This is a genomic window from Citrobacter amalonaticus, assembly GCF_002918555.1.
In the GTDB taxonomy this organism is placed as follows: Bacteria; Pseudomonadota; Gammaproteobacteria; order Enterobacterales; family Enterobacteriaceae; genus Citrobacter_C; species Citrobacter_C amalonaticus_A.
This window is the reverse complement of sequence record NZ_PQMB01000007.1, coordinates 57,164-114,664: the sequence shown is the minus strand read 5'-3', so window position 1 is coordinate 114,664 and position 57,501 is coordinate 57,164. Positions and strand designations below refer to the sequence as shown.

Here is a 57,501-nt window from a genome sequence, read left to right as displayed (position 1 = left end):
CTCAGACCGTAGTCCTGCAGGTGCAGGGTTTTCGCGCTGTGGGTGGTGATCAGATTCAGGCCATCGTTAATTTGTCCGTATCCCATCAGCTGGCACACATGTAACCCCATGTGCAGTACCTGCAGCATATTCGCGGTGCCCAGTGGATACCACGGATCGAAGACATCATCATGGCCGAAGCAGACGTTGATCTCCGCCTCCAGCATCTCTTTGACGCGTGTGACGCCGCGGCGTTTAGGATACGTGTCAAAGCGCCCTTGCAGGTGAATATTCACCAGTGGATTCGCAACAAAGTTAATGCCGGACATTTTCAACAGGCGGAAAAGACGGGAAGCATACGCGCCGTTATAGGAGTGCATTGCCGTAGTATGGCTGGCGGTCACGCGCTCGCCCATATTGTCGCGATGGGCCAGCGCCGCGACGGTTTCAACAAAGCGTGATTGCTCATCGTCAATTTCGTCACAGTGCACGTCGATAAGTCTGTCGTATTTTTGCGCGAGGGCGAAAATTTTGTGCAACGACTCCACGCCATATTCACGTGTAAATTCAAAGTGGGGGATCGCACCAATGACGTCGGCACCCAAACGCACGGCTTCCTCTAATAACGCTTCACCGTTGGGATAAGAAAGAATGCCCTCTTGCGGGAACGCGACAATCTGCAGCTCTACCCACGGAGCGACTTCTTGCTTCACCTCCAGCATGGCTTTCAGCGCCGTCAGCGTAGGGTCGGAAACGTCAACGTGAGTGCGGACATACTGGATGCCGTTGGCCATCTGCCATTTAAGAGTCTGCATGGCGCGCGCTTTTACGTCATCGTGAGTGAGCATTGCCTTACGTTCGGCCCAGCGCTCAATGCCTTCAAATAACGTACCAGACTGATTCCAGCTCGGCTCCCCCGCGGTTTGCGTGGTATCCAGGTGGATATGTGGCTCAACGAACGGTGGGATTGCCAGGCCACCTTCGGCATCAAGCACTTCACCCTGCGGCAACGTAGCTGCGTCCTGAGCCTCAATTCGGCTGAAGCGTCCGTTTTCAACCGTGAGCTGCCACAATCCTTCGCGTCCCTGTAAACGCGCCTGACGAATGGTGATGTTATTATTCTGCATGGCTGACCTCTGGTGATTTAGCAAGGCTGCGATTGAAAAGTGGGTTCAGCAGGATATAGCTGAATACGCCGCCGAGTACGGCGTTGACGGGCACGATACCGGGAATATAGTGACCGGCGGCAATGCCCAGTGCAACGGACAGGATAGCTATCCAGTTTACGGAAATAAATTGTGCTTTGCTGAAGTCGGCATATCGGCGATGGTTCAGCAGATAGTCGGCGATAATCACTCCACCAACTGGAGGAATCGCTGCCGACAAAAATGTCAGCCAACCGACAAAGTTATTGTAAAGCCACAGCGCGCACAGTGTGCCGATAATACCGTTAGCCACCGACAGCGAACGGCTGGAAAGGCCGGTAATATTGGCAAATCCCAAACCTGAAGCGTAGAGCGCATTGTCGTTGGTGGTCCAGATATTCAGGCCGAGCACCACAATCGCGGGCAGCAGCAGGCCCTGAGCAATCATCACGTCAGAGATGTCCGCCTGTCCAACAGCGGCGGCGCCCGCAGCGCCGAAGATAAACATCAACGAGTTGCCAAGGAAAAATGCCACCATGGCAATCAGTACCGCACCTTTGGCGTTGCGGCCAAAGCGGACAAAGTCGGCGGTTAACGTGCCTGCGCTGATAAATGAGCCGACCACCAGCGCCAGTGCGGTGGAGAAATTCAGCGGTGTCTGCGGCACTATCGCTTTTAAATGGTCTAAACCGCCGACATCGCTCACCGCCAGCCAGACGGAGTAGCTGCCAAGAACGACGATGGCTGGTACGGCGATGATAGATAAAACGGTCAGCGCCGAGATGCCAAAAAAGATAGTCAGGGTCATCAACAGACCGGAAACCGCAATCAGAATATTGACGTCAATCCCCGTCGCTTTGCCAACCGGGATAGCAAACATGGCCACACCAACGCCAAACCAGCCTACCTGGGTACCGCCTAAGAGCAGTGAGGGAAGCCATGAACCTTTCAAACCAAATGAGTAACGTGCCAGAAGGTGGGTTGAGAGCCCTGTTTTTGCGCCAATAAAACCGAGAAATGCAGTGTAAATACCGAGGAGAAGATTACCGAAGAGAACTGCCAGGAAGAAATCATTATAGGAAAGACCGGTACCGAGTGTGCCACCGGTCCACATACTGGCGGAAAAAAATGTGAGTCCCAACATGACAAACGTTAGTGGAATCACGCCCTTCCGCGCCGCCAGAGGGACGGGGCCCTGGCTATAATTGTTGTCCTGCGACACAACGCCTCCATGAATTTTGCCCAAAAAATCCGCCGCATAATATACAGTTCTCAGAATAAAGCAAACGTTTCCGTATGTTTTTTTAGTTCTCTTTCACGGTGTTGATAGAGGGGAGGGGCAGATGCGAGGAATCTGGCATCTCATCAGCGTTTGAAGATGAGATGCCAGAAGACGCTTACTTACACTTCCAGGTAGTTCAGGATGCCGTCAGCTGCCTTACGACCTTCGGCGATGGCGGTGACGACCAGGTCGGAACCGCGCACGATGTCGCCACCAGCGAAGATTTTCGGGTTGCTGGTCTGGAAGGCGTTGTCGCTACCTTCCGGCGCGATTACGCGCCCCTGTGAGTCCAGTTCGACGCTGTGTGTTGCCAGCCACGCCATGCTGTGCGGGCGGAAACCAAATGCCATTACCACCGCATCAGCCGGAACAACGTGCTCAGAACCCGCGACGATCTCCGCGCGACGACGGCCCTTCGCATCCGGTTCGCCCATTTCGGTACGCGCCATTTTCACGCCGCACACTTTGCCGTTAGCATTCACTTCAATCCCCAACGGCTGGACGTTGAACTGGAACTCGACGCCCTCTTCACGCGCGTTTTTGACTTCGCGTCTGGAACCCGGCATGTTCTCTTCATCACGGCGATAAGCACAGGTCACATGCGTGGCTCCCTGACGAACAGAGGTACGCACGCAGTCCATCGCGGTGTCGCCACCGCCAAGAACGACCACACGCCTGCCTTCCATACTGACAAACGGTTCGTCAGTCGTCTCGCCAAAGCCCATGATCTGTTTGGTGTTGGCGATCAGAAACGGCAGCGCATCAAACACGCCATCGGCATCTTCGTTTTCCAGCCCGCCACGCATTGACTGATAGGTGCCAACGCCAAGGAAGACGGCATCATACTCTTTCAGCAGGTCGTCGAGCTGCACGTCGCGGCCGACTTCAGTATTGAGTTTGAACTCAATACCCATGCCGGTGAAAATTTCGCGACGACGGGTCATCACTTCTTTCTCCAGCTTGAAGGCCGGAATACCGAAGGTCAGCAGGCCGCCGATTTCCGGGTGACGGTCAAAGACCACCGCTTTCACGCCGTTGCGGGTGAGCACGTCGGCACAGGCCAGACCCGCCGGTCCCGCGCCGATAATCGCCACGCGTTTGTCGGTCTGGCGAACGCCGGTCATGTCCGGACGCCAGCCCATCTCGAACGCCTTATCGTTAATATAGCGTTCGATGTTGCCGATGGTTACTGCGCCGAACTCGTCGTTCAGGGTACAGGAACCTTCACACAGCCGGTCCTGCGGACAGACGCGCCCGCACACTTCCGGCAGGGTGTTGGTCTGATGAGACAGCTCGGCTGCTTCAAAAATACGTCCCTCGTTGGCGAGCTTCAGCCAGTTCGGAATGTAGTTATGCACCGGGCATTTCCACTCGCAATACGGGTTGCCGCAGGAGAGGCAGCGATCCGCCTGGGCTTTTGCCTGGCCTTCGGAAAACGGTTCGTAGATTTCTACAAACTCGATTTTGCGAATCTTCAGCGGCTTCTTCGGTGGATCAACGCGCTGCAGGTCGATAAATTGGTATACGTTCTGACTCATTGCTACTACCCCTTACTGCGCCTGCACGCGCAGCTCAGCTGCGCTACGACTACGGTGGCCCAACAGTGCTTTCACATCACTGGACTTCGGCTTGACCAGCGCAAATTTGGCTGCGAAGACTGACCAGTTAGCCAGGATCTCTTCACCACGCTGGGAACCGGTATGTTGCACGTGTTCGGTGATCAGGCCACGCAGATGCTCTTCGTGGATCGCCAAATCGTCGACGCTCAGCACCTCCACCAGTTCCGGGTTCACGCGCTTACGGAACTCGCCATCTTCGTCCAGCACGTAGGCGAAACCGCCCGTCATACCCGCGCCGAAGTTAACGCCTGTTTTTCCGAGGATGCAGACGATACCGCCGGTCATATATTCACAACCGTTGTCGCCAATGCCTTCCACGACGGTGATCGCCCCGGAGTTACGTACTCCAAAACGCTCTCCCGCACGTCCTGCGGCATACAGACGACCGCCGGTCGCGCCGTACAAACAGGTGTTGCCGATGATGCTCGCCTCATGGCTACGGAAAGCAGAGCCAACCGGAGGACGCACTGCCAGCAGGCCGCCCGCCATGCCTTTACCGACATAGTCGTTGGCATCACCGGTCAGATACAGCTCCACGCCGCCTGCGTTCCACACCCCGAAGCTCTGTCCCGCCGTCCCGCTGAAGTGGGCGGTAATCGGATCCGCCGCCAGCCCCTGGTCGCCGTGGATCTGAGCGATATAGCCCGACAGCGATGCGCCAACGGAACGGTCGGTGTTGCGAATATCGAACCAGAAGGTTTTACTCTGGCGCTCGTCGATAAACGGCTTCGCCTGTTGCAAGAGCTGTGTGTTCAGCACGCCGTTGTCGAACGGTGGATTGTTCTCAGTGCAGTACAGCGCTTTACCGGGATGAGGTTCAGCGGTTTCCAGCAGGCGAGACAGCTCCAGCTTCTGCTGTTTCGCAGTAAACCCTTCCAGCTCTTTGAGCAGGTCGGTACGGCCAATCAGATCCACCAGCCGCGTGACACCCAGCTCCGCCATCAGCTCGCGAACTTCGCGGGCGATAAACTCAAAGTAGTTGGTCACTTTGAACGGCAGACCGTGGTAATGATTTTTACGCAGTTTGTCGTCCTGAGTCGCCACGCCTGTTGCGCAGTTATTCAGGTGACAAATACGCAGGTATTTACAGCCCAGAGCCACCATTGGACCGGTACCAAAACCGAAGCTTTCCGCACCGAGAATCGCCGCTTTGATAATGTCCACGCCGGTTTTCAGGCCGCCGTCCACTTGCAGACGAATCTTGTGACGCAGGCCGTTGGCGACCAGCGCCTGCTGCGTTTCCACCAGCCCCAGCTCCCACGGGCAGCCCGCGTATTTTACCGAGGAGAGTGGGCTTGCCCCGGTACCGCCGTCGTAACCGGCAATCGTAATCAGGTCCGCGTAGGCTTTCGCCACGCCGGTTGCGATGGTACCGACGCCTGGTTCAGAAACCAGTTTGACGGAGATCATCGCTTTCGGATTGACCTGTTTGAGGTCAAAAATCAGCTGCGCTAAGTCCTCGATAGAATAGATATCGTGATGCGGCGGCGGGGAGATCAGCGTGACGCCCGGCACCGAATAACGCAGTTTGGCGATGTACGGGGTGACTTTGTCACCCGGTAGCTGACCGCCTTCACCCGGCTTCGCGCCCTGAGCGACTTTAATTTGAATCACGTCGGCGTTGACCAGATATGCCGGAGTGACGCCAAAGCGACCGGAGGCCACCTGCTTAATGCGCGACACTTTGTTCGTACCGTAGCGCGCCGGGTCTTCACCGCCTTCGCCGGAGTTGGAGTTACCGCCGATGCTGTTCATGGCTTCTGCCAGCGCTTCGTGTGCTTCCGGACTCAGTGCGCCGATAGACATCGCAGCGGTATCAAAACGTTTAAACAGTTCACTTGCCGGTTCGACTCGATCGATGCTGACAGCTTCGCTGCCCGGTGTGATAGCCAACAGATCGCGCAGCGTCGTAGCCGGGCGTTCGTTGACCTGTTTTGCGTATTCCTGATAGTCGCTGTACTCGCCGCTCTGTACTGCCTGTTGCAGGGTGCGCACCACGTCCGGGTTGTAGGCGTGGTATTCGCCGCCATGTACATATTTCAGCAACCCGCCCTGGGCGATTGGCTTACGGGCCAGCCACGCGCGTTTGGAAAGATTCAGCAGATCCTGCTGGAAGTCAGCAAAGCCAGCGCCGCCGATGCGGCTAACCACGCCCTGGAAGCACAGATTTACAACGTCATCATGCAGGCCAACCGCTTCAAACAGTTTTGAGCAGCGGTAAGAGGCGATGGTCGAGATGCCCATTTTGGACATGATTTTGTACAGACCTTTATTGATGCCGTTTCGGTAGTTCAGCATCACGGTTCGATAGTCTTTGGCAATTGCCTGGGTGTCTATCAGACGTCCCAGCGTTTCGTACGCGAGGTACGGATAGATTGCCGTCGCGCCGAAGCCCAGCAGTACGGCAAAGTGATGCGGGTCGCGGGCGCTTGCGGTTTCAACGATGATATTGGCATCACAGCGTAGGTTCTGTTCCACCAGGCGCGCCTGCACTGCGCCAACCGCCATCGGTGCCGGAACCGGCAGGCGGTTCTTGCCAATGTTACGGTCTGAGAGGACCAGCAGTACGGTACCGCTGCGTACCATCTGTTCGGCGGTATCGCACAGCGCTTTCACCGTCTCTTCGAGCGTGGTTTGCGTCGTATCGAAGGTGATATCAAGCCGGTCGGCGCGGTAATGTTCCTCTTTCATCGTCGTAAGCTGGGTGAAATCGGAATACAGCAGAATTGGGGATTTAAAGGTCAGGCGGTGCGCCTGGCCTTCCGCTTCGCAGAACACATTCATCTCACGGCCAATGCTGGTGGCCAGCGACATGACGTGCGCTTCACGCAGCGGGTCGATTGGCGGGTTGGTCACCTGCGCGAACTGCTGACGGAAGTAGTCGTAAATAATACGTGGCTGGCTGGAGAGCACGGCGAACGGGGTATCGTCACCCATTGAACCGACCGCCTCCTGGCCGTTTTCACCCAGAACACGAATAACCGAATCCAGCTCTTCCGCACTGTAGTTAAACTGTTTCTGGTAGCTGGCGAGGGTGTCGTCATCCAGCTCGCGGCTACCCACCTGGTCGTCAGCCAGATCTTCGAACGGCACCAGACGGCGGACGTTTTTCTCCATCCACTCTTTGTACGGGTGGCGGCTCTTAAGGTCGTCATCGGTTTCGGCTGAGTGCAGAATGCAGCCCCCGCGGGTGTCGATCACCATCAGCTCGCCCGGGCCAACGCGGCCTTTTTCTACCACTTCGTCAGGCTGGTAATCCCAGATCCCCACTTCTGAGGCGCAGGTAATGAGCTTGTCTTTCGTGATCACGTAGCGGGCCGGACGCAGGCCGTTACGATCGAGGTTACAGGCGGCAAAACGTCCGTCGGACATCACGATACCCGCCGGACCGTCCCACGGCTCCATATGCATAGAGTTAAAGTCAAAGAAGGCACGCAGATCCGGATCCATATCCGGGTTGTTCTGCCAGGCCGGTGGGACCAGCAGGCGCATGGCGCGGATGATATCCATCCCGCCCGCCAGCAGCAGCTCCAGCATGTTATCCATAGAGCTTGAGTCGGAGCCGGTTTCGTTGACGAACGGCGCCGCATCGTGCAGATCCGGGATTAAGGGGGTCTGGAATTTATAAGTACGGGCGCGTGCCCACTGACGGTTACCGGTAATGGTGTTGATCTCGCCGTTGTGCGCCAGATAGCGGAACGGCTGCGCCAGCGGCCAGCGCGGTACGGTGTTAGTAGAAAAACGCTGGTGGAACAGACAAATGGCTGATTCCAGACGCAGATCCGCGAGGTCCAGGTAGAAGCGCGGCAGATCCGCCGGCATACACAGACCTTTATAGATGTTGACCAGGTTCGACAGGCTGCAAACGTAGAAATCTTTGTCTTCCTGCAAACGTTTTTCGATACGGCGACGGGCGATAAACAGACGTCGCTCCATATCGCGTGGACGCCAGCCCGCAGGGGCGTTTACGAAAATTTGCTCAATACGCGGCAGGGAGGAGAGGGCAATTTCACCAAGAACGCCTTCATTGGTTGGTACATTGCGCCAGCCAACAATCGACAGGGTTTCCTGTTGCAGTTCTTCTTCTACAATACGACGGGATGCGGCGGCCTGCTCGGGATCTTTGTTCAGGAAGATCATTCCGACAGCGTAATTTTTGGCTAAACGCCAGCCGCGCTCTTGTGCAACGATGCGAAAAAAACGGTCTGGTTTTTGTAACAGCAGGCCGCAGCCGTCGCCCGTTTTACCATCAGCGAGGATTGCGCCACGGTGCTGCATGCGGGCCAGTGCGTGTATGGCGGTACGCACTACCTTGTGGCTAGGTTCGCCTTCTATGTGGGCGATCAGGCCGAAACCACAGTTATCCTTCTCAAGGGATTTATCGTACAACATATCAGTGAACCTCCCCAGGCTCTGCGGACACCTCTCCGACACCGTTTGCGCACGGGCACACCAAGAGCATGGCGACGGGGTTTGCGTGTCATACGCTTACCTCGCATTCGCCCTCTTTAATTCCGTTTCGCGTAGGTCAAACAAGTTTGAGGACTTGCTTCAGAGGGAATCTCAATTACTGCATAAATATGATGAGCACACTGCTCATCCAGAAAGCTTCCAGCGGATTTCCAACTTATCGGGAATCTATACACAGGTCAAATGACACGCTTATGAGTGCGAAAATGTGCTGTATATCTCTTATCTTTTTGAATGTATTGAAAATGATGAGATTTTTATATTGATTTAACGGCGGGAAAACGCAGCGGAGAGTGTGATCTGTCTCACTATCATAAAGCCATGTTAGCGCTTATCTCCCCTTTATTCGCGCTGAGACATAGCATTTTATGCTGGTTTAAGTAGAACAGTCATTTCATGATACTGTTTTTGCGCTCAACGCGTCAGAAGATAAAAAAAATAGCTGAAGATAAGGAAAAGTCATTGGCGTTGTTTTGAATGAAATGGCGTTTATTTTGATTGATTATGCAATTGATAAAAGCCTGCCGTGGCGATTGATCCAGGTCATCGCCGACAAGGGCTAAAAATGGCAGGCTTTGGCCTCTTTTCAAGGCGCGGTCTATCAGATTATGCAGTTACAGAAATTAGTCAATATGTTTGGTGGCGATCTTTCTCGTCGTTACGGGCAAAAGGTTCATAAACTGACGCTGCACGGCGGGTTTAGCTGCCCAAATCGCGACGGCACCATCGGGCGTGGCGGCTGCACTTTCTGTAACGTCGCCTCTTTTGCCGATGAAGCGCAGCAACATCACTCCATTGCAGAGCAGCTCGCTCATCAGGCGCACCTGGTCAATCGCGCCAAACGTTATCTGGCCTATTTCCAGGCCTATACCAGTACCTTTGCTGAGGTGCAGGTCCTGCGCTCCATGTATCAGCAGGCAGTGAGTCAGGCCAGTATCGTCGGTTTGTGCGTCGGGACGCGGCCCGACTGTGTACCGGATGCGGTACTCGATCTGCTCTGCGAATATAAAGACCAGGGATACGAAGTGTGGCTGGAGCTGGGATTACAGACTGCCCATGATAAAACCCTGCATCGTATCAACCGTGGACATGATTTTGCGTGTTATCAGCGCACCACCCGCCTTGCCCGCGAACGGGGGCTGAAAGTCTGTTCACATCTGATAGTCGGTTTGCCGGGAGAAGGGCAGGGCGAATGTTTGCAGACGATGGCGCGCGTTGTGGAGACCGGCGTGGACGGTATTAAGCTGCATCCGCTGCATATCGTTAAGGGCAGCATTATGGCGAAGGCGTGGGAAGCGGGCCGACTTAGCGGAATTGAGCTGGACGACTACACCATCACCGCCGGTGAGATGATCCGCCATACGCCGCCGGAAGTCATTTTCCACCGCATCTCTGCCAGCGCGCGTCGCCCGACGCTGCTCGCTCCGCTATGGTGTGAGAACCGCTGGACGGGGATGGTTGAACTCGATCGCTATCTGAATAAGCATGGCGTGCAGGGCTCCGCATTGGGTCGTCCCTGGATTTCCCCCTCTGTGTGCTGAATTCATCGGAGGAGGTGATGCCTTCTCCTTCCTTTTCTCCCCTCTCTGAACAAAATCTGTGATTTACATCACGATAGTGAATATTGGCTTGGTTAATAATACTAGTATGGTAGGTGAGTGTTAATTATAACGTCTTAATCTGGGTGGTTTTGTATGCAAATGACGATGCGCTGGTTTGGGCCAGAAGAAGATAAGGTAACGCTGGAACATATCCGGCAGGTGCCAGGGGTGGAAGGCGTGGTTGGCGCGCTGTATGACGTTCCCGTTGGCGAAGTCTGGCCGGTAGAGAAAATCGAGAGGCTGGTGAAGCAGGCTCATGATGCCGGACTGAAAATGGAAGTCATTGAAAGTGTTAACATTCATGACGACATCAAAATTGGTCTGCCTTCCCGAGAACGGTATATCGCCAACTATCAGCAGACCATCCGCAATCTTGCTCAATTTGGCGTTAAAGTGATTTGCTACAACTTCATGCCGGTTTTCGACTGGATGAAGACGGACATGAACTACGTCCTGCCTGATGGCTCACTGACGATGGCTTTTGAGAAAAAGGATATCGACAAGAGTCTGGAAGAGGTGGTGAAAGAGGTTCTGGAAAATTCGAATGGCTTTGCGCTACCGGGTTGGGAACCTGAGCGACTGGCGAAAGTCCAGGAGCTGTTTGTCAAATATAAAGACGTGGATGATAAGGCGCTGCGTGAAAATTTGGTGCATTTCCTGAACGCGGTGATCCCGGTCTGTGAAGAGGTGGGCGTGAAAATGGCGATTCATCCGGACGACCCGCCGTATTCTATTTTTGGTCTGCCGCGCGTGGTGAAAAACCGTGACGATCTGGACTGGATTTGCCGTGCGGTAGATTCTGAAGCAAACGGCATCACTCTGTGCACCGGTTCAATTGCGGAAGATCCCAGTAATAATGTGTATGAGATTCTGGCTGAATTTACGCGCCGCAAGCGTATCCACTTTGCCCATGTGCGCAATATTAAGCTCATTAAAGATAAAGACTTTTATGAGTGCGCGCATCCGTCTGAATTTGGTTCTCTGGATATGTATAAAGTGATGCAGGCTTTATACGACAACGGTTTCAGCGGCTATATCCGTCCGGATCATGGTCGTTTCATCTGGGGCGAAACCGGTCGTCCCGGCTATGGGTTGTTCGACCGTGCGCTCGGCGTAACCTATCTGAAAGGTTTGTGGGAAGCGTTGGGTAAACGCTAGCTTCTCATAATCTTTTCCGGCTGACCCATCCCCTGGGTCAGCCACATAATATTATCCTTCCCGCATTTCTTGCACATTCTTCAACGTGCCGCTCAGAATTGAGTATTATTGTGCCAGGTTGTTGTGAAGGAACCCTCTAATGAAGCAAATCCGTATGCTGGCGCAATACTACGTTGATCTGATGATGAAATTGGGTCTGGTGCGCTTTTCTATGCTGTTGGCGCTGGCGCTGGTGGTGCTGGCCATTGTGGTGCAGATGGCCGTGACGATGGTTTTACATGGTCAGGTTGAGAGCATTGATGTTATCCGCTCCATCTTCTTTGGTTTATTAATCACGCCGTGGGCGGTCTATTTCCTGTCAGTGGTGGTGGAACAACTTGAGGAATCCCGGCAACGCCTGTCGCGACTGGTACAGAAGCTGGAAGAGATGCGCGAGCGCGATCTCAAACTTAACGTGCAGTTGAAGGACAATATCTCCCAGCTTAATCAGGAAATCGCCGAACGTGAGAAGGCAGAGGCGGAACGCCAGCAGACCTTTGAGCAGCTGAAGGTGGAAATCAAAGAGCGTGAGGAGACGCAGATTCAGCTTGAACAACAGTCCTCATTTTTACGCTCCTTCCTTGATGCCTCGCCGGATCTGGTTTTTTATCGCAATGAGGATAAAGAGTTTTCCGGCTGTAACCGGGCAATGGAACTCCTGACCGGTAAAAGTGAAAAGCAGCTGGTGCATTTAAAACCGGCGGATGTTTACTCGCCGGAAGCCGCGGAAAAGGTCATTGAAACCGATGAGAAAGTGTTCCGCCATAACGTATCGCTGACCTATGAACAGTGGCTGGACTATCCCGACGGGCGAAAAGCCTGTTTTGAAATTCGTAAGGTGCCATATTACGATCGCGTGGGTAAACGCCACGGGCTAATGGGCTTTGGGCGCGATATTACCGAGCGTAAGCGTTACCAGGATGCTCTTGAGCGCGCCAGCCGCGATAAAACCACCTTTATCTCCACCATCAGTCATGAGCTGCGTACGCCGCTGAACGGTATTGTTGGCTTAAGCCGTATTCTGCTGGATACCGACCTGACGGCCGAGCAGGAAAAATACCTGAAAACAATCCATGTCTCTGCGGTCACGCTGGGTAATATTTTCAATGATATTATCGATATGGATAAAATGGAGCGGCGTAAGGTCCAGCTGGATAACCAGCCGGTGGATTTTACCAGTTTCCTTGCGGATCTGGAGAATCTCTCTGGTTTGCAGGCCCAGCAAAAAGGGCTGCGCTTTATCCTCGAACCGACCTTGCCGTTACCGCATAAGGTGGTGACTGACGGTACGCGTCTGCGGCAGATCCTGTGGAACCTGATCAGTAACGCGGTGAAATTTACGCAACAAGGTCAGGTGACGGTGCGGGTGCGCTATGACGAAAGCCGTGTTCTGCACTTTGAAGTAGAAGACTCAGGCATCGGTATTCCGCAGGACGAACAGGATAAAATCTTCGCTATGTATTATCAGGTGAAGGACAGCAACGGCGGGAAACCGGCAACCGGCACCGGGATTGGTCTGGCGGTCTCTCGTCGCCTGGCGAAGAATATGGGGGGCGATATCACCGTCTCCAGCGAACAAGGGAAAGGTTCTGTCTTTACCCTCACGGTCCACGCTCCGGCCGTCGCGGAAGAGGTTGAAGATGCCTTTGATGATGACGAGATGCCGCTTCCGGCGCTGAATGTGCTGCTGGTCGAGGATATTGAGCTGAATGTCATCGTGGCGCGTTCTGTACTGGAGAAATTAGGCAATAGTGTGGATGTGGCGATGACCGGGAAAGCCGCACTGGAGATGTTCACGCCAGGTGAATATGACCTGGTGCTGCTGGATATCCAGTTGCCGGATATGACGGGGCTGGATATCTCCAGAGAGCTGACTCAACGCTATGCGCGGGAAGATCTGCCGCCGCTGGTGGCGCTGACTGCCAACGTTCTGAAAGATAAGAAAGAGTATCTGGATGCCGGAATGGATGATGTGCTGAGCAAGCCGCTGTCGGTGCCGGCGCTAACCGCGATGATCAAGAAGTACTGGGATACCCGAGACGAAGAGGAGAACACTGTGACACCTGAAGAGAGCAGTAAATCGCAAGCGTTGTTAGATATTCCCATGCTGGAACAATACATTGAGCTGGTGGGGCCTAAGCTCATCACCGATGGGCTGACGGTATTCGAGAAAATGATGCCGGGTTACTTAAGCGTGCTGGAATCTAACCTCACGGCGCGTGACAAAAAAGGCGTGGTTGAAGAGGGGCATAAGATTAAAGGCGCAGCCGGATCGGTTGGGCTTCGTCACTTACAGCAACTGGGTCAGCAGATTCAGTCACCGGATCTTCCTGCCTGGGAAGATAACGTAGCTGAATGGATTGAAGAGATGAAACAGGAGTGGCAACACGATGTCGCAGTGCTGAAAGCCTGGGTGGCAAACGCAGAAAAAAAATGACCCCGGATTAACCGGGGTGCGCGAATACTGCGCCAACACCAGGGAAATCGTGGCTGCGCCGTAAGTTATTATAAAGTTTTGCAAGGGCGCAGCTCTGGGTTTCATGTTTTTCAGGCCGCACGCAGAATAAGATAGCAAATCTTAAATGCTTTGTTACATGAATCAGTTAAATGTGTGAAGCATAGCATCCAAATCACAATTATTAATATGCTTCAGTAAGTTGCAAAGAGGACCATCACGATGAAAAAAATTGGCGTAGTGCTCAGTGGCTGTGGCGTATACGACGGCGCTGAAATTCATGAGGCCGTGTTGACGCTTCTGGCCATTGCCCGTAGCGGCGCGCAGGCCGTTTGTTTTGCGCCGGATAAACCGCAGGCTGACGTGGTTAACCACCTTACCGGGGATGCGATGGCGGAAACCCGTAACGTATTGATTGAGGCGGCGCGTATTACCCGTGGCGACATTCGGCCTCTCTCGCAGGCGGTTTCTGCTGAACTGGATGCACTGATTGTGCCCGGCGGCTTTGGCGCAGCGAAAAATCTGAGCAACTTTGCCGCTCAGGGGAGCGCATGTCTCGTTGATAAGGATCTCGCAGCGCTGGCGGTAGCCATGCACCAGGCGGGTAAGCCGTTGGGCTTTATGTGTATAGCACCAGCCCTGCTACCGAAAATCTTCAGCTTCCCGCTGCGTCTGACGATTGGCACAGAAATCGATACGGCGGAAGTGCTGGAGGATATGGGAGCCGAACATGTGCCGTGTCCGGTTGACGATATCGTGGTCGATGAAGAGAACAAGATAGTCACCACGCCTGCGTATATGCTGGCGCAGGATATTGCCCAGGCGGCAACGGGGATTGAAAAGCTGGTATCGCGCGTGCTGGTTCTGGCGGAATGAGAAAAGGGATTACCGGCTTTCTACGTCGTATTTTTGTCCGGGTCGTTATTGTTCTCGCCGTATTCTGGGGTGGGGGCATTGTATTGTTTAGCATGGTGCCGGTGCCTTTTTCGGCGGTGATGGCTGAACGACAAATTAGCGCGTGGCTGCACGGCGACTTTGGTTATGTGGCGCACTCTGACTGGGTCGGCATGGATGAGATCTCCCCGTGGATGGGGCTGGCGGTTATTGCCGCGGAAGATCAGAAGTTCCCCGACCACTGGGGATTTGATATGGCCTCCATTGAGAAAGCGCTGGCGCATAATGAACGCAGCGAAAATCGCATTCGTGGCGCCTCGACGCTTTCGCAGCAAACCGCGAAAAATCTCTTTCTCTGGGACGGCCGCAGTTGGCTACGTAAAGGGCTGGAGGCTGGCCTGACGCTGGGAATTGAAACGGTCTGGAGTAAGCGACGGATTCTGACCGTCTACCTGAATATTGCGGAGTTTGGCGACGGCGTTTTTGGCGTAGAGGCGGCGGCCCGGCGTTACTTTCACAAACCGGCAAGTCGATTAACGCAGTCGGAAGCGGCATTGCTGGCGGCGGTTCTGCCTAATCCTCTGCGCTTTAAAGCTAATGCGCCCTCAGGCTACGTGCGTAGCCGTCAGGCGTGGATTCTGCGTCAAATGCGGCAGTTGGGCGGGGAGTCTTTCATGGCTCGCAATAACTTACATTAAGTTTGCGGAAAGTCGCCGGAGGGGGATAACGTCTTCTCCGGCCGACAAACAACACCGTACCCGTTGGCCTGATAAGCGGAGCGCCATCAGGCATTGGGGACGAATCAGGCTTCGTGAGAGGACAGGGACAGTTTGTTTCTGTCTTTCGCCTGAGTCCCTTTTTCCAGCGCAACCGCCAGTGCTGGCTGGGCGATGAAACGCTGCCACAATCTTTCCTGCTTACGGTAGCAGAACCATTTTGACCAGGTTGCCAGCGGAATCAGCGTGCCTTCGCCGATGTTATCGCAGACGACCGGGATTACCTCCGACTCGCTGATACGATGGCAGAGAATATTCTGCGGCTTTAGCGTCATGGTGACGATATGGTTGTCACGCAGATAACGTTTGAGCTTTTTCAGCAATTGACGCAGGACGGCAATATCCTCTTTATAGCGACATTGCGCGGCAAATTCGGTCAGCGTTACGGACGGCTTTCCATCAAAATCGGCAATCACATCATAAACGTAGCCTGTGCCACAGTCCGTTTCCACCGTGCCGTAATAGCGTGGGATCCCGCTCCAGTCTTTCAGGTGGCGAGACAGGTGCGCGTAGTATTTCAGTTCACGGTTTGTCTCTTTCTCGCCGCCATCGCCTGCGTGGTAGACGATTTTAATGCAGCGTTGGGCATCATCCGGATGCGCGTAGCATTTACGATGTCGTCCGGTGCCCAGGGGAGTCTGGTCGGATAAACGGATCATGAGTTCTCCTGGAAATATTTTCTGACAATAATTCAGTATGAACTCTCAACTTAAACAAAACTTAAACGGGACTTCTTAAGGTTTTCCTAATGTTAGTCAGGGCCGATAAAGCGCACAAAATGTACAAGTATTCTCAGCGGAAATAAAAAAACGCCGGAAGGCGTTTTCTGGGGGATGGGGTGACGCGGCAAATGGGTTAAGGTTAGTCTTCGTCAAAACCCGAGTTGAAAAGGGCGATGACCGCAGCTAGTGCTTCAGCTTCCTGTGGCCCAGACGCCTCAATTTCTATCTGGCGGCCTTTCGCAGAATCCAGCATCAGGAGGGCAATCACGCTGTTGGCTTCGGCTTCGGTTCCTTCATCGTTTCGTAGCAGGACTTCAGCATCAAAACCCTGCATTAATTCAAAGAGCTTCATGGCTGGCCGGGCATGCATGCCCAGCTTGTTGGTGATTTCAACAGTTTGCTTGACGGTCATGTTTTGCGTTTTTCCAGCGTACGATGGCGCGACTGCACGTTTTTACCGCGTGAACGAAAGTAGTCCGCCAGCTGCTCTGCAATATACACCGAACGGTGTTTCCCGCCGGTACAACCGATAGCCACGGTAAGGTAGCTGCGGTTGTTAGTCTCCAGCATCGGTAACCATAGCTCAAGATAGCTGCGAGTCTGATAAATAAAATTGTGAACTTCTGTGTGTCTGTCAAGGAAGGCCGCGACGGGTTTATCAAGGCCAGTCATTGGGCGCAGTTTCGGGTCCCAGTGTGGGTTTGGCAGGAAGCGGACGTCGAAGACATAGTCGGCATCAATAGGAATGCCATGCTTAAAGCCGAAGGACTCGAATACCATAGTCAGTTCGCGCTCGCGTTTGCCCAACAGTCGGGTTCGCAGCATCTCCGCCAGCTCATGGACGGACATTTCCGATGTATCGACAATCAGGTCGGCGCGGGAACGGAGCGGCTCCAGCAGGTCGCTTTCCTTATCGATAGCGCTTTCCAGAGATAAGTTCTTGCTGGAAAGTGGATGCAGGCGACGCGTGTCGCTGTAGCGGCGAATCAGGGTGTTACGATCGGCGTCAAGGAACAGCAACTGTGGCGAAAACGCATCGGGCAGGTTATTCATCGCCTGTTCGAAAATTTCCGGCGACTCAGGCATGTTACGTACATCTATGCTGACGGCTGCAGAAATCTGGCGATCGGCAAGAGTACGAGCCAGATCGGGTAACAGTACAACGGGAAGGTTATCCACGCAGTAAAAACCCATATCTTCCAGCGCGCGCAGGGCGACAGATTTACCAGACCCTGAACGACCGCTGACGATCATCAGTACCATGTACTGTTTCTCCTCACCACGTCTAAACGGAATATTATTGGGGTGTTACACTTCATCCTGACCGCCTTCGGTGTCAGTGATGATTTGATACAGTTCTACATCGCTTTGCGCGGCGCGCAGACGACGACAGATGGTTTTATCCGCCAGACGTTTGGCAACCAGCGACAGCGTGTGCAGATGCGTTTTGGTTTGATCCGCAGGAACCAGCAGCGCAAACAGGAGATCGACCGGCTGGTTATCAATTGCATCAAAAGCAATTGGCGTTTCAAGCTGCACGAATACGCCCACGGCGCGCATCGTATCTTCCTCCAGCTTACCGTGCGGGATCGCGATCCCGTTACCGATGCCGGTACTGCCCATTTTTTCGCGCGTCAGGATGGCTTCAAACACCACTTGTGAAGGCAAACCGAGCTGTTTGGCCGCCAGTTCGCTGATAATTTCCAGCGCTCGTTTTTTACTCTGGCAGTGAACACCGCTGCGCGTACATTCCTGGTTAAGTACACTACTTAGTTGTAGAGTCGTATCGTTATTTATCATAATTTCACCTAAGAACCTGGCCCATCAACAGGATGGAACAGATTCGGAGCGCTAACTGTACAAATGGCCTGTTGTGTCATACAACAGGCCGTCCTGCACCCGCTAACTGCCCGGACAATTAATGTTGTTTCAGTTTATCTTTGTGCTTTGTTAGCTGTCTTGCCAGTTTATCAATCAAACCATCAATGGCGGCGTACATGTCCTGGCCTTCCGCGCTGGCGTGAATTTCACCCCCGTTCACATGCAGTGTGGCATCCGAGATATGGGTCACTTTCTCCACTTTCAGCACAATATAGACCTGATTAATCCTGTCAAAATAGTGTTCGAGTTTAGCGAACTTGGTATTAACAAAGTCACGCAGGGCTTCTGTGATCTCGACGTTGTTTCCAGTGATGTTGAGCTGCATAGTGTCTTCCTTATCGGTTGGGTCAAACCAGCTGTTTGCGCTGATTCGACGGCGGAATGGATAAAGACTCTCGGTACTTCGCAACGGTACGGCGCGCCACCATGATACCCTGTTCTGACAGCATCGACGTTAGCTTGCTGTCGCTCAGCGGTTTCGCGGGGTTTTCCGCCGCAATCAACTTCTTTACCAGCGCACGGATTGCGGTGGAGGACGCTTCGCCCCCACCTTCAGTGTTAACGTGGCTGGAGAAGAAATACTTCAGTTCAAAAATGCCGCGTGGACTGTGCAGATACTTCTGCGTGGTCACACGGGAAATGGTCGATTCGTGCATCTCGACGGCCTGGGCAATATCCGCCAGCACCATCGGTTTCATAAATTCTTCACCCTGGTCAAAAAAGGCCTGCTGCTGCTCCACAATGCAGCGACTTACGCGCAGTAGCGTATCATTACGGCTTTCCAGACTTTTGATCAGCCACTTCGCATCCTGTAAATTACTGCGGATGTACTGACTGTCGGCGTCATTACGCCCACCGTTGCACATGGCGGCGTAGTGTTGATTGATTTGCAGACGCGGAATACTGTCGCCATTGAGCTCCACCGTCCAGTGACCGTTATGCTTTCGAACCAGTACATCCGGAATAACATACTCAGGCTCGCCGGTCTGGATGGACTGGCCGGGTCTGGGATCGAGCGACTGAATAAGATTGACCGCCTCTTTCAGCACTTCTTCTTTCAGGCGGGTTACTCGCATCAGGCTGCGGAAATCATGGTTAGCCAGCAGATCGAGATGATCGCTGATGATCAACTGCGCTTCTTCAAGCCAGGGCGTGGATTTATCAAACTGAGAGAGTTGGATCAGCAGGCAGTCGCGAAGATCCTTTGCCGCCACGCCAACGGGATCGAAACGTTGAATACGTTTGAGCACCGCTTCGACCTCATCGAGGCCGATCTCTTCGTCGCCCATGCTTTCGAGGATGTCATCCAGGGTTACGGTGAGATAGCCGGTTTCATCAACCGCATCAACAATCGATGTGGCAATGGCGCGATCCGTATCGGAGAAGGGCGTCAGTTGCATCTGCCACATCAGGTAATCCTGCAAAGACTGGGTAGTTTCACCCTGATAAACCGGTAGCTCATCGTCAATATAATCGCCGCTGGTGCCGGACGGTGTCCCGGCAGTGTAAATCTCATCCCAGCTGGCATCGAGGGGCAGCTCTTCCGGCATCTCTTTTTGTTCGAGCGCGTCTGCGGTATCCAGCGTCTCGCTGTCCTGAGTTTCGCGGGTGTCAATTTCGTCGTGAAGATCGGTTTGCTCAAGCAGGGGATTGCTTTCCAGTGCTTGCTGAAGTTCTTGCTGAAGTTCCAGCGTGGACAACTGCAACAGACGGATCGCCTGTTGTAGCTGAGGCGTCATCGCCAGCTGCTGGCTAAGCCTGAGTTGCAAACCTTGCTTCATATTCAGAATCGTTTTCTCCCGCTACGACGTTGTGAGCTTCTACCCTATCAGAGTCTGAAGTCTTCCCCAAGATATACGCGTTTGACGTGCTCGTCCTGCAGGATTTCGGTCGGTGTGCCGTGGGCTATCAGGTGTCCCTGGCTCACGATGTATGCGCGCTCACAAACGGCCAACGTTTCACGGACGTTATGGTCGGTGATCAGAACCCCAAGCCCGCTGTCGCGCAGGTGCTCGATGATGCGTTTGATGTCGATAACGGAGATAGGGTCAACACCGGCAAAGGGTTCATCAAGGAGAATGAATTTGGGGTTCGCCGCCAGCGCGCGGGCGATCTCCACACGACGGCGTTCCCCGCCGGAGAGGGACTGCCCCATGTTGTCGCGCAGGTGCTCAATATGGAACTCTTCCATCAGTTCGTTAGCACGATCTTCACGCTGCTCGCTGGAGAGATCGTCACGGATCTGCAGTACGGCCATCAGGTTATCGTAAACGCTCAGGCGGCGGAAAATAGAGGCTTCCTGCGGCAAATAACCAATGCCGCGGCGCGCGCGCGCGTGCAGCGGCAGGAGACTGATATCTTCGTCATCGATGATGATGTTGCCCGCGTCGCGCGGCACGATACCAACAACCATGTAGAATGTCGTGGTTTTACCCGCACCGTTAGGGCCAAGCAGACCGACAATCTCTCCGGACTTGACGGTCAGACTGACATCTTCCACCACGCGACGGCCCTTGTAGGCCTTCGCCAGATTCTTTGCAGTTAATGTTGCCATAACGAATTAGTTACCCTTCTTTTGTGCCGGGGCCTGGTCTTTGTTTTTGTCCTGCAGCTGCGACGGTACCAGAACCGTGGTCACGCGCTTACCTTTTTCACTGAAAGCCTGCATTTTCTGCTCTTTCACCAGATAGGTGATCTTGTCGCCGGTGATATTGCTGTCAAGCTGTTCCAGGTAGGCGTTGCCGGTGAGCACAACGAAATCTTTAGCCAGTTCATAATGCATTTTCGACGCGTGGCCTTTTACCGGCTTGCCGTTATCCTGCATCTGGTAAAACGTTGCCGGGTTACCAAAACCGTCAATCACCTCTTTGCCCTGCTCGCCGCCCGGACGGGTGACGATCACTTTGTCGGCATTGATTTTAATGGTGCCCTGAGTGACAACGACGTTGCCGGTGAAGGTCACCACGTTGCCCTGCATATCCAGGGACTGCTGATCCGACTCAATATGGATCGGCTGTTCGGTGTCACCGGTCATGGCGAACGCCGGAATGCTGGCGGCCAGAAGTGAGCTGGCAAGCACAAGCTTAAGGCTGAGTTTGTTTGTTTTGAATTTCATAGGAGGTTCTAACCTTTTCAATCAGCTCGGCGTTCTTGCTGCGTAAGTTGCCGCGCATTTTCAGTCCGCTGGAGTTAAATGTTGTTCCGTATAACGTAACGAGGTCCTCAGAGGTAACATCCTGCGTCACCAGGTTGATCTGCGCGTTATCGGTGGTAATTCTGCGTAGTTGGGCATCAGGCACCAGGGCGTTGACCTCAACGTGACCATACAAATACAGCATCCGATCGTCGGTTAACCTGGCTTTATCGGCCTTGATCGACCATGTCGGCACTTTATCCTTATCAAAGGTGGTTAGTACCGGCTGGGTAAACCACGAAATGGCCTGATCGGAATAATACTCAACATGCTGTGCAATCAGGCGATAATTCAGTGCGCCTTCCGGGCTGTACACGACGGTATCCGTATGTTCGCTCTTATAGGTTGGATCGCTGTTGTTCACGACCACCTGGGCAGCGTCATCTTTATCGGCCAGATTAATACCGATCAGCACCAGGACGGCCAGTGAAAGCACAATGATAACCCAACGTCTGGCTTTACTCATATCGATTGCCCTTTGGCCTCATCAAGCTTGCCCTGCGCCAGTAATAATAAATCACAGACTTCACGGACGGCGCCGCGTCCTCCGGCAATTTGTGTCACGTAATTTGCGCGCGGGATTAACAACGGGTGTGCATCCGCCACGGCGATGCTTAAGCCCACTTTTTCCATCACCGGCCAGTCGATCAGATCATCGCCGACATAGGCGACATTTTCCGGCGAGATACCCAGCTTGTTGAGTAAATCGCTAAACGCGACAAGCTTATCGGACTGCCCCTGATAAAGGTGGGCGATCCCGAGCGTGGCACAGCGATCTTCTACAAGTTTAGCCTTTCGTCCGGTAATAATGGCAACTTCAATACCCGATGTGAGCGCACAACGAATGCCGTAACCATCGCGGACGTTGAAGGCTTTCAGCTCTTCACCATTGTTGCCCATATAAATCAGGCCGTCAGACAAAACGCCATCCACATCCAGGATCAGCAGACGGATATTCTCTGCCCTGGCGATGACTTCTGTGCTGACGGGACCATAACAGGTCGCAAGCGACGCACCTGCTTTACTCATTTCTTTTATCCTTGAAGTTCTACACTACGCCTGCACGCAGTAGATCATGCATATGTAACACACCGAGCAAATGGTCGCCATCAGCAACCATGACCGAAGTGATATGGCGGGACTGCATTAAGTTCAGAGCATCGACGGCGAGAATGCCTGGGCGTACGCGAATTCCCCCCGGCGTCATGACGTCGGCAATGCCAAGCTGGCGTACGTCGACGCCCATATCAAAGACGCGACGCAAATCACCGTCAGTGAAGATACCGTCGATCTTCATTGCATCATCGCAAATTACGGTCATACCAAGATTCTTGCGGGTTATCTCCAGCAGCGCATCGCGCAGGCTGGCCTCTTTGCTGACATGCGGAATTTCATCACCCGTATGCATAATATCGTTAACACGCAGCAAAAGCTTACGACCCAGTGCGCCGCCGGGATGCGATAACGCAAAATCTTCGGCGGTAAAGCCACGAGCCTTGAGCAGCGCAACGGCAAGCGCGTCGCCCATCACCAGCGTGGCGGTGGTGCTACTGGTCGGCGCAAGCCCCAGCGGGCAGGCCTCCTTCGGTACTTTAACACACAGATGCACATCTGCCGCACGCGCCATACTGCTTTCCGGTCGACCCGTTATACAAATCAGCGGCACCTGCAAGCGTTTCAGAACCGGGATTAACGCAGCGATCTCACTTGATTCGCCGGAGTTTGAAATCGCAATCACCACGTCCTGCGGCGTGACCATACCCAGATCGCCATGGGCAGCTTCGCCGGGATGGACGAAAAAAGACGAGGTACCGGTGCTGGCAAATGTCGCGGCCATTTTTCGGCCGATATGCCCCGATTTCCCCATACCCATTACGACTACTTTTCCGGTACACCAGAACATCTTTTCACATGCCAGGGTGAAAGCCTGGTTGATGTATTGATCAAGCTCCGCCAGGCCTTCACGTTCAATTGCCAGGACCTCTTTGCCTGCTTGCTGAAAGTCAAAACCCGGTTGCAACTCTAAGTGCGACATAATGCGTTTCCAGTTATCCAACGAGTAGTGGCGATAGCCAATACAACATCGCCAGCCATACGACAAAACCGCCAGTCAGCAGCACACCCGTGCCGCGACCTGCCTGACGCGGACGGCGCCAGCAGAGTAATGCAAAAATGATGCTCACCAGCAGCATCACGCTATAATCTCGGGTGAAGGCCAGCGGATTCACAACGCCTGGAGAAATCAGTGCCGGAAGTCCCAGAACGATCGCGATATTAAAGATGTTTGCGCCAATAATATTACCGACAGCGATATCATTCTCGCCCTTACGTACCCCGGCAATGGCCGTCGCCAGCTCCGGCAGACTGGTACCGATAGCGATAACCGTCAGGCCGATAGTCAGTTCACTCATCCCAAAGTAGTTAGCCAGCACGGTGGCATTATCTACCACCATACGCGTTGCCATGGGCATGATGATGAGCGCAATACCCAGCCACAAAAAGGCGACCGGTAAACCGCCTTCGCGCGGGAGTTCCGCCAGCTGTTCCCGGGTAAGGCTGTCGTTGCCTTGCCGCTCGGCTATCCGCGCGATTTTAACAATGAACAGCAGCCATAGCACGGCAAGAAGCAGAAGAAAGATACCATCGCTACGGGTCAGTTGTCCGTCGTAGAGTACGGAACCGGCCACGACGCTAACGATTAACATTAACGGCAGTTCACGGCGCAGAACATCAGAATGCACGGTAAATGGCCGTATTAAGGCTGTCAGCCCCAGAATGAGCAGGATATTGGTAATGTTGGAACCTATTGCGGTACCTACGGCCAAATCAAGCTGTCCGTGCAGCGATGCGGCAACGGAGACGATAATCTCCGGTAGCGAGGTTCCGATACTGACGACCGTCATACCGATAATAAGCGGTGGAATACCCAACGTTCGACAGAGGATAGATGCAGCAAACACCAGACGGTCGGCACCGTAGACCACTAATAGTAAACCAATAATTAACAGCGCCGTTGCCAGAAACATCTAAAGTCCTTTCATAGGGTATACTCGCCGGTTCGCGGGAGGAAACATCAGGAAACCGTAGCGAATTCTTAATTTTGACTTTATGCGACTAAAAAGTAAAACAAATGCCAGCTTTCGCTAACCCGCGCGGGTAATATTCTGTAAATATACTGGGTTCAAGGTTAAATTGAACGCCAAACTCTGTGAGTACTGAAGCGACAGTAAAGGATGAATCAATGGGTGAGTCTGCGGCGAATCTCGTCGATATGCGTGACGTCAGCTTTACGCGTGGCGACCGCTGCATTTTCGATAACATCTCCCTGACGGTGCCGCGTGGCAAGATCACTGCGATCATGGGGCCATCGGGCATCGGCAAAACCACGCTGTTACGCCTGATTGGCGGTCAGATCCCGCCAGATAAGGGAGAGATTCTGTTTGATGGCGAGAATATTCCGGCGATGTCCCGCTCGCGGTTGTATACCGTACGCAAGCGTATGAGCATGCTGTTCCAGTCGGGTGCGCTGTTCACCGATATGAACGTGTTTGATAACGTCGCCTATCCGCTGCGCGAGCATACGACATTACCTGCGCCGCTGCTGAAAAGCACGGTGATGATGAAGCTGGAAGCCGTAGGGCTGCGCGGAGCGGCGAAATTAATGCCGTCAGAACTGTCTGGCGGGATGGCCCGAAGGGCCGCGCTGGCGCGTGCGATTGCGCTGGAGCCGGATCTCATCATGTTTGATGAACCGTTTGTCGGGCAGGATCCAATCACCATGGGCGTGCTGGTTAAGCTGATTTCAGAACTTAACAGCGCGCTGGGCGTCACCTGCGTGGTGGTTTCTCACGATGTGCCGGAGGTGCTTAGCATCGCGGACTACGCTTATATCATGGCGGATAAGAAGATTGTGGCCCACGGTAGTGCAAAGGATCTGCAGGAAAATGCCGATCCGCGCGTCCGTCAGTTTCTGGATGGCATTGCCGATGGGCCGGTTCCGTTCCGCTATCCTGCGGGCGATTATCATTCTGATTTACTCGGAACAGGGAGTTAAGCCACTCATGCTGTTAAATGCACTGGCAGGGCTGGGACACAAGGGGATTAAAACCCTCAGAACGTTCGGGCGTGCCGGGTTAATGTTATTCAATGCGCTGGTCGGCAAGCCGGAATTTCGCAAACATGCGCCGCTGTTGGTACGCCAACTTTATAATGTGGGCGTGCTGTCGATGCTCATTATTATTGTGTCTGGCGTATTCATTGGCATGGTGCTGGGGTTACAGGGTTATCTGGTTCTGACCACCTACAGTGCGGAAACCAGTCTGGGCATGCTGGTGGCGCTTTCGCTGTTACGCGAGCTGGGGCCGGTAGTCGCTGCGCTGTTGTTTGCCGGACGCGCTGGTTCGGCATTAACCGCTGAGATTGGCCTGATGCGTGCGACCGAACAGCTCTCCAGTATGGAAATGATGGCGGTCGATCCGCTGCGCCGGGTTATCTCGCCGCGTTTCTGGGCGGGGGTTATCTCGCTGCCGCTGCTGACAATCATTTTTGTGGCCGTTGGCGTCTGGGGGGGATCTCTGGTCGGCGTGAGCTGGAAGGGGATCGACGCGGGTTTCTTCTGGTCGGCGATGCAGAATGCCGTCGACTGGCGTCTGGATCTCGTGAACTGTTTGATTAAGAGTGTGGTGTTCGCCATTACGGTAACGTGGATTTCGCTGTTCAATGGTTATGATGCGATTCCAACCTCCGCCGGGATTAGCCGGGCAACCACTCGCACCGTTGTGCACTCGTCTCTGGCTGTTCTGGGCCTGGATTTTGTGCTGACCGCTTTGATGTTTGGGAATTGAGTTCATGCAAACGAAAAAAAATGAAATTTGGGTGGGGATCTTCTTGTTAGCGGCGCTGCTGGCGGCGCTGTTTATCTGCCTGAAGGCGGCCAACGTAACGTCAATGCGCACGGAACCGACCTACACTCTGTATGCAACCTTCGATAACATCGGCGGCCTGAAAGAGCGTTCACCGGTGCGTATCGGCGGCGTGGTTGTCGGGCGTGTGGCGGATATCTCGCTGGATCCAAAAACCTACCTGCCGCGCGTGACGCTGGATATTGAGCAGCGTTATAACCACATTCCGGATACCAGCTCGCTGAGCATTCGTACTTCTGGCCTGCTGGGAGAACAGTATCTGGCGCTGAACGTGGGCTTTGAAGACCCTGAGCTGGGGACGTCTATCCTTAAGGATGGCGGTACGATTCAGGACACCAAATCGGCAATGGTGCTGGAAGATATGATTGGTCAGTTCCTTTATAACAGCAACAATAAAGGGGATGACAATAAGAATTCTGGCGATGCGCCAGCTGCCGCTGAAGGCAATAATGAAGCCACTGCGCCTGCGGGCACGACGAAATAATTTCAGGAGAATCGACGTATGTTTAAACGCTTGATGATGATTGCCCTGCTGGTGATTGCTCCGCTGAGCGCGGCCACGGCGGCGGACCAGAGCAACCCGTATAAGCTGATGAATGAGGCGGCGCAAAAAACGTTTGACCGCCTGAAAAACGAGCAGCCAAAAATTCGTTCTAACCCGGACTACCTGCGTGACGTGGTTGACCAGGAGCTGCTGCCCTATGTGCAGGTGAAGTACGCCGGTGCGCTGGTGCTGGGCCGTTACTACAAAGACGCTACGCCTGCGCAGCGTGACGCCTACTTTGCCGCATTCCGCGAATACCTGAAACAGGCCTATGGTCAGGCGCTGGCGATGTATCACGGTCAGACTTATCAGATCGCGCCGGAGCAACCGTTGGGCGATGCGACCATTCTTCCCATCCGTGTCACCATCCTCGATCCGAATGGTCGTCCTCCTGTGCGCCTGGACTTCCAGTGGCGTAAAAACACCCAGACCGGGAACTGGCAGGCATATGACATGATTGCCGAAGGCGTCAGCATGATTACGACTAAACAAAATGAGTGGAGCGACCTGCTGCGTACCAAAGGTATCGATGGTCTGACCGCGCAGTTGAAATCTATTTCTCAACAGAAAATTACCCTGGAAGAGAAAAAATAATGACGCAGTTACTCAGCTGGACACGTGAAGGTGACAAGCTGGCGCTGGCGGGAGAGCTGGATCAGGACGTGCTTAACCCGTTGTGGGATGCGCGCGTCGAGGCGATGGAAGGGGTGACCTGTATCGACCTAAGTCAGGTCACCCGGGTTGATACCGGTGGCCTGGCGTTGCTGGTTCATTTGATCAATCAGGCGAAGATGCAGGGTAACAGCGTTTCGCTGCTGGGGGTAAACGACAAAGTTTACACACTGGCGCAGCTCTATAATTTGCCTGCTGACGTGCTTCCACGTTAATCTTTTCAGTACCTTACTTCTGAAAGCCCTGACTGTTTGAACACCGGGGCTTTTTGCTTATTTATGACAGCGCCACTTTGCTCTAAGATGTTGGGCTGTTTTCACTATCTGATGAATAAAGAGCCCATGGAAAATAATGAAATTCAGAGCGTGCTGATGAACGCACTCTCCCTCCAGGAAGTCCACGTCTCTGGCGATGGCAGTCACTTTCAGGTTATTGCCGTGGGCGAGATGTTTGACGGCATGAGCCGGGTTAAAAAGCAGCAGTCGGTTTACGCTCCGCTGATGGAATACATTGCGGATAACCGTATTCATGCTCTGTCGATTAAAGCGTATACCCCAGAAGAATGGGCGCGCGATCGTAAACTAAACGGTTTTTGAGCTACGGGTGATGCACCGGTAGCGAATATGAATTCTTAACAGAGAACAGAATAATGGATAAATTTCGTGTTCAGGGGCCAACCACCCTCCAGGGCGAAGTCACAATTTCAGGCGCGAAAAACGCCGCACTGCCCATCCTTTTTGCAGCCCTGCTGGCAGAAGAGCCAGTAGAAATCCAGAACGTTCCGAAACTGAAGGACGTTGATACGTCAATGAAGCTGCTAAGCCAGCTTGGCGCGAAAGTTGAGCGTAATGGTTCCGTTCACATTGATGCCCGCGACGTTAACGTCTTCTGCGCGCCGTACGAGCTGGTGAAAACCATGCGTGCGTCTATTTGGGCGCTGGGCCCGCTGGTTGCTCGTTTCGGTCAGGGGCAGGTTTCACTGCCTGGCGGCTGCACTATCGGCGCTCGTCCGGTTGATCTGCACATTACGGGGCTGGAACAGCTGGGGGCAACCATCAAGCTGGAAGAGGGCTATGTGAAGGCGTCCGTTGATGGCCGTCTGAAAGGTGCGCATATTGTGATGGATAAAGTCAGCGTTGGCGCGACGGTAACCATTATGTGTGCCGCTACGCTGGCCGAAGGCACCACCGTCATCGAAAATGCGGCACGTGAGCCGGAAATCGTTGATACGGCTAACTTCCTGATTGCGCTGGGCGCGAAGATTACCGGTCAGGGAACCGATCGTATTACGATTGAAGGTGTTGAGCGTCTGGGCGGCGGTGTTTATCGCGTGCTGCCAGACCGCATTGAAACCGGCACCTTCCTGGTGGCCGCTGCAATCTCTCGCGGGAAAATTATCTGCCGTAACGCCCTGCCAGATACGCTCGATGCCGTACTGGCCAAACTGCGTGATGCCGGCGCAGATATCGAAGTCGGTGAAGACTGGATCAGCCTCGACATGCACGGTAAGCGTCCGAAAGCGGTAAACGTGCGCACTGCGCCGCATCCGGCGTTCCCGACCGATATGCAGGCTCAGTTTACCCTTTTAAACCTGGTAGCAGAAGGAACGGGTTTTATCACCGAAACCGTGTTTGAAAACCGCTTTATGCATGTGCCTGAACTGAGCCGTATGGGTGCGCATGCGGAGATCGAGAGCAACACGGTGATTTGTCATGGTGTGGAAAAACTCTCCGGCGCGCAGGTGATGGCGACAGATCTGCGTGCGTCAGCGAGCCTGGTGCTGGCAGGATGTATCGCGGAAGGCACCACGGTAGTGGATCGTATTTATCATATCGATCGCGGTTACGAGCGTATCGAAGATAAACTGCGTGCGTTGGGTGCGAATATTGAGCGTGTGAAAGGCGAGTAATCGTTCCGGTAGCCCCATTGTCGATGACGAGGGGCTACCGCTTCAGTGTGTCTTTTCTGCTATTCGCTTCTTTCTCTTGGTGCTCTCATCAGTCGCGTTCTGTCGATGAATTCATGCGTTTTAGGATCGTGATAACGCGATGGCCAAATCACCCAGGGTTCCGTTCCTAACGCTTTTGCTATAATTAATTCTCCTTTTGGCCACGGTCGCGTTAACGCATTTGCCAGCGTTGATGAACTTAAGCCATTCCGGCGTGACTCTGCGGCCATTGATGTCCCTCTTTTGCGTAATCCGGCGATGATGTCAGCCGGGTGCCAGTCAATGAGTTTGCTCTCCATGTTTCCCTTGCTCCTTCAGATCATTCACTTTCGATTTGGACAGTTATCCTGCGAATAACACTATAACTCTCTGAGAAGGAATGTTCTAAAAGGTTCGTGTAAAGTTCATGGATATTCAGAATAAGCCAGGGAAAGACTGTTTATATACCAATGTAGACGGCAATAAGAGTGGAGGGGTTATACGGTTTATTTGAATTTTCAGGAATCATCCCGCGCAGGGCGCGGGATGGCAAAGAAGAAATTAGCGATCGCGTTGTACGGCGATATGCGCAAGGCCAATCAATGCTTCGCGCCACGGAGTATCAGGGAGAACCTGAAGCGCCTCAATCGCTTTATCAGCCTCTTCTTCTGCGCGCTGGCGCGTCCATTCCAGCGAACCACAGGCGTTCATTGCTTCCAGAACAGGCTCCAGAAGATGCCGACCGCTTCCTTGTTCAATGGCGCTACGAATCATCTGTGCCTGTGCAGGCGTGCCGTTACGCATCGCATGTAGCAGTGGCAGCGTAGGTTTGCCCTCATTGAGGTCATCGCCCACGTTTTTACCAAGATGCTCGCCATCTGCGCTGTAATCCAGCAGATCGTCAATCAGCTGGAAAGCCGTACCGAGGTAGCGACCATAATCTTGCAGTCCTTTTTCCTGCGCGGCGCTACAGCCAGCAAGAATACCGGAGCACTGCGCGGCCGCTTCAAACAGGCGTGCCGTTTTGCTGTAAATCACTCGCATGTAGTTTTCTTCAGTGATGTCCGGGTCATTGACGTTCATCAACTGTAAAACTTCACCTTCAGCGATAACGTTCACCGCTTCAGACATCACCTCCAGCACTTTTAGCGAACCGAGACTGGTCATCATCTGGAAGGCTCGGGTATAGATAAAGTCACCGACCAGTACGCTGGCCGCATTGCCAAACGCCGCATTGGCCGTTGCTTTTCCACGCCGCATATCTGATTCATCCACAACGTCGTCATGTAACAGGGTCGCGGTGTGGATAAACTCGATTAAGGCCGCAATAGTGACGTGCGCATTGCCCTGATAGCCGACAGCGCGTGCAGCCAGTACTGCTATCATTGGGCGGATGCGTTTTCCGCCACCGCTAACAATGTAATACCCTAACTGGTTGATCAGCTGGACGTCGGAATTGAGCTGTTTAAGGATTGTCGCATTGACTCCCGCCATATCTTGCGCGGTTAACTCATTGATTTTTTCTAAATTCATCGCAAAAGCCGGGCTTTTAGCCCCGTTTACCTCACGATACATCAAGGCAACTTAGGGTTTAGGGTTAGAAATATAGACTGATTGTACTGAAAAAACGCCGCAGATAAACGTTACCATACGCGTTGTGGTTTTTTTCTTCATGTATTGCCAGTAGCTCTTGTCAAAGGCTCGCGTTTTGCGTAATATTCGCGCCCTATTGTGAATATTTATAGCGCACTCTGAATCATTGAAAAGGTGTGCGCGGAAGCGGAGTTTTTTATGTACGCGGTTTTCCAAAGTGGTGGTAAACAACACCGAGTAAGCGAAGGTCAGACCGTTCGCCTGGAAAAGCTGGACATCGCAACTGGCGAATCTATTGAGTTCGCTGAAGTTCTGATGATCGCAAACGGTGAAGAAGTCAAAATCGGCGTTCCTTTCGTTGATGGCGGCGTAATCAAAGCTGAAGTTGTTGCTCACGGTCGTGGCGAGAAAGTTAAAATCGTTAAGTTTCGTCGTCGTAAACACTATCGTAAGCAGCAGGGCCACCGTCAGTGGTTCACTGATGTGAAAATTACTGGCATCAGCGCCTAAGACCTGAGGAGAGATTTAAATGGCACATAAAAAGGCTGGCGGCTCCACTCGTAACGGTCGCGATTCAGAAGCTAAACGCCTGGGCGTTAAGCGTTTCGGTGGCGAATCCGTTCTGGCGGGGAGCATCATCGTTCGTCAACGTGGTACCAAATTCCACGCGGGTACGAACGTAGGTTGCGGTCGTGACCACACTCTGTTTGCTAAAGCAGACGGTAAAGTGAAATTCGAAGTTAAAGGCCCGAACAACCGTAAATACATCAGCATCGTTGCTGAGTAAGTTTTTCGTGGTCCGGTAACGGATTAAAGCCCCGCAACGTGTTGCGGGGCTTTTTACATTGAAAACCCGGAAAATTTTCTTGTAGGGAAAACGGGCATGAAGCAGCAGGCTGGCATTGGTATTCTTTTAGCGCTCATCACCGCAATGTGCTGGGGGGCTTTACCAATTGCAATGAAGCAAGTGCTGGAGGTGATGGAACCTCCGACCGTTGTCTTCTACCGCTTTTTAATGGCGAGTATCGGCCTCGGAGCGATCCTTGCGGTTAAAAGAAAACTTCCACCGCTGCGTATTTTTCGCAAGTCGCGTTGGCTGGTGTTGCTGGCGATTGCGACAGGTGGGCTTTTCGGAAACTTCATCCTGTTCAGCTCTTCTCTGCAATATTTGAGTCCGACAGCCTCGCAGGTTATCGGCCAGCTGTCGCCGGTGGGCATGATGGTCGCCAGCGTATTTATCCTGAAGGAGAAAATGCGTGGTACGCAGGTAATTGGCGCACTCATGCTTCTGAGTGGGCTGGTGATGTTCTTTAATACCAGTCTGATCGAGATCTTTACCAAACTGACCGATTACACCTGGGGTGTGATTTTTGGCGTCGGGGCGGCGACGGTCTGGGTGAGCTATGGTGTCGCACAAAAGGTGTTATTGCGGCGTCTGGCATCACAGCAGATCCTGTTTTTACTGTACACTTTATGTACGATGGCGCTGTTGCCGCTGGCGAAGCCAGGGGTGATATCGCAGCTTAGCGATTGGCAGCTCGCATGTTTGATTTTCTGCGGGCTGAATACGCTGGTAGGATATGGCGCCCTGGCAGAAGCGATGGCGCGCTGGCAGGCAGCGCAGGTTAGCGCGTTAATCACGCTAACTCCGCTGTTTACGCTGTTATTTTCAGATCTATTATCTATGGCCTGGCCCGATTTCTTCGCCAGACCGATGTTAAACCTTTTAGGTTATCTCGGTGCGTTTGTCGTGGTTGCGGGCGCGATGTACTCCGCCATTGGTCATCGTATTTGGGGCGGATTACGTAAGCATGAAACGGTGGTATCGCAACCCCGCTCAGGCGAATGATTTACGGAGAGTAAAATGAAGTTTGTTGATGAAGCATCGATTCTGGTCGTTGCAGGTGATGGCGGCAATGGTTGCGTCAGCTTCCGTCGCGAAAAATACATCCCGAAAGGCGGCCCGGATGGCGGTGATGGTGGGGATGGCGGTGACGTCTGGCTCGAAGCCGATGAAAACCTGAACACGCTGATCGATTACCGTTTTGAAAAATCTTTCCGCGCGGAGCGTGGTCAGAATGGCGCGAGCCGTGACTGTACCGGTAAGCGTGGTAAAGACGTTACGATTAAGGTTCCGGTGGGTACGCGTGTTATCGATCAGGGAACCGGTGAAACCATGGGCGATATGACCAGACACGGTCAGCGTCTGATGGTCGCGAAAGGCGGCTGGCATGGACTGGGCAACACCCGTTTCAAATCTTCCGTCAACCGTACTCCACGGCAGAAAACGATGGGTACCCCTGGCGATAAGCGCGATTTGATGCTGGAGCTGATGCTGCTGGCGGACGTGGGTATGCTTGGTATGCCGAATGCCGGTAAATCGACGTTCATCCGTGCGGTGTCTGCCGCAAAGCCAAAAGTGGCTGACTATCCGTTTACTACGCTGGTGCCGAGCCTTGGCGTTGTGCGTATGGACAATGAGAAGAGCTTCGTGGTTGCCGACATTCCAGGGCTGATCGAAGGCGCTGCGGAAGGGGCTGGGCTGGGGATTCGCTTCCTGAAGCATCTGGAGCGCTGCCGCGTACTCCTGCACCTTATTGATATCGATCCAATCGACGGTTCCGATCCGGTGGAAAATGCCCGTATCATTATTGGCGAACTGGAGAAATACAGTCAGGATCTGGCGTCCAAACCGCGTTGGTTAGTATTTAACAAGATCGATCTGCTGGACAAAGCTGAAGCGGAAGAGAAGGCGAAAGCTATCGCGCAGGCTCTGGGTTGGGAAGATAAATACTATCTGATCTCTGCCGCCAGCCAGCTGGGCGTGAAAGATCTCTGCTGGGATGTGATGACCTTTATCATTGAGAACCCGATTGTTCAGGCTGAGGAAGCGAAACAGCCGGAGAAAGTCGAGTTCATGTGGGATGATTATCACCGTCAACAGCTCGCTGAAGTTGAAGACGAAGCGGAAGATGACTGGGATGACGACTGGGACGAAGACGACGAAGAAGGCGTTGAGTTCATCTATAAGCGCTAATCACATTAAAAACCCCGGCCATGTTGCCGGGGTTTTGTTTCCAGGTTTCAGAAGGCCGGATAAGGTCGTTAGCGCTGCCATCCGGCAAACATACTCAGTTATTCTGATAAATATCCTTATACAACCGGCTTTCGAAGCGGACCAGCGGAATGCGGCGATTACGCTGATCGGCCGGCTCTACCGCATAACCAGACAGATACTGCACAAATGCCATGCGCTGACCGCTTGCCGTGGTGATGAAGCCTGCCAGGTTATAGACCCCCTGCAGTGAGCCTGTCTTCGCTGAGACCTTTCCATCCACGCCCGCCTGGTGCAAACCAGCGCGATATTGCAAAGAGCCGTCATAGCCCGCCAGTGGCAGCATAGAGATGAAGTTCAGCTCGTTGTCGTGCTGGGCGATATATTGCAGCACCTGCATCATGGTGGCAGGCGCAATCAGATTGTGACGAGAGAGACCCGAACCGTCGGCAATAATGGTGTTGCCAATATTAACGCCCGCCTGCTGACGCAGGATCTGGCGCACGGCATCAGATCCTGCGCGCCACGTACCTGGCACATTGAAACGCGCATGACCGATCATCCGGAAAACGGTATCGGCAATCATGTTGTCCGACTTTTTCAGCATAATCTTAAGCAGATCGTGCAGCGGTGCGGACTGCTTGCTGGCAACTACCGTTCCCGGTTCATTGACCAGCGTCTGGCGCAGCAGCGTGCCACTGTAACTAATACCTGCTTGTTTTAATTCATCTTTCAGGATGGCACCGGCGTAACTTGCGCCGTCCTGAATGGCGAAGGCGAGGGGAAGCGGATCGGCGCGCTGCGGCAGACACCCAGTGAGCGTGTAACGATTGAGATCCCCTGGAACCACATCCAGTTCACAATATTGCGCGTCCGCAGAGCCGCGCGGCAGCGTTCGTACCTGGCTGAACATGGTCACCGGATAGTAAGAGGCTACGCGAATAAAGGCTAAATCGTTCGGTTTTTGTGCGCTGTAAAGGGAGACGGAAAAGCAGTTCCGGTCGACAATTGCCGCCGCAGGCGGCGCGCTGAAACACTGGGTCAGGTCATTCCAGGGCCAGCCTGGCGCTTTATCATGGCTGGCAAAAATAGAGGTATCAATGAGGACATTGCCGGCTATTTGCGTGACACCCGACTTTTTCAGCGTTGCGACCATATTGCGAATATCCTGGCGTTTTAGCGTCGGATCGGCACCAAATCGCGCCACTAAGTCACCTTTTAAAACGCCACCTTCCACGCTGCCTTTTGTCTCAAGCGTGGTGGTAAACCGGAAGTCGGGTCCGAGCTGAATCAATGCAGCCAGCGCGGTGATGACTTTTTGCGTACTGGCAGGCAGCGCCATCTGCTGGCTATGATAATCAATAGCGGGAGCAGAAGCGCCGACCTTCTGTACCATCAGGGCAAGGTTTGCTCCGGCAGGGAGCTGATTGATATATTCGTCAACATTCGCGGCCTGGGCGCTGAACGTTATACTGGTAGTCAATCCGATGATAAATCTGGAAAATCGCATATTCTCGCGCTAACAACCTGGAAACAAGCCGTCATACTACGGCGCATCGCCCTAAAAAGTAAACGATGACCCATAGGGAACTCCAGGGTAAAATGAGTATCAAATTGAGAATTGTAGCTGACCTGGACCTTTCGCCCGGGTCGGTATTTTTTTGCTTCTGGTCCGGGTATGACGCCGTATGCGGACAGGCTTAACAGCCGGGGTGGAGAGCATCACCCCCAACAGGAATGTTCGAGAGGTATAACAAATGCAAGCTATTCCGATGACCTTACGTGGTGCCGAAAAATTACGTGAAGAGCTGGATTTTCTGAAATCTGTGCGCCGTCCTGAGATTATTACCGCTATTGCGGAAGCGCGTGAGCATGGTGATCTGAAAGAGAACGCGGAATATCACGCCGCGCGTGAACAGCAGGGGTTCTGCGAAGGACGCATCAAAGATATCGAAGCGAAACTGTCTAATGCGCAGGTTATCGATGTGACGAAGATGCCTAACAATGGTCGCGTGGTGTTTGGCGCAACGGTTACCGTTCTGAATCTGGATAACGACGAAGAGCAGACCTGGCGTATCGTGGGCGATGATGAAGCTGATTTTAAACAGAACCTGATTTCGGTAAATTCGCCTATTGCGCGCGGCCTGATTGGTAAAGAACAGGATGACGTTGTGGTCATCAAAACGCCTGGTGGCGAAGTAGAATATGAAGTGACAAAGGTGGAATACCTGTAAGAATTACCCAATACTCAATATGTTGATGTATTGTAAAGAAAGGAAAAAGGCCGCATTGCGGCCTTTTATCAACGAACAGAGCGTGGCATTTTGCTCCCCTGCTAGCGGAAAACTCCTCGTTTTACACAGATTTTGTGTTCGACTTTAGGATATTCTTAGCGCGGCAGCGAGATTTTACGTTCTTTCGTCGGGCGATACAGTACCAGCGTTTTACCGATGACCTGTACGTTACAGGCGCCGGTTTCGCGTACGATAGCTTCCACGATCAAGGTCTTAGTTTCGCGATCTTCCGAGGCGATTTTCACCTTGATGAGCTCGTGGTGCTCTAACGCTTGTTCAATCTCGGCCAGTACCCCTTCGGTCAAACCATTATTGCCAAGCAGAACGACCGGCTTGAGCGGATGTGCCAGACCTTTCAGGTGCTGTTTTTGTTTAGTACTCAGATTCATCGTATATTTTTGCTTACGTTGGGATTGAAAACGGGTCATTCTACCGCCATCTCCCATATATCGCCAAATAACTGCGTAGAAATTTACGTCACAGGCAAGCAACGATGACCCAGGACGGAAATGTTAAATGACAGGTAAGAAGCGTTCTGCCAGCTCGAGTCGCTGGCTTCAGGAACACTTTAGCGATAAATATGTTCAGCAGGCACAGAAAAAGGGGCTACGTTCCCGTGCCTGGTTTAAACTTGATGAAATACAGCAAAGTGACAAACTTTTTAAGCCGGGAATGACGGTGGTCGATCTCGGTGCCGCACCAGGAGGCTGGTCACAGTATGTGGTCACGCAGATTGGCGGGAAAGGCCGTATCATCGCTTGCGATCTTTTACCTATGGATCCTATCGTTGGTGTGGACTTTCTTCAGGGCGACTTTCGTGATGAACTTGTCATGAAAGCGCTGCTGGAACGCGTGGGTGACAGTAAAGTACAGGTTGTCATGTCCGATATGGCGCCAAACATGAGCGGAACACCGGCGGTGGATATCCCCCGCGCCATGTATCTGGTGGAACTGGCGTTAGAAATGTCCCGCGATGTGCTAGCGCCGGGTGGAAGTTTTGTAGTGAAGGTGTTCCAGGGCGAAGGTTTCGATGAGTACCTAAGGGAAATTCGCTCCCTGTTTACGAAGGTTAAAGTTCGTAAGCCGGACTCTTCTCGCGCACGTTCGCGTGAAGTGTATATTGTAGCGACCGGGCGTAAACCCTAACCAGCAGATTTCAGACGAAAGTTTGAAAGACGCTGGATATAGAGTATCCTGACGCTGTTTTTAACACAGTTGTAATAAGAGGTTAATCCCTTGAGTGACATGGCGAAAAACCTAATACTCTGGCTGGTCATTGCCGTCGTGCTGATGTCAGTATTCCAGAGCTTTGGGCCCAGCGAGTCTAATGGCCGTAAGGTGGATTACTCTACCTTCCTGCAAGAGGTCAACAACGACCAGGTTCGTGAAGCGCGTATCAACGGACGTGAGATCAACGTTACCAAGAAAGATAGTAACCGTTACACGACCTACATTCCGGTTAACGATCCGAAGCTGCTTGATAACCTGCTGACCAAGAACGTCAAGGTTGTTGGCGAACCACCAGAAGAGCCGAGCCTGCTGGCCTCTATCTTCATTTCCTGGTTCCCGATGCTGTTGCTGATCGGCGTCTGGATCTTCTTCATGCGCCAGATGCAGGGCGGCGGTGGCAAAGGCGCCATGTCGTTCGGTAAAAGCAAAGCGCGCATGTTGACGGAAGATCAGATCAAAACCACTTTCGCTGATGTCGCCGGTTGTGACGAAGCGAAAGAAGAAGTGGCTGAACTGGTTGAATATCTGCGTGAGCCGAGCCGTTTCCAGAAGCTGGGCGGTAAAATCCCGAAAGGCGTACTGATGGTAGGTCCTCCGGGTACCGGTAAAACCTTGCTGGCGAAAGCCATTGCGGGTGAAGCGAAGGTTCCATTCTTTACTATTTCCGGTTCTGACTTCGTGGAAATGTTCGTGGGTGTCGGTGCATCTCGTGTACGTGACATGTTCGAACAGGCCAAGAAAGCGGCACCGTGCATTATCTTCATCGATGAAATCGACGCCGTAGGCCGCCAGCGTGGCGCAGGTCTGGGTGGTGGTCATGATGAACGTGAGCAGACGCTGAACCAGATGCTGGTTGAGATGGATGGCTTCGAAGGTAACGAAGGTATCATCGTCATCGCGGCAACTAACCGTCCGGACGTTCTGGACCCTGCGCTGCTGCGTCCGGGCCGTTTCGACCGTCAGGTTGTGGTTGGTCTGCCAGACGTACGTGGCCGTGAACAGATTCTGAAAGTGCATATGCGTCGTGTACCACTGGCGCCGGATGTTGATGCGGCAATCATTGCCCGCGGTACACCTGGCTTCTCTGGTGCAGACCTGGCTAACCTGGTGAACGAAGCGGCGCTGTTTGCTGCACGCGGCAACAAACGTGTTGTCTCCATGGTTGAGTTCGAGAAGGCGAAAGACAAAATCATGATGGGTGCGGAACGTCGCTCCATGGTGATGACGGAAGCGCAGAAAGAATCAACGGCTTACCATGAAGCAGGACACGCGATTATCGGTCGCCTGGTGCCAGAACACGATCCGGTGCATAAAGTGACGATTATTCCGCGCGGTCGTGCGCTGGGTGTGACCTTCTTCCTGCCTGAAGGCGACGCAATCAGCGCCAGCCGTCAGAAGCTGGAAAGTCAGATCTCCACGCTGTACGGCGGTCGTCTGGCAGAAGAGATCATCTACGGCGCTGAACATGTTTCTACCGGGGCATCGAACGACATTAAAGTCGCGACTAACCTGGCGCGTAACATGGTGACCCAGTGGGGCTTCTCTGACAAACTCGGTCCGCTGCTGTACGCAGAGGAAGACGGAGAAGTGTTCCTCGGTCGTAGTGTCGCAAAAGCCAAGCATATGTCTGATGAAACCGCGCGTATCATCGACCAGGAAGTGAAATCGCTGATTGAACGTAACTACAATCGTGCGCGTCAGCTCCTGAATGAGAATATGGACATCCTGCACGCGATGAAAGATGCGCTCATGAAATATGAGACTATCGACGCTCCGCAGATTGATGACCTGATGGCTCGCCGTGATGTTCGCCCGCCGGCTGGCTGGGAAGAGCCAGGCTCATCTAATAACTCTGACAACAATGGCACGCCTCGTGCGCCGCGTCCGGTTGATGAACCGCGTACGCCGAACCCGGGTAACACCATGTCAGAGCAGTTAGGCGACAAATAAGTTACCGTTGTTGATGACTGCGTTTTTATTGAAAACCCTGGGGCTTGCTCTGGGGTTTTTTCTTATCAATTTGTACTCTAAATAATTCGAGTTGCGGGAAGGCAGCCTTCGGTGAGCGACAAATCCGCCGGGAGCAGATTTGAACGCTGCTCGCAGCGGCCCGGTACGGGGATGGGCCGAATAACAAAGCCAACGCATCAGCAACTTGAAGTATGACGAGTCTATACCAGGATGACACCATGAAACTCTATGCCCAGGGGACTTCACTGGATCTCAGCCACCCGCACGTGATGGGGATTCTCAACGTGACGCCAGACTCCTTTTCCGATGGCGGAACGCATAACACGCTGATTGAAGCAGTGAAACATGCCAATCTGATGATCAATGCCGGGGCAACCATCATTGACGTCGGAGGGGAGTCAACGCGGCCCGGCGCCGCCGACGTGAGCGTTGCAGAGGAGCTGGAACGGGTTATTCCTGTCGTTGAGGCCATTGCTCAACGTTTTGAAGTGTGGATTTCCGTTGATACGTCTAAGCCGGAGGTGATCCGTGAAGCCGCGAGAGTGGGTGCTCACATCATTAATGACATCCGTTCTCTTTCGGAGCCGGGGGCGCTCGACGCGGCGTCGGAGACCGGGTTGCCCGTCTGCCTGATGCATATGCAAGGGCAACCAAAGACGATGCAGGAAGCGCCGAAGTATGATGATGTGTTTGCCGAGGTGAATCGCTACTTTATTGAGCAAATAGCACGCTGTGAAAGGGCTGGCATCGCAAAAGAGAAATTGTTGCTCGACCCTGGATTCGGTTTCGGTAAAAATCTCTCACACAATTATACCTTACTGGCGCGTCTGGCTGAGTTTCATCATTTTAACCTGCCGTTGCTGGTAGGAATGTCGCGTAAATCAATGGTCGGGCAACTCCTGAACGTGGGGCCCTCCGAGCGTCTGAGTGGTAGCCTTGCCTGTGCGGTGATTGCCGCCATGCAGGGGGCGCAGATTATTCGTGTCCATGACGTCAAAGAAACCGTAGAAGCGATGCGTGTGGTGGAAGCCACTCTGTCTGCAAAGGAAAATAAACGCTATGAGTAATCGTAAATATTTTGGCACCGATGGGATTCGCGGCCGCGTTGGCGACGCCCCTATCACACCTGATTTTGTGCTGAAGCTGGGCTGGGCTGCCGGTAAGGTACTGGCACGTCATGGGTCACGTAAAATCATCATCGGCAAAGATACGCGTATATCCGGTTATATGCTGGAGTCGGCGCTGGAAGCGGGTCTGGCGGCAGCGGGATTATCAGCCTCCTTCACCGGGCCAATGCCCACGCCGGCAGTCGCATATCTGACGCGGACTTTCCGTGCCGAAGCCGGGATTGTTATCTCTGCATCGCACAACCCGTTCTACGATAACGGTATCAAATTCTTCTCCATCGACGGGACTAAGCTGCCTGATGCAGTTGAGGAAGCCATTGAAGCTGAGATGGAAAAAGAGATTACTTGTGTAGACTCTGCCGAGCTGGGTAAAGCCAGCCGCATTGTGGATGCTGCCGGGCGCTACATTGAGTTTTGCAAAGCCACTTTTCCGAATGAGCTGAGCCTGAGCGAACTGAAGATTGTCGTCGATTGCGCGAATGGGGCGACCTATCACATTGCGCCAAACGTTTTACGTGAGCTGGGGGCTAACGTTATTGCCATCGGCTGCGAGCCGAATGGCGTCAATATCAATGAAGAAGTCGGCGCTACCGATGTACGCGCTTTGCAGGCTCGTGTCGTTGCTGAGAAAGCCGACCTGGGTATTGCCTTCGATGGCGACGGCGATCGCGTGATCATGGTTGACCATGAAGGCAATAAGGTCGATGGCGATCAGATTATGTACATTATCGCCCGTGAAGGATTGCGCCAGGGCCAGCTGCGCGGTGGTGCGGTGGGGACGTTAATGAGCAATATGGGGCTGGAACTGGCGCTCAAGCAACTGGGTATACCGTTTGCTCGCGCGAAAGTTGGCGACCGCTATGTCCTGGAAAAAATGCAGGAGAAAGGCTGGCGTATTGGCGCGGAAAACTCCGGGCACGTGATCCTGCTGGATAAAACCACTACCGGTGACGGTATTGTTGCAGGTCTGCAGGTGCTGGCTGCGATGGTACGTAACCATATGAGTTTGCACGACCTGTGCAGCGGTATGAAAATGTTCCCGCAGCTGCTGGTTAACGTTCGTTTTACCGCTGGCAGCGGCGATCCGCTGGAAAATGAAAATGTGAAAGCGGTCATGGCCGACGTTGAAGCGGCATTGGGTAACCGTGGACGTGTACTGCTGCGTAAATCGGGCACTGAGCCATTAATCCGGGTGATGGTTGAAGGCGAAGATGAAGCGCAGGTCACTGAATTTGCTCACCGTATTGCGGACGCCGTGAAAGCGGTTTAACGCTTGTAAAGCGTCAGCGCCGGAGTCCTGGACTCCGGCATTTTTTTATTGTGCTGAAAGTGATTTTTTGCGTTGATGTTGCCAGAAATAGCCACCGGCCATTATCAGCACGAAGGCTGCCAGCCACGGTAAAACCGCCAGCAAATGCCCTGAACGTGCAAATGTCAGGACAATCATCAGCAACCAGCCACCCAGCATGGGAATAGCGGTACGTTTAACAATATCCACCGGTGATACGCCAGCGATCCCCGCAATGGCTATGATAACGCCGGCAATCGGCGATAACGTTCGACCAATACCCGCTGATAGCTGAATAGGCAGCATCATCACCGCAATGTCGCTCCCAATGTGGCGACTGATGTCGGGTACCATCGGTGCGAAAGAGAAAAACGCCGCATTACCGGAACCCATGAGTGCCGAAATTGCAAAGGTGATCAAGGTCATCAGCAGAATAATCGAGGCGGCACTGAGCCCAAATTCACCGGAAAGCGACAGAAGCGCGTCGACCGCACCAATAGCTTTCAGCCCGGCAGAAAAAACTTCACCAGCGATAATCAGCGTCACGACGGTGGCAAACACGCTGCCCATGCTGTCGAATACTTTTTGCACTCCCGCCATGACTTCACGCGCCTTCCGATGGCGGCAATACTCGCAAATCAACGTAATGGCGAGGCTTATCAGCACGGCGGTATCCAGGGTAATTTTGAGCGTACTAAACAGCAAATCGCTACATAACAACATCAATACCAGCGGTAGCATCGGCAGGAACAGCCAGGCCACCGGCGCAGAGGTTTCGTCGGTTGGCGTTAATGTTTGCATCTGCTGAGTCGCATCGTCCCCACTTTCCCGGCGATCGAAAAAGCGCTGTACAGCAATATGGAGCAGGGCAATGAAGAGAATAACGGGCACGACGATTGGAAGCTGGTCCTGGACGAAATAGTTCACGACCTCAATCCCCGCTGTTTTGGCGGCCAGTACAGAGTTGCCGGAACCCGGACCAAACTCAACTGCACAGGTACTGGCGATCACGGCTGCCACCGCGGCACGACTGCAACCCAGACGCGTCAGCAAAGGGTAAAGCGTTGCCATCAGTAGCAAGCCCAGTCCCGTGGCGCTGCTGATAAACAGAGACAGGAATTGCCCCAGTAATAGTGCCAGCCCGAGCAGCAGATAAGGAGAGTTCAGGCGCTGCAAAGGACGGGATGTGACCCGGACCAATACCTGGCTTGCGCCAATTGCTGACATATAGGTGGCAAAGCCGCCAATCAGCATTATTTGCAGTCCGAGACCACCGAGGCGAACGCTCAGGGTATCGCGAATAAACTCGAAAGCATCGAAAGGGCCAAATCCGGTGCTTTTTTTCACCAGGCCACTGAGCGTAGTCAGCCCGCTAAAATGTGCGATGAGCAGCAGCACGATCCCGGTCAACAGTAGCACAGATTGTGGGTGATACTTTTTCAGGATCAGGCGTCCAGCAAATACAATGGCGACCAGCGCCAGTAATAATGACATTTTTGCATCCTCACTCAAAATTACCGTTAACCAGACATTCACCATCACGCATTAACGGCTTGCCTGCGGAAAACAGATGCGCCAGTGAGAGATCGTTATTGAGAACGCAAATATCTGCCCGTTCTCCAGCGCAGAGCATACCGCCGGAAATACCCAAAGAACGTGCGACGTTTGCCGTCATCATCGAGATCGCCTGAGACACAGGAATGCCGACATCGATCAGGCGAGGAAGCAGGGTAAGATTACCTGCGACTGGAGCAGCACTTAATCCTTCAACAATTCCTTGAGCGTTAAAGCGCGGCACGCTGCCATTACCATCAGAGCTGATAGTAATGCGATCGGCCGGGACCTGAGCTTCCAGGGCGTGGAGAATGGCCTCTTCCTGAGGCATAAATCGGCTACCGCCAGACGTCACGTCAATATGACCACCGCGATGTGCGAAAGCGATAGCCTGTTCGAACAGCGACTCTGTTCTCGCAACATGGGTAGGCGAAATATGGTGGATCGGGATCCCTGCGTCACAAAGCTCAACAAGTTGCGACATTCCTTCCGGTAGATTACCGAGGTGGACATGCAGTAACCCTTTTTTACCAGCCAGCAGCGAGGCAACCCGGATATCGCTGACGATTCTCAACAACTCCTGGAAAGAGGGGTATGAACCACGGTGGTCGGCCAGGGCGATTTTGACGCCGAGAATTGCCGGGATAAAGGCCATATCATCGCGAATGGATCGCGTAATCGTCGGGCTGGGTAGCGCGTAGGCTCCGGTATGCATAAACGCGCGCAGCCCCTCAAGGTTAAGAGACTGCATTTTTGCGTAGAGATCTTTGGGGGAGCGAGAAATAGCATCGGTGCCAAGCACGCCGACGACCGTTGTAATACCGGCCTGAATCAGATCGCGCAATTTGACGGCGGGTGTCCGGCTGGCGAACCCGGCTTCACCGCCGCCACCGGTAAGATGGACGTGCTGATCGATAATACCCGGAATAACCCACTTACCCCGGCAATCGATGACGTCTTTGACGCCATCAACGCGTGAAATATCTTTTTCTACTGCCACAATACGATCGGCATGTATGAGCAGGGAGCAAAGGCCTAAATCTTCAGGTGAAAATACACGAGCATTGGTCAGTAAAGTAAACATATCAGTCCTGTCAATCGTCAAGAGGAGGGAGACTCGGCAGGTGAAACAGAATATTGTTGTTATAATGTCCACATTAAAGCCATTGCTATAAGTGTGACTATTTCCGATTTGTTATCGGTGGATACTGTTATGGAATGACGGAGAGTTTGACGTGGATTGTAAGTGGTTAGAAGATTTCCTGGCGCTGAGTCAGCATGGAAACTACTCCCAGGCTGCCATACAGCGGCATATCACTCAACCAGCACTGAGCCGACGTATTAAGGGACTGGAGGAGGCGCTGGGCGTCCCGCTGTTCGATCGCACCACGACTCCCGTTACGCTGACCTCTTATGGTGAGCGTTTTGAACCCTATGCACGGCATGTCCTCAGCACATTGACGGAAGCACGCCATGAGCTGTCTGCAATGATCCCGGCAACAGATAACACGCTGGTGATGGTCAGTCTGCATACGTTGTCGGTGAATATCCTGCCTGACATGATCAATTACCTGCGACAAAGCGAACCACAATTAAATTTTACGGTAAATGCCTGCATTCAGGGGATTGATAACCACTTTAATGCTTTGATAAACCGCCAAATTGATCTCCTGGTGACCTACGATTTACCCTCTTCGCAGCCGGGTCTGGAGATTGCCGGAGAGTTAAAACGTGCCTTGTGGCGATATGAGCGTTTTATCCCGGTGATCTCTGCACAGCTGATGGACGGGCTTGATGCTCCGGACGTGCAGATCCCGTGGTTATGCTACAGCGACTACACCTTTGTCAGGCGCATTATTGACCCATTAGAGCAGCGTGTGCGGCCACGGCTGAAGAAGGTGTTTGAGAGTGGTTTAAGCGAAACCATACGGGAAATGGTCCTGCGCCATATGGGGATGGCGTGGTTACCGGAATCGATGGTGGCTGAAGAGTTAGTGAACCAGGAGATTATCCACTGTTGGCCAGAAAATTCAGATCTGATAAGTGAAATTCCTGTCGTTGTCTGGGCTAACCTTGACGATCAGCGATCTGTTATGCAGAGATGCTGGGATAAGTTGCTGCGTTTTTGAATGATATGGCGATTTTTTCCGCAGTTGATACAATGTCAACAAATTGCCCTTGCGAAGGTTATTCGCTTTGGTTAGTATTCACACCCGCTTCAGTGGGAAACAGTAAATTATCCCACTTTATTGGTTGAAGCATTGGTACGCGGCGACTCCGCAAGGAACAGGTTGATTATGTACGAAGCTCTTTTGGTAGTTTTCCTTATTGTAGCAATTGGCCTTGTCGGTCTGATCATGCTGCAGCAAGGTAAAGGCGCTGATATGGGAGCCTCCTTTGGAGCAGGCGCTTCCGCTACGCTGTTTGGTTCAGGTGGTTCTGGTAACTTCATGACCCGTATGACAGCTCTGCTGGCAACGCTGTTCTTCATCATCAGTCTGGTGCTGGGCAATATCAACAGCAACAAGACCAGTAAAGGAAGTGAGTGGGAAAATCTGAGCGCTCCGGCGAAAACCGAACAGACTCAGCCAGCTGCTCCGGCTCAGCCGACCAGCGATATCCCGCACTAAGATTTCTGTGCCGAGGTGGTGGAATTGGTAGACACGCTACCTTGAGGTGGTAGTGCCCAATAGGGCTTACGGGTTCAAGTCCCGTCCTCGGTACCAAATTTCAAAAAAAGACGCTGCAAAGCGTCTTTTTTTCGTCTGCATTTCGGGGATTGCTGACTGATAAGTGAAGCGCCATCAGGTACGTTACGCAAAATGTCGGATGGCGGCGTAACTGCCTTATCAGACTGACAAAGCTCAGATCCCATATTGGGTTAACGGTCCATAAAAAAAGCCGCTATCGCGGCTTTCGTTATTTTCAATGAGCGTTATTTCGCTTTGCTTTCCAGATTCTCAACCTGCGGCAGGCCGGTTGTGGAAGAGGCGGTCAGCAGGCCAGACTGCGCATAACCGAACAGCTTCTCACGGGTATCGGTGATATCCAGGTTGCGCATAGTCAGCTGACCGATACGATCGTCCGGAGAGAATACCGAGTCGCCTTTCTCCATCGTCAGACGTTCTGGCTTATAGGTCAGGTTGTCAGACACTGTGTTCAGGATCGAGTAGTCGTTACCGCGACGCAGCTCCAGCGTAACTTCACCGGTAATCTGACTGGCCACCCAACGTTGCAGACTATCACGTAGCATCAGCGCCTGAGAGTCGAACCAGCGCCCCTGATACAGCAGACGTCCTAACTGACGACCATGAGCATGGTACTGCTCAATCGTGTCTTCGTTATGAATACCGGTCAGCAGACGCTCGTAGGCGATATGCAGCAGCGCCATCCCAGGGGCTTCATAGATCCCACGGCTTTTCGCTTCGATGATACGGTTTTCAATCTGGTCGCTCATCCCCAGACCGTGACGCCCGCCGATACGGTTGGCTTCCAGCATCATCCCGACGTCATCGCTGAATGTTTTGCCGTTCAGCGCAACCGGATGACCCTGCTCAAAACGCACAGTGACTTCTTCTGCCGGGATCTTCACGCTCTCATCCCAGAATTTCACGCCCATAATTGGGTTGACGATTTTGACGCTGGAGTTCAGAAACTCGAGGTCTTTTGCTTCGTGGGTCGCGCCCAGCATGTTGGAGTCGGTGGAGTAGGCTTTTTCGACAGACATTTTGTAGTCGAAGCCGCAGGCAATCATAAATTCGGACATCTCATGGCGACCGCCGAGTTCATCGATAAAATCGGTATCCAGCCATGGTTTGTAAATCTGCAGTTCGGCGTTGGTCAGCAGACCGTAACGATAGAAACGCTCAATGTCGTTACCTTTATAGGTACTGCCGTCACCCCAGATATTTACGCCATCTTCTTTCATGGCCGCAACCAGCATGGTGCCGGTAACGGCACGGCCCAACGGTGTCGTATTGAAATAAGTTAATCCGCCGGTTGTATTATGGAAAGCCCCGCACTGAATCGCAGCAATCCCCTCTGCAACCAGCTGCTTGCGGCAATCAATCAGGCGAGCGTTCTCTGCGCCGTATTCCATCGCACGACGAGGAATTGAATCGTAATCCTCCTCATCAGGCTGACCCAGATTCGCAGTATATGCATATGGGACAGCTCCTTTTTGTCGCATCCACAGCAGTGCAGCGCTGGTGTCCAGGCCGCCGGAAAAAGCGATACCAATACGTTGACCTACCGGGAGATGCTTGAGAATCGTCGTCATAAAATAGAACCCTGCTTAAGTAACTGATGGTGAGATCGGTTTTTTGCTCTCAGTGCATTTTTATGCAAAATAAGTGAGTTTTCATTTAATCATCTTTTATGGACGACAGGAAGAGTTTAGTGACAATTTCGTAAAATAACGGCGCAGGTTGTGTCCTGGGCGAGGGAACAACGGCATGAGACAGGAACAAGTCGTATATTCATTCTACTGCATACTGGGTTCGACCTTGACAGCATGAGCGTTGGATCAATATAATACGCGCAGATTTTACGTCCCGTCCTCGGTACCAAATCCCAGCAGTATTTGCATTTTTTACCCAAAACGCGTAAAATTTGCCACGTTTCAGGCGCGGGGTGGAGCAGCCTGGTAGCTCGTCGGGCTCATAACCCGAAGGTCGTCGGTTCAAATCCGGCCCCCGCAACCACTTTTCCTTAGAGTTCTTTTTCAAATATACTGTGAAGACTATGGCCTTCGTAGCGGGATTTGAAAAAAATTCTTTCGGAAAGTGCTCCAGACCGCAGTTGCGGTTATAGGGTTCAGTTATCTAAAGCCCCGATTTATCGGGGTTTTTTGTTATCTGACTACAGAATAACTGGGCTTTAAGCCCTTTTTTTATGTCTTGGGGGTGGGCTTGTCCACATTAGAGCAAAAATTAACAGAGATGATTACAGCGCCAGTTGAAGCCTTAGGTTATGAGCTGGTCGGCATCGAATTTATTCGTGGTCGCACATCCACACTGCGCATCTATATTGATAGTGAAGATGGCATCAATGTTGATGATTGTGCTGATGTGAGCCACCAGGTGAGCGCGGTGCTGGACGTTGAAGATCCCATCACCGTGGCCTACAACCTGGAAGTCTCCTCACCGGGTCTCGATCGTCCAATGTTCACTGCTGAACACTATGCGCGTTTCCTGGGGGAAGAAGTGTCGCTGGTACTCCGTATGGCGGTTCAGAACCGTCGTAAATGGCAGGGCGTTATCAAAGCGGTGGATGGTGAAATGATCACTGTCACAGTCGAAGGTAAAGATGAAGTGTTCGCGCTGAGTAATATCCAGAAGGCGAACCTGGTTCCCCACTTTTAACAGTCTGGATGAGGTGAAAAGCCCGCGATGAACAAAGAAATTTTGGCTGTTGTTGAAGCCGTCTCCAATGAAAAGGCGCTGCCTCGCGAGAAGATTTTTGAAGCGCTGGAAAGTGCGCTGGCGACAGCAACAAAGAAAAAATATGAACAAGAAATCGACGTTCGTGTAGAAATCGATCGTAAAAGCGGTGATTTCGACACGTTCCGCCGCTGGTTGATCGTTGAAGAAGTGACTCTGCCGACAAAAGAAATCACTCTGGAAGCTGCACGTTTCGAAGACGAAAGCCTGAACCCTGGTGACTATGTTGAAGATCAGATTGAATCTGTCACCTTTGACCGTATCACCACTCAGACGGCAAAACAGGTTATCGTTCAGAAAGTACGTGAAGCCGAACGTGCGATGGTTGTCGATCAGTTCCGTGAACACGAAGGTGAAATCATCACCGGCGTGGTGAAGAAAGTTAACCGCGACAACATCTCCCTGGATCTGGGCAGCAATGCTGAAGCCGTGATCCTGCGTGAAGATATGCTGCCGCGTGAAAACTTCCGCCCTGGTGACCGTATCCGTGGCGTTCTTTATTCCGTTCGCCCGGAAGCACGTGGTGCGCAGCTGTTCGTGACCCGTTCCAAACCGGAAATGCTGATTGAACTGTTCCGCATTGAAGTGCCAGAAATTGGCGAAGAAGTGATTGAAATTAAAGCGGCGGCTCGCGATCCTGGCTCTCGTGCGAAAATCGCAGTCAAAACTAACGACAAGCGTATCGACCCGGTCGGTGCTTGCGTGGGTATGCGTGGCGCACGCGTTCAGGCCGTTTCGACTGAACTGGGCGGCGAGCGTATCGATATTGTCCTGTGGGATGATAACCCGGCACAGTTTGTGATCAACGCGATGGCGCCAGCAGACGTCGCGTCTATCGTGGTGGATGAAGATAAACACACCATGGATATCGCTGTTGAAGCTGGTAACCTGGCACAGGCGATTGGACGTAATGGTCAGAACGTCCGTCTGGCTGCGCAACTGAGCGGCTGGGAACTCAACGTGATGACCGTTGATGACCTCCAGGCTAAACATCAGGCTGAAGCGCATGCAGCCATTGATACCTTCACCAAATATCTCGATATTGATGAAGAGTTCGCAACCATACTGGTTGAAGAAGGCTTTGCGACGCTGGAAGAACTGGCCTACGTGCCAATGAAAGAACTGCTGGAAATCGACGGCCTTGATGAACCGACCGTTGAAGCACTGCGTGAGCGTGCTAAAAACGCTCTGACCACTCTCGCACTGGCCCAGGAAGAAAGCCTCGGTGATAACAAACCGGCTGACGATCTGCTGAATCTGGAAGGATTAGATCGCGATATGGCTTTCAAACTGGCTGCCCGTGGTGTTTGTACGCTGGAAGATCTCGCCGAGCAGGGCATTGATGAGCTGGCCGATATCGAAGGCTTGACCGACGAAAAAGCCGGTGAGCTGATTATGGCAGCCCGTAATATTTGCTGGTTTGGCGACGAAGCGTAATAAACTGTAGCAGGAAGGAACAGCATGACAGATGTAACCGTAAAAGCGCTGGCCGCAGAGATACAGACCTCCGTGGATCGCCTGGTACAGCAATTTGCTGATGCAGGTATCCGGAAGTCTGCTGATGACTCTGTGTCCGCACAAGAAAAACAGACCTTACTGGCACATCTGAACCGTGAAAATGGTTCAGGCCCGGATAAATTGACGCTGCAACGTAAAACGCGCAGCACGCTTAACATTCCAGGTACCGGTGGAAAAAGTAAGTCGGTACAAATCGAAGTCCGCAAGAAACGCACCTTTGTGAAACGCGACCCGCAAGAGGCAGAACGTCTCGCTGCGGAGGAGCAAGCGCAGCGTGAAGCGGAAGAGCAAGCCCGTCGTGAGGCTGAAGAAACAGCCAAACGCGAGGCGCAACAAAAAGCTGAACGTGAGGCCGCAGAACAAGCTAAGCGTGAAGCCGCTGACAAAGCGAAACGTGAAGCTGCGGAAAAAGACAAAGTGAGCAATCAACAAACTGACGATATGACCAAAACCGCCCAGGCCGAAAAAGCCCGCCGTGAGAATGAAGCTGCAGAGCTGAAGCGTAAAGCGGAAGAAGAAGCGCGTCGCAAGCTTGAAGACGAAGCCCGTCGTGTAGCAGAAGAAGCTCGCCGCATGGCGGAAGAGAACAAATGGACCGATAACGCTGAGCCTACTGAAGACACCAGCGATTATCACGTTACCACGTCTCAACACGCCCGCCAGGCCGAAGACGAAAACGACCGTGAAGTTGAAGGCGGCCGTGGCCGTGGTCGCAATGCGAAAGCGGCGCGTCCGGCGAAAAAAGGCAACAAACACGCGGAATCTAAAGCCGATCGTGAAGAAGCGCGTGCTGCGGTTCGCGGTGGTAAAGGCGGCAAACAGCGTAAAGGTTCTTCACTGCAGCAGGGCTTCCAGAAGCCAGCTCAGGCTGTTAACCGCGACGTTGTGATTGGCGAAACCATCACCGTTGGCGATCTGGCAAACAAGATGGCAGTTAAAGGCTCTCAGGTCATCAAAGCAATGATGAAACTGGGCGCAATGGCGACCATCAACCAGGTTATCGACCAGGAAACCGCACAGCTGGTTGCCGAAGAGATGGGCCACAAAGTTATCCTGCGTCGTGAAAACGAGCTGGAAGAAGCGGTAATGAGCGACCGTGACACAGGCGCAGCGTCTGAACCGCGTGCACCGGTTGTGACTATTATGGGTCACGTTGACCACGGTAAAACCTCTCTGCTGGATTACATTCGTTCAACGAAAGTAGCCTCTGGCGAAGCGGGCGGCATTACCCAGCATATCGGTGCGTACCACGTTGAAACCGACAACGGTATGATCACCTTCCTGGATACCCCAGGCCACGCCGCGTTTACCTCTATGCGTGCTCGTGGTGCGCAGGCAACGGATATCGTTGTTCTGGTTGTTGCAGCAGACGACGGTGTGATGCCGCAGACCATCGAAGCTATCCAGCACGCGAAAGCGGCCGGTGTGCCGGTCGTGGTTGCTGTGAACAAAATCGACAAGCCGGAAGCGGATCCCGATCGCGTTAAAAACGAGCTGTCCCAGTACGGTATTCTGCCGGAAGAGTGGGGCGGTGAGAGCCAGTTCGTACACGTATCTGCAAAAGCAGGTACCGGTATTGACGAACTGCTGGACGCAATCCTGCTGCAGGCTGAAGTTCTTGAACTGAAAGCGGTACGTAATGGTATGGCGAGCGGCGCGGTAATCGAATCCTTCCTGGATAAAGGTCGTGGTCCGGTTGCGACTGTTCTGGTTCGCGAAGGTACCCTGCATAAGGGCGATATCGTTCTGTGCGGCTTCGAATATGGTCGCGTTCGTGCGATGCGTAACGAACTGGGTCAGGAAGTTCTGGATGCAGGTCCGTCCATTCCGGTGGAAATCCTGGGTCTGTCCGGCGTGCCAGCGGCTGGTGACGAAGTGACCGTGGTTCGTGACGAGAAGAAAGCGCGTGAAGTTGCACTGTACCGTCAGGGCAAATTCCGCGAAGTTAAACTGGCTCGTCAGCAGAAATCTAAACTTGAGAACATGTTCGCCAATATGACTGAAGGCGAAGTTCACGAAGTGAACATCGTGCTGAAGGCTGACGTTCAGGGTTCTGTGGAAGCGATCTCCGACTCCTTGCTGAAACTGTCTACCGACGAAGTGAAAGTGAAGATTATCGGTTCTGGCGTAGGTGGTATCACCGAAACCGACGCGACCCTGGCTGCGGCGTCCAACGCCATCCTGGTTGGCTTCAACGTACGTGCCGATGCCTCTGCTCGTAAAGTGATTGAAGCGGAAAGTCTGGATCTGCGTTACTACTCCGTCATCTATAACCTGATCGACGAAGTGAAAGCGGCAATGAGCGGTATGCTGTCTCCGGAACTGAAACAGCAGATTATCGGTCTGGCTGAAGTTCGTGACGTGTTCAAATCGCCGAAATTCGGTGCCATCGCGGGCTGTATGGTTACTGAAGGTACGATTAAACGTCACAACCCAATCCGCGTACTGCGCGACAACGTGGTTATCTATGAAGGCGAGCTGGAATCACTGCGCCGCTTCAAAGATGACGTTAACGAAGTCCGTAATGGTATGGAATGTGGTATCGGCGTTAAGAACTACAACGACGTTCGCGTTGGCGATATGATCGAAGTGTTCGAGATTATCGAGATCCAACGTACTATCGCGTAATCTTCGTCGTCTTTCGGGCCGCCACTGCGTTGGCTACGTGCGTTCAGCCCGGTCACATCGTTATCTGTGTGACCGGGGATTCACGCCCTTGCCGCCTTGTCGCAACCCAGAATACTGAGAAGATTGTTTTGCGTAGGCCGGGTAAGCGAAGCGCCACCCGGCATGAATTTCAAAAGGGGCTGATTGCCCCTTTTTTGTCTGGAGAATTTATTATGGCGAAAGAATTTGGTCGCCCGCAGCGCGTGGCGCAGGAAATGCAAAAAGAGATCGCAATCATCCTGCAGCGCGAAATTAAAGACCCGCGTCTGGGTATGATGACGACCGTCTCTGGCGTAGAGATGTCCCGTGACCTGGCCTATGCCAAAGTGTATGTCACCTTCCTGAACGACAAAGATGAAGACGCGGTTAAAGCGGGTATCAAAGCGTTGCAGGAAGCTTCGGGTTTTATCCGCTCTCTGCTGGGCAAAGCTATGCGCCTGCGTATCGTGCCGGAACTGACCTTCTTCTACGACAACTCGCTGGTTGAAGGGATGCGCATGTCTAACCTGGTGACTAACGTGGTGAAGCATGACGAAGAGCGTCGTGTGAATCCGGACGACAGCAAGGAGGACTGATGAGTCGTCCTCGTCGTCGTGGCCGCGACATTCACGGCGTCCTGCTGCTCGATAAGCCGCAGGGTATGTCCAGCAATGACGTGCTGCAAAAAGTTAAGCGCATCTACAACGCCAACCGTGCAGGGCATACTGGCGCGCTGGATCCGCTGGCGACCGGTATGCTGCCGATTTGCCTCGGTGAAGCGACAAAATTTTCGCAGTACCTGTTGGATTCCGACAAACGCTATCGCGTGATTGCCCGCCTGGGACAGCGTACTGACACTTCTGATGCTGATGGACAAATTGTGCAGGAGCGTCCGGTAATCTTCACCGCAGAGCAGTTAGCGGCTGCGCTGGAGACCTTCCGCGGCGATATCGAGCAGATCCCGTCGATGTACTCGGCGTTGAAGTATCAGGGCAAGAAGCTCTATGAATATGCCCGTCAGGGGATTGAAGTTCCTCGGGAAGCACGTCCGATTACCGTCTACGAACTGCTGTTTATTCGCCACGAAGGTAATGAGCTGGAGCTGGAAGTTCACTGTTCGAAAGGCACCTATATTCGTACCATCATTGACGACTTGGGTGAAAAGCTGGGATGCGGCGCGCACGTGACGTACCTGCGCCGTCTGACGGTCAGTAAATATCCGGTTGATCGCATGGTGACGCTGGAGCATCTGCAAAGCCTGGTTGATCAGGCTGAACAGCAGGGTGTCGCGGCGGCGCAGTTGCTCGATCCATTACTGATGCCAATGGACAGTCCCGCTTCGGACTACCCGGTAGTCAACATTCCGTTAACCTCCTCCGTCTATTTTAAAAATGGTAACCCGGTTCGAACTACAGGGGCACCGCTTAATGGACTGGTACGTGTTACGGAAGGTGATGACGGTAAATTTATCGGCATGGGGGAGATCGACGACGAAGGTCGCGTCGCGCCTCGCCGGTTAGTGGTGGAGTATCCTGCATAACGCTGCTCCGTCTTGCGATAAGGGAGCGCTGCGAGTAGAATACTGCCGCTTAACGTCGCGTAAATTGTTTAACAATCTGCGGGCGTGTACACAAAATCATTCGGGCTGCATCAGGGCGGCAAGTCTGATGATCCTCAGGAGCTTACGCAAGTAGGTAACTGAGGTGAGCGGACGCAGCCAACACAAAGGCAGTTTGAAAGATAAAGTGTATACACTGGGACCGCTGAATTAGAGATCGGCGTCCTTTCATTCTTAATACTTTGGAGTTTTAAAATGTCTCTAAGTACTGAAGCTACAGCTAAAATCGTTTCTGAGTTTGGTCGTGATGCAAACGACACCGGTTCTACCGATGTTCAGGTTGCTCTGTTGACTGCACAGATTAACCACCTGCAGGGCCACTTTGCAGAGCACAAAAAAGATCACCACAGCCGTCGTGGTCTGCTGCGCATGGTTTCTCAGCGTCGTAAACTGCTCGACTACCTGAAGCGTAAAGATGTTGCACGTTACACCCAGCTTATCGAGCGTCTGGGTCTGCGTCGCTAATTCTTGCGAGTTTCAGAAAAAGGGGGCCTTAATGGCCCCTTTTTTCAAGCGGATGGCAGCAATTCACTGGAAACTAATGTATTGTTGCTATGAATGATCTTCCGTTGCAGAGGTTCGCGCGGCTAATGAGAGGCTTTACCCAATAGAGTGGGTTAGGGTTGTCATTAGTCGCGAGGATGCGCAGAAGATCGGGTATTAACGACAGCGCAATATAGTGCTGTCAAAAATTGGAAAGGATATTATTTTGCTTAATCCGATCGTTCGTAAATTCCAGTACGGTCAGCATACCGTTACGCTGGAAACCGGCATGATGGCGCGTCAGGCCACTGCCGCAGTTATGGTTAGCATGGATGACACCGCGGTATTTGTTACCGTTGTCGGCCAGAAAAAAGCGAAGCCGGGCCAGGATTTCTTCCCGCTAACCGTTAACTATCAGGAGCGTACCTACGCTGCTGGCCGTATCCCGGGTAGCTTCTTCCGTCGTGAAGGCCGCCCTAGCGAAGGCGAAACCTTGATCGCGCGTCTGATTGACCGCCCGGTTCGCCCGCTGTTCCCGGAAGGTTTCGTGAACGAAGTTCAGGTTATCGCGACCGTTGTTTCCGTTAACCCACAGGTTAACCCGGATATCGTGGCGATGATTGGTGCTTCCGCCGCGCTGTCCCTGTCTGGTATTCCGTTCAACGGCCCGATTGGTTCTGCACGTGTTGGTTATATCAATGACCAGTACGTACTGAACCCGACTCAGGACGAGTTGAAAGAGAGCAAGCTGGACCTGGTTGTTGCCGGTACCGAAGCCGCTGTACTGATGGTTGAATCCGAAGCTGAACTGCTGAGCGAAGATCAGATGCTGGGCGCGGTCGTATTCGGCCATGAACAGCAGCAGGTTGTTATCCAGGCTATCAACGACCTGGTGAAAGAAGCTGGTAAACCACGTTGGGACTGGCAGCCGGAAGCCGTAAACGAAGCGCTGAACGCTCGTGTGGCTGCGCTGGCAGAATCTCGTCTGAGCGATGCTTACCGTATCACCGACAAGCAGGAGCGTTATGCTCAGGTTGACGTGATCAAATCTGAAACCATCGCTACGCTGGTTGCAGAAGATGAAACCCTGGACGCTAACGAGCTGGGTGAAATCCTGCACGCTATCGAGAAAAACGTTGTACGTAGCCGCGTACTGGCAGGCGAGCCGCGCATCGATGGTCGTGAAAAAGACATGATTCGTGGTCTGGATGTGCGTACTGGCGTACTGCCGCGTACTCACGGTTCTGCGCTGTTCACCCGTGGTGAAACTCAGGCGCTGGTTACCGCAACGCTGGGTACTGCACGCGACGCGCAGGTTCTTGACGAACTGATGGGCGAGCGTACTGACAGCTTCCTGTTCCACTATAACTTCCCTCCGTACTCTGTAGGCGAAACCGGCATGGTCGGTTCTCCGAAGCGTCGTGAAATCGGCCACGGTCGTCTGGCGAAGCGCGGTGTCCTGGCGGTTATGCCGGAAATGGACAAATTCCCGTATACCGTTCGCGTGGTTTCTGAAATCACCGAATCCAACGGTTCTTCTTCTATGGCTTCCGTATGTGGCGCTTCCCTGGCGCTGATGGACGCAGGCGTGCCGATTAAAGCAGCCGTTGCGGGCATCGCAATGGGTCTGGTGAAAGAAGGCGACAACTTTGTTGTTCTGTCTGACATTCTGGGCGACGAAGACCACCTGGGCGATATGGACTTCAAAGTGGCGGGCTCCCGCGACGGTATCTCTGCACTGCAGATGGATATCAAAATTGAAGGTATCACCAAAGAGATCATGCAGGTTGCTCTGAACCAGGCTAAAGGTGCGCGTCTGCACATCCTGGGCGTGATGGAACAGGCGATTAACGCGCCGCGTGGCGACATTTCTCAGTTCGCTCCGCGTATCCACACCATCAAGATCAATCCGGATAAAATCAAAGATGTTATCGGTAAGGGCGGTTCTGTTATCCGTGCGCTGACCGAAGAGACCGGCACTACCATCGAAATCGAAGATGACGGTACTGTGAAGATCGCTGCGACCGACGGTGAAAAAGCGAAATTCGCTATTCGTCGTATCGAAGAGATCACCGCGGAAATCGAAGTAGGCCGTATTTACAATGGTAAAGTGACTCGTATCGTTGATTTTGGCGCGTTTGTTGCCATCGGCGGCGGTAAAGAAGGTCTGGTTCATATTTCTCAGATTGCTGACAAGCGTGTTGAGAAAGTGACTGACTATCTGCAGATGGGGCAGGAAGTACCGGTTAAAGTTCTGGAAGTTGATCGCCAGGGCCGCGTACGTCTGAGCATTAAAGAAGCAACTGAGCAGTCTCAGCCAGCTGCTGCGCCGGAAGCTCCGGCGAGCGAGCAGGGCGAGTAAGGTTGCCATTTGCCCTCCGCGTTGCGGAGGGCCTTTGACCTG

Annotated in this window: 53 protein-coding genes, 2 tRNA genes and 1 pseudogene (1 of these 56 running past the window's edge); 32 read left to right on the top strand and 24 right to left on the bottom strand. The window is 53.0% G+C overall.

Annotated elements, in window-relative coordinates:
* From C3432_RS24420 to gltB, 4 genes are all read right to left on the bottom strand, one after another.
* A protein-coding gene (locus tag C3432_RS24420) for a cytosine deaminase (RefSeq protein ID WP_016157577.1) crosses the window boundary here: on the bottom strand, window positions 1-1,106 show its 5' portion. Its footprint begins 175 nt before the window's first position; 1,106 of the gene's 1,281 nt are visible here — the first part of the coding sequence; it begins with the start codon at window positions 1,104-1,106; its stop codon lies beyond the left edge, outside the window.
* A complete protein-coding gene (gene codB, locus C3432_RS24415; RefSeq protein WP_103779782.1) occupies window positions 1,096-2,346 on the bottom strand; it encodes a cytosine permease in 1,251 nt (416 codons plus the stop codon). Before codB ends, C3432_RS24420 begins: the two co-directional genes overlap by 11 nt.
* Window positions 2,347-2,525: 179 nt before the next feature.
* The gene (gltD, locus tag C3432_RS24410) at window positions 2,526-3,944 is read right to left on the bottom strand and encodes a glutamate synthase subunit GltD (protein ID WP_103779780.1); all 1,419 of its coding nucleotides are present in this window, start codon (window positions 3,942-3,944) and stop codon (window positions 2,526-2,528) included.
* Window positions 3,945-3,956: 12 nt separating this feature from the next.
* Window positions 3,957-8,417, bottom strand: coding sequence for a glutamate synthase large subunit (gltB, locus tag C3432_RS24405; protein ID WP_103779778.1), 4,461 nt, complete (start codon window positions 8,415-8,417; stop codon window positions 3,957-3,959).
* Window positions 8,418-9,103: 686 nt separating this feature from the next.
* On the opposite strand from gltB, the gene C3432_RS24395 reads away from it, so the two are divergent.
* Together C3432_RS24395 and uxuA are read left to right on the top strand one after the other, a co-directional pair.
* Window positions 9,104-10,036, top strand: coding sequence for a TIGR01212 family radical SAM protein (locus tag C3432_RS24395; protein ID WP_103779892.1), 933 nt, complete (start codon window positions 9,104-9,106; stop codon window positions 10,034-10,036).
* A 153-nt stretch (window positions 10,037-10,189) separates the two neighbouring features.
* Window positions 10,190-11,254: a mannonate dehydratase gene (gene uxuA, locus C3432_RS24390; protein ID WP_103779776.1), complete on the top strand. Its 1,065-nt coding sequence runs from the start codon at window positions 10,190-10,192 to the stop codon at window positions 11,252-11,254.
* Here the strand turns inward: uxuA and C3432_RS28490 are convergent.
* Window positions 11,251-11,334 (bottom strand): annotated as a pseudogene (locus C3432_RS28490) (hypothetical protein); the annotation flags it as partial. The gene uxuA and the pseudogene C3432_RS28490 sit on opposite strands and share 4 nt — an antisense overlap.
* Before the next feature lie 59 nt (window positions 11,335-11,393).
* On the opposite strand from C3432_RS28490, the gene arcB reads away from it, so the two are divergent.
* The 3 genes from arcB (at window position 11,394) to mtgA (ending at window position 15,340) form a co-directional block, all read left to right on the top strand.
* Window positions 11,394-13,730 carry an aerobic respiration two-component sensor histidine kinase ArcB gene (arcB, locus tag C3432_RS24385; protein WP_103779774.1) on the top strand — a complete coding sequence of 779 codons (2,337 nt, stop codon included), beginning with the start codon at window positions 11,394-11,396 and terminating at the stop codon, window positions 13,728-13,730.
* Between the two features lie 240 nt (window positions 13,731-13,970).
* Window positions 13,971-14,624, top strand: a complete 654-nt coding sequence (elbB, locus tag C3432_RS24380) for an isoprenoid biosynthesis glyoxalase ElbB (protein ID WP_103779772.1) — start codon at window positions 13,971-13,973, stop codon at window positions 14,622-14,624.
* Complete coding sequence (mtgA, locus tag C3432_RS24375) at window positions 14,621-15,340, top strand: monofunctional biosynthetic peptidoglycan transglycosylase (RefSeq protein ID WP_103779770.1); 720 nt, start codon at window positions 14,621-14,623, stop codon at window positions 15,338-15,340. Before elbB ends, mtgA begins: the two co-directional genes overlap by 4 nt.
* Before the next feature lie 104 nt (window positions 15,341-15,444).
* Here the strand turns inward: mtgA and yrbL are convergent, their stop codons facing one another.
* From yrbL to C3432_RS24315, 12 genes are all read right to left on the bottom strand, one after another.
* Window positions 15,445-16,077 carry a PhoP regulatory network protein YrbL gene (gene yrbL, locus C3432_RS24370; RefSeq protein WP_103779768.1) on the bottom strand — a complete coding sequence of 211 codons (633 nt, stop codon included), beginning with the start codon at window positions 16,075-16,077 and terminating at the stop codon, window positions 15,445-15,447.
* Between the two features lie 202 nt (window positions 16,078-16,279).
* Window positions 16,280-16,552, bottom strand: a complete 273-nt coding sequence (gene npr / locus C3432_RS24365) for a PTS phosphocarrier protein NPr (RefSeq protein WP_103779766.1) — start codon at window positions 16,550-16,552, stop codon at window positions 16,280-16,282.
* Window positions 16,549-17,403 (bottom strand): RNase adapter RapZ, encoded by an 855-nt coding sequence (rapZ, locus tag C3432_RS24360; protein ID WP_000243747.1) that lies wholly within the window; start codon window positions 17,401-17,403, stop codon window positions 16,549-16,551. Before rapZ ends, npr begins: the two co-directional genes overlap by 4 nt.
* A 45-nt stretch (window positions 17,404-17,448) precedes the next feature.
* Window positions 17,449-17,940 (bottom strand): PTS IIA-like nitrogen regulatory protein PtsN, encoded by a 492-nt coding sequence (ptsN, locus tag C3432_RS24355; RefSeq protein WP_103779764.1) that lies wholly within the window; start codon window positions 17,938-17,940, stop codon window positions 17,449-17,451.
* Between the two features lie 118 nt (window positions 17,941-18,058).
* Complete coding sequence (gene hpf, locus C3432_RS24350; RefSeq protein WP_103779762.1) at window positions 18,059-18,346, bottom strand: ribosome hibernation promoting factor; 288 nt, start codon at window positions 18,344-18,346, stop codon at window positions 18,059-18,061.
* Window positions 18,347-18,368: 22 nt separating this feature from the next.
* Window positions 18,369-19,802 carry an RNA polymerase factor sigma-54 gene (rpoN, locus tag C3432_RS24345; RefSeq protein WP_103779760.1) on the bottom strand — a complete coding sequence of 478 codons (1,434 nt, stop codon included), beginning with the start codon at window positions 19,800-19,802 and terminating at the stop codon, window positions 18,369-18,371.
* Window positions 19,803-19,849: 47 nt separating this feature from the next.
* Window positions 19,850-20,575 (bottom strand): LPS export ABC transporter ATP-binding protein, encoded by a 726-nt coding sequence (lptB, locus tag C3432_RS24340; RefSeq protein WP_103779758.1) that lies wholly within the window; start codon window positions 20,573-20,575, stop codon window positions 19,850-19,852.
* A gap of 6 nt (window positions 20,576-20,581) precedes the next feature.
* Window positions 20,582-21,136, bottom strand: coding sequence for a lipopolysaccharide ABC transporter substrate-binding protein LptA (gene lptA, locus C3432_RS24335; protein WP_103779756.1), 555 nt, complete (start codon window positions 21,134-21,136; stop codon window positions 20,582-20,584).
* Window positions 21,105-21,680, bottom strand: a complete 576-nt coding sequence (gene lptC, locus C3432_RS24330; RefSeq protein ID WP_103779754.1) for an LPS export ABC transporter periplasmic protein LptC — start codon at window positions 21,678-21,680, stop codon at window positions 21,105-21,107. Before lptC ends, lptA begins: the two co-directional genes overlap by 32 nt.
* Window positions 21,677-22,243 (bottom strand): 3-deoxy-manno-octulosonate-8-phosphatase KdsC, encoded by a 567-nt coding sequence (gene kdsC / locus C3432_RS24325; RefSeq protein WP_103779752.1) that lies wholly within the window; start codon window positions 22,241-22,243, stop codon window positions 21,677-21,679. The genes lptC and kdsC overlap by 4 nt, the downstream gene beginning before the upstream one ends.
* Before the next feature lie 19 nt (window positions 22,244-22,262).
* Entirely contained in the window at window positions 22,263-23,249 is a 987-nt protein-coding gene (gene kdsD, locus C3432_RS24320; RefSeq protein WP_103779750.1) for an arabinose-5-phosphate isomerase KdsD, read from the bottom strand.
* Between the two features lie 13 nt (window positions 23,250-23,262).
* Window positions 23,263-24,240, bottom strand: coding sequence for a calcium/sodium antiporter (locus C3432_RS24315; RefSeq protein ID WP_103779748.1), 978 nt, complete (start codon window positions 24,238-24,240; stop codon window positions 23,263-23,265).
* 215 nt (window positions 24,241-24,455) lie between these two features.
* Here C3432_RS24315 and mlaF point away from each other — a divergent pair, with 215 nt between their 5' ends.
* The 7 genes from mlaF (at window position 24,456) to murA (ending at window position 29,261) form a co-directional block, all read left to right on the top strand.
* Window positions 24,456-25,268 carry a phospholipid ABC transporter ATP-binding protein MlaF gene (gene mlaF / locus C3432_RS24310; protein ID WP_103779746.1) on the top strand — a complete coding sequence of 271 codons (813 nt, stop codon included), beginning with the start codon at window positions 24,456-24,458 and terminating at the stop codon, window positions 25,266-25,268.
* A gap of 7 nt (window positions 25,269-25,275) precedes the next feature.
* Window positions 25,276-26,058, top strand: coding sequence for a lipid asymmetry maintenance ABC transporter permease subunit MlaE (gene mlaE, locus C3432_RS24305; protein WP_103779744.1), 783 nt, complete (start codon window positions 25,276-25,278; stop codon window positions 26,056-26,058).
* Between the two features lie 4 nt (window positions 26,059-26,062).
* Window positions 26,063-26,620 (top strand): outer membrane lipid asymmetry maintenance protein MlaD, encoded by a 558-nt coding sequence (gene mlaD / locus C3432_RS24300; RefSeq protein WP_103779890.1) that lies wholly within the window; start codon window positions 26,063-26,065, stop codon window positions 26,618-26,620.
* A gap of 18 nt (window positions 26,621-26,638) precedes the next feature.
* Window positions 26,639-27,274, top strand: a complete 636-nt coding sequence (gene mlaC / locus C3432_RS24295) for a phospholipid-binding protein MlaC (protein WP_103779742.1) — start codon at window positions 26,639-26,641, stop codon at window positions 27,272-27,274.
* Complete coding sequence (gene mlaB, locus C3432_RS24290) at window positions 27,274-27,567, top strand: lipid asymmetry maintenance protein MlaB (protein ID WP_103779740.1); 294 nt, start codon at window positions 27,274-27,276, stop codon at window positions 27,565-27,567. The genes mlaC and mlaB overlap by 1 nt, the downstream gene beginning before the upstream one ends.
* Window positions 27,568-27,693: 126 nt before the next feature.
* The gene (gene ibaG, locus C3432_RS24285; protein ID WP_146050967.1) at window positions 27,694-27,948 is read left to right on the top strand and encodes a BolA family iron metabolism protein IbaG; all 255 of its coding nucleotides are present in this window, start codon (window positions 27,694-27,696) and stop codon (window positions 27,946-27,948) included.
* 53 nt (window positions 27,949-28,001) lie between these two features.
* Window positions 28,002-29,261: a UDP-N-acetylglucosamine 1-carboxyvinyltransferase gene (gene murA, locus C3432_RS24280; protein ID WP_103779736.1), complete on the top strand. Its 1,260-nt coding sequence runs from the start codon at window positions 28,002-28,004 to the stop codon at window positions 29,259-29,261.
* Between the two features lie 59 nt (window positions 29,262-29,320).
* On the opposite strand, the gene sfsB is transcribed toward murA, so the two are convergent.
* Window positions 29,321-29,599 carry a DNA-binding transcriptional regulator SfsB gene (gene sfsB / locus C3432_RS24275; RefSeq protein WP_103779734.1) on the bottom strand — a complete coding sequence of 93 codons (279 nt, stop codon included), beginning with the start codon at window positions 29,597-29,599 and terminating at the stop codon, window positions 29,321-29,323.
* Window positions 29,600-29,840: 241 nt separating this feature from the next.
* Window positions 29,841-30,812, bottom strand: a complete 972-nt coding sequence (ispB, locus tag C3432_RS24270) for an octaprenyl diphosphate synthase (protein WP_103779732.1) — start codon at window positions 30,810-30,812, stop codon at window positions 29,841-29,843.
* Window positions 30,813-31,070: 258 nt separating this feature from the next.
* On the opposite strand from ispB, the gene rplU reads away from it, so the two are divergent.
* The 4 genes from rplU to cgtA all read left to right on the top strand — a co-directional run bounded on the left by rplU (window position 31,071) and on the right by cgtA (window position 33,909).
* Window positions 31,071-31,382: a 50S ribosomal protein L21 gene (gene rplU / locus C3432_RS24265; protein ID WP_042325074.1), complete on the top strand. Its 312-nt coding sequence runs from the start codon at window positions 31,071-31,073 to the stop codon at window positions 31,380-31,382.
* 19 nt (window positions 31,383-31,401) lie between these two features.
* A complete protein-coding gene (gene rpmA, locus C3432_RS24260) occupies window positions 31,402-31,659 on the top strand; it encodes a 50S ribosomal protein L27 (RefSeq protein ID WP_003861831.1) in 258 nt (85 codons plus the stop codon).
* Window positions 31,660-31,755: 96 nt separating this feature from the next.
* Window positions 31,756-32,721, top strand: a complete 966-nt coding sequence (locus C3432_RS24255; protein WP_103779730.1) for a DMT family transporter — start codon at window positions 31,756-31,758, stop codon at window positions 32,719-32,721.
* A 15-nt stretch (window positions 32,722-32,736) separates the two neighbouring features.
* Window positions 32,737-33,909: an Obg family GTPase CgtA gene (cgtA, locus tag C3432_RS24250; protein WP_103779728.1), complete on the top strand. Its 1,173-nt coding sequence runs from the start codon at window positions 32,737-32,739 to the stop codon at window positions 33,907-33,909.
* Between the two features lie 94 nt (window positions 33,910-34,003).
* Here cgtA and dacB read toward each other — a convergent pair whose 3' ends face one another.
* Entirely contained in the window at window positions 34,004-35,437 is a 1,434-nt protein-coding gene (gene dacB, locus C3432_RS24245; RefSeq protein ID WP_103779726.1) for a serine-type D-Ala-D-Ala carboxypeptidase, read from the bottom strand.
* Window positions 35,438-35,684: 247 nt separating this feature from the next.
* Between dacB and greA the strand changes: the two genes are divergently transcribed.
* Window positions 35,685-36,161, top strand: coding sequence for a transcription elongation factor GreA (gene greA / locus C3432_RS24240; RefSeq protein WP_103779724.1), 477 nt, complete (start codon window positions 35,685-35,687; stop codon window positions 36,159-36,161).
* 155 nt (window positions 36,162-36,316) lie between these two features.
* On the opposite strand, the gene yhbY is transcribed toward greA, so the two are convergent.
* A complete protein-coding gene (yhbY, locus tag C3432_RS24235; protein WP_103779722.1) occupies window positions 36,317-36,610 on the bottom strand; it encodes a ribosome assembly RNA-binding protein YhbY in 294 nt (97 codons plus the stop codon).
* A gap of 127 nt (window positions 36,611-36,737) precedes the next feature.
* Here yhbY and rlmE point away from each other — a divergent pair, with 127 nt between their 5' ends.
* From rlmE to glmM, 4 genes are all read left to right on the top strand, one after another.
* A complete protein-coding gene (gene rlmE, locus C3432_RS24230; RefSeq protein ID WP_103779720.1) occupies window positions 36,738-37,367 on the top strand; it encodes a 23S rRNA (uridine(2552)-2'-O)-methyltransferase RlmE in 630 nt (209 codons plus the stop codon).
* Between the two features lie 99 nt (window positions 37,368-37,466).
* Window positions 37,467-39,401, top strand: coding sequence for an ATP-dependent zinc metalloprotease FtsH (gene ftsH / locus C3432_RS24225; RefSeq protein WP_103779718.1), 1,935 nt, complete (start codon window positions 37,467-37,469; stop codon window positions 39,399-39,401).
* 239 nt (window positions 39,402-39,640) lie between these two features.
* Window positions 39,641-40,489, top strand: a complete 849-nt coding sequence (gene folP, locus C3432_RS24220; protein ID WP_103779716.1) for a dihydropteroate synthase — start codon at window positions 39,641-39,643, stop codon at window positions 40,487-40,489.
* Complete coding sequence (gene glmM / locus C3432_RS24215; RefSeq protein ID WP_103779714.1) at window positions 40,482-41,819, top strand: phosphoglucosamine mutase; 1,338 nt, start codon at window positions 40,482-40,484, stop codon at window positions 41,817-41,819. The genes folP and glmM overlap by 8 nt, the downstream gene beginning before the upstream one ends.
* Before the next feature lie 45 nt (window positions 41,820-41,864).
* On the opposite strand, the gene dcuC is transcribed toward glmM, so the two are convergent.
* Together dcuC and iadA are read right to left on the bottom strand one after the other, a co-directional pair.
* On the bottom strand, window positions 41,865-43,331 hold the full coding sequence (gene dcuC / locus C3432_RS24210) for a C4-dicarboxylate transporter DcuC (RefSeq protein ID WP_103779712.1): 1,467 nt from the start codon (window positions 43,329-43,331) through the stop codon (window positions 41,865-41,867).
* Between the two features lie 10 nt (window positions 43,332-43,341).
* Complete coding sequence (gene iadA, locus C3432_RS24205; RefSeq protein WP_103779710.1) at window positions 43,342-44,475, bottom strand: beta-aspartyl-peptidase; 1,134 nt, start codon at window positions 44,473-44,475, stop codon at window positions 43,342-43,344.
* A 151-nt stretch (window positions 44,476-44,626) separates the two neighbouring features.
* On the opposite strand from iadA, the gene C3432_RS24200 reads away from it, so the two are divergent.
* The 3 genes from C3432_RS24200 to C3432_RS24190 all read left to right on the top strand — a co-directional run bounded on the left by C3432_RS24200 (window position 44,627) and on the right by C3432_RS24190 (window position 46,117).
* On the top strand, window positions 44,627-45,520 hold the full coding sequence (locus tag C3432_RS24200) for a LysR family transcriptional regulator (protein ID WP_103779708.1): 894 nt from the start codon (window positions 44,627-44,629) through the stop codon (window positions 45,518-45,520).
* Between the two features lie 168 nt (window positions 45,521-45,688).
* The gene (gene secG, locus C3432_RS24195) at window positions 45,689-46,021 is read left to right on the top strand and encodes a preprotein translocase subunit SecG (protein WP_103779706.1); all 333 of its coding nucleotides are present in this window, start codon (window positions 45,689-45,691) and stop codon (window positions 46,019-46,021) included.
* A gap of 9 nt (window positions 46,022-46,030) precedes the next feature.
* Window positions 46,031-46,117 (top strand) — tRNA-Leu (locus C3432_RS24190).
* A 209-nt stretch (window positions 46,118-46,326) separates the two neighbouring features.
* Here the strand turns inward: C3432_RS24190 and argG are convergent.
* Window positions 46,327-47,670, bottom strand: a complete 1,344-nt coding sequence (gene argG / locus C3432_RS24185) for an argininosuccinate synthase (protein WP_103779704.1) — start codon at window positions 47,668-47,670, stop codon at window positions 46,327-46,329.
* Between the two features lie 347 nt (window positions 47,671-48,017).
* Between argG and C3432_RS24180 the strand changes: the two genes are divergently transcribed.
* From C3432_RS24180 to pnp, 8 genes are all read left to right on the top strand, one after another.
* Window positions 48,018-48,094, top strand: a tRNA-Met gene (locus tag C3432_RS24180).
* Between the two features lie 207 nt (window positions 48,095-48,301).
* On the top strand, window positions 48,302-48,754 hold the full coding sequence (rimP, locus tag C3432_RS24175) for a ribosome maturation factor RimP (RefSeq protein ID WP_146050966.1): 453 nt from the start codon (window positions 48,302-48,304) through the stop codon (window positions 48,752-48,754).
* A 27-nt stretch (window positions 48,755-48,781) separates the two neighbouring features.
* Complete coding sequence (nusA, locus tag C3432_RS24170; RefSeq protein WP_103779700.1) at window positions 48,782-50,269, top strand: transcription termination factor NusA; 1,488 nt, start codon at window positions 48,782-48,784, stop codon at window positions 50,267-50,269.
* Between the two features lie 24 nt (window positions 50,270-50,293).
* Window positions 50,294-52,978 (top strand): translation initiation factor IF-2, encoded by a 2,685-nt coding sequence (infB, locus tag C3432_RS24165; RefSeq protein ID WP_103779698.1) that lies wholly within the window; start codon window positions 50,294-50,296, stop codon window positions 52,976-52,978.
* 212 nt (window positions 52,979-53,190) lie between these two features.
* Complete coding sequence (gene rbfA / locus C3432_RS24160) at window positions 53,191-53,592, top strand: 30S ribosome-binding factor RbfA (protein ID WP_001040201.1); 402 nt, start codon at window positions 53,191-53,193, stop codon at window positions 53,590-53,592.
* Complete coding sequence (gene truB / locus C3432_RS24155; protein ID WP_103779696.1) at window positions 53,592-54,536, top strand: tRNA pseudouridine(55) synthase TruB; 945 nt, start codon at window positions 53,592-53,594, stop codon at window positions 54,534-54,536. Before rbfA ends, truB begins: the two co-directional genes overlap by 1 nt.
* Before the next feature lie 273 nt (window positions 54,537-54,809).
* A complete protein-coding gene (gene rpsO / locus C3432_RS24150) occupies window positions 54,810-55,079 on the top strand; it encodes a 30S ribosomal protein S15 (RefSeq protein WP_073568473.1) in 270 nt (89 codons plus the stop codon).
* Between the two features lie 244 nt (window positions 55,080-55,323).
* A complete protein-coding gene (pnp, locus tag C3432_RS24140; protein WP_103779694.1) occupies window positions 55,324-57,459 on the top strand; it encodes a polyribonucleotide nucleotidyltransferase in 2,136 nt (711 codons plus the stop codon).
* The last annotated feature ends 42 nt before the right edge of the window (window positions 57,460-57,501 follow it).

Excerpts from the sequence above, each read along its gene's own strand:
- rpmA (WP_003861831.1), top strand. The coding sequence starts at position 31,402 with ATGGCACATAAAAAGGCTGGCGGCTCCACTCGTAACGGTCGCGATTCA.
- gltD (WP_103779780.1), bottom strand. The coding sequence starts at position 3,944 with ATGAGTCAGAACGTATACCAATTTATCGACCTGCAGCGCGTTGATCCA.
- dacB (WP_103779726.1), bottom strand. The coding sequence starts at position 35,437 with ATGCGATTTTCCAGATTTATCATCGGATTGACTACCAGTATAACGTTC.
- rbfA (WP_001040201.1), top strand. The coding sequence starts at position 53,191 with ATGGCGAAAGAATTTGGTCGCCCGCAGCGCGTGGCGCAGGAAATGCAA.
- rapZ (WP_000243747.1), bottom strand. The coding sequence starts at position 17,403 with ATGGTACTGATGATCGTCAGCGGTCGTTCAGGGTCTGGTAAATCTGTC.
- arcB (WP_103779774.1), top strand. The coding sequence starts at position 11,394 with ATGAAGCAAATCCGTATGCTGGCGCAATACTACGTTGATCTGATGATG.
- rpsO (WP_073568473.1), top strand. The coding sequence starts at position 54,810 with ATGTCTCTAAGTACTGAAGCTACAGCTAAAATCGTTTCTGAGTTTGGT.
- C3432_RS24315 (WP_103779748.1), bottom strand. The coding sequence starts at position 24,240 with ATGTTTCTGGCAACGGCGCTGTTAATTATTGGTTTACTATTAGTGGTC.
- lptB (WP_103779758.1), bottom strand. The coding sequence starts at position 20,575 with ATGGCAACATTAACTGCAAAGAATCTGGCGAAGGCCTACAAGGGCCGT.
- nusA (WP_103779700.1), top strand. The coding sequence starts at position 48,782 with ATGAACAAAGAAATTTTGGCTGTTGTTGAAGCCGTCTCCAATGAAAAG.
- dcuC (WP_103779712.1), bottom strand. The coding sequence starts at position 43,331 with ATGTCATTATTACTGGCGCTGGTCGCCATTGTATTTGCTGGACGCCTG.
- C3432_RS24255 (WP_103779730.1), top strand. The coding sequence starts at position 31,756 with ATGAAGCAGCAGGCTGGCATTGGTATTCTTTTAGCGCTCATCACCGCA.
- mlaE (WP_103779744.1), top strand. The coding sequence starts at position 25,276 with ATGCTGTTAAATGCACTGGCAGGGCTGGGACACAAGGGGATTAAAACC.
- ispB (WP_103779732.1), bottom strand. The coding sequence starts at position 30,812 with ATGAATTTAGAAAAAATCAATGAGTTAACCGCGCAAGATATGGCGGGA.
- sfsB (WP_103779734.1), bottom strand. The coding sequence starts at position 29,599 with ATGGAGAGCAAACTCATTGACTGGCACCCGGCTGACATCATCGCCGGA.
- rplU (WP_042325074.1), top strand. The coding sequence starts at position 31,071 with ATGTACGCGGTTTTCCAAAGTGGTGGTAAACAACACCGAGTAAGCGAA.
- secG (WP_103779706.1), top strand. The coding sequence starts at position 45,689 with ATGTACGAAGCTCTTTTGGTAGTTTTCCTTATTGTAGCAATTGGCCTT.
- mlaC (WP_103779742.1), top strand. The coding sequence starts at position 26,639 with ATGTTTAAACGCTTGATGATGATTGCCCTGCTGGTGATTGCTCCGCTG.
- mlaD (WP_103779890.1), top strand. The coding sequence starts at position 26,063 with ATGCAAACGAAAAAAAATGAAATTTGGGTGGGGATCTTCTTGTTAGCG.
- yhbY (WP_103779722.1), bottom strand. The coding sequence starts at position 36,610 with ATGAATCTGAGTACTAAACAAAAACAGCACCTGAAAGGTCTGGCACAT.
- folP (WP_103779716.1), top strand. The coding sequence starts at position 39,641 with ATGAAACTCTATGCCCAGGGGACTTCACTGGATCTCAGCCACCCGCAC.
- murA (WP_103779736.1), top strand. The coding sequence starts at position 28,002 with ATGGATAAATTTCGTGTTCAGGGGCCAACCACCCTCCAGGGCGAAGTC.
- kdsC (WP_103779752.1), bottom strand. The coding sequence starts at position 22,243 with ATGAGTAAAGCAGGTGCGTCGCTTGCGACCTGTTATGGTCCCGTCAGC.
- lptC (WP_103779754.1), bottom strand. The coding sequence starts at position 21,680 with ATGAGTAAAGCCAGACGTTGGGTTATCATTGTGCTTTCACTGGCCGTC.
- rlmE (WP_103779720.1), top strand. The coding sequence starts at position 36,738 with ATGACAGGTAAGAAGCGTTCTGCCAGCTCGAGTCGCTGGCTTCAGGAA.
- mlaF (WP_103779746.1), top strand. The coding sequence starts at position 24,456 with ATGGGTGAGTCTGCGGCGAATCTCGTCGATATGCGTGACGTCAGCTTT.
- mtgA (WP_103779770.1), top strand. The coding sequence starts at position 14,621 with ATGAGAAAAGGGATTACCGGCTTTCTACGTCGTATTTTTGTCCGGGTC.
- hpf (WP_103779762.1), bottom strand. The coding sequence starts at position 18,346 with ATGCAGCTCAACATCACTGGAAACAACGTCGAGATCACAGAAGCCCTG.
- npr (WP_103779766.1), bottom strand. The coding sequence starts at position 16,552 with ATGACCGTCAAGCAAACTGTTGAAATCACCAACAAGCTGGGCATGCAT.
- ibaG (WP_146050967.1), top strand. The coding sequence starts at position 27,694 with ATGGAAAATAATGAAATTCAGAGCGTGCTGATGAACGCACTCTCCCTC.
- lptA (WP_103779756.1), bottom strand. The coding sequence starts at position 21,136 with ATGAAATTCAAAACAAACAAACTCAGCCTTAAGCTTGTGCTTGCCAGC.
- elbB (WP_103779772.1), top strand. The coding sequence starts at position 13,971 with ATGAAAAAAATTGGCGTAGTGCTCAGTGGCTGTGGCGTATACGACGGC.
- yrbL (WP_103779768.1), bottom strand. The coding sequence starts at position 16,077 with ATGATCCGTTTATCCGACCAGACTCCCCTGGGCACCGGACGACATCGT.
- greA (WP_103779724.1), top strand. The coding sequence starts at position 35,685 with ATGCAAGCTATTCCGATGACCTTACGTGGTGCCGAAAAATTACGTGAA.
- iadA (WP_103779710.1), bottom strand. The coding sequence starts at position 44,475 with ATGTTTACTTTACTGACCAATGCTCGTGTATTTTCACCTGAAGATTTA.
- infB (WP_103779698.1), top strand. The coding sequence starts at position 50,294 with ATGACAGATGTAACCGTAAAAGCGCTGGCCGCAGAGATACAGACCTCC.
- gltB (WP_103779778.1), bottom strand. The coding sequence starts at position 8,417 with ATGTTGTACGATAAATCCCTTGAGAAGGATAACTGTGGTTTCGGCCTG.
- kdsD (WP_103779750.1), bottom strand. The coding sequence starts at position 23,249 with ATGTCGCACTTAGAGTTGCAACCGGGTTTTGACTTTCAGCAAGCAGGC.
- mlaB (WP_103779740.1), top strand. The coding sequence starts at position 27,274 with ATGACGCAGTTACTCAGCTGGACACGTGAAGGTGACAAGCTGGCGCTG.
- rpoN (WP_103779760.1), bottom strand. The coding sequence starts at position 19,802 with ATGAAGCAAGGTTTGCAACTCAGGCTTAGCCAGCAGCTGGCGATGACG.
- uxuA (WP_103779776.1), top strand. The coding sequence starts at position 10,190 with ATGCAAATGACGATGCGCTGGTTTGGGCCAGAAGAAGATAAGGTAACG.
- argG (WP_103779704.1), bottom strand. The coding sequence starts at position 47,670 with ATGACGACGATTCTCAAGCATCTCCCGGTAGGTCAACGTATTGGTATC.
- C3432_RS24395 (WP_103779892.1), top strand. The coding sequence starts at position 9,104 with ATGCAGTTACAGAAATTAGTCAATATGTTTGGTGGCGATCTTTCTCGT.
- ptsN (WP_103779764.1), bottom strand. The coding sequence starts at position 17,940 with ATGATAAATAACGATACGACTCTACAACTAAGTAGTGTACTTAACCAG.
- glmM (WP_103779714.1), top strand. The coding sequence starts at position 40,482 with ATGAGTAATCGTAAATATTTTGGCACCGATGGGATTCGCGGCCGCGTT.
- cgtA (WP_103779728.1), top strand. The coding sequence starts at position 32,737 with ATGAAGTTTGTTGATGAAGCATCGATTCTGGTCGTTGCAGGTGATGGC.
- truB (WP_103779696.1), top strand. The coding sequence starts at position 53,592 with ATGAGTCGTCCTCGTCGTCGTGGCCGCGACATTCACGGCGTCCTGCTG.
- ftsH (WP_103779718.1), top strand. The coding sequence starts at position 37,467 with ATGGCGAAAAACCTAATACTCTGGCTGGTCATTGCCGTCGTGCTGATG.